This is a genomic window from Halanaerobaculum tunisiense (genome assembly GCF_054657635.1).
Genome location: NZ_BAAHYI010000017.1, coordinates 1 through 41,954, shown reverse-complemented (window position 1 = coordinate 41,954; position 41,954 = coordinate 1). Strand labels below are relative to the sequence as shown.

The 41,954-nt window shown below is 35.7% G+C and carries 50 protein-coding genes and 1 pseudogene; 48 read left to right on the top strand and 3 right to left on the bottom strand.

Translation table 11 applies throughout. The features are described from left to right. Positions 1–180 precede the first annotated feature (180 nt). From ACYQ3D_RS12190 to ACYQ3D_RS12135, 12 genes and pseudogenes are all read left to right on the top strand, one after another. The gene (locus tag ACYQ3D_RS12190) at positions 181–309 is read left to right on the top strand and encodes a hypothetical protein (RefSeq protein ID WP_459838660.1); all 129 of its coding nucleotides are present in this window, start codon (positions 181–183) and stop codon (positions 307–309) included. Between the two features lie 413 nt (positions 310–722). Further along, positions 723–926, top strand: a pseudogene (locus tag ACYQ3D_RS12185) (UPF0236 family transposase-like protein); the annotation flags it as partial. 174 nt (positions 927–1,100) lie between these two features. Then, positions 1,101–2,195 (top strand): glycerol dehydrogenase, encoded by a 1,095-nt coding sequence (locus tag ACYQ3D_RS12180; protein ID WP_459838658.1) that lies wholly within the window; start codon positions 1,101–1,103, stop codon positions 2,193–2,195. A 162-nt stretch (positions 2,196–2,357) separates the two neighbouring features. After that, complete coding sequence (locus tag ACYQ3D_RS12175) at positions 2,358–3,500, top strand: iron-containing alcohol dehydrogenase (protein ID WP_459838656.1); 1,143 nt, start codon at positions 2,358–2,360, stop codon at positions 3,498–3,500. A 433-nt stretch (positions 3,501–3,933) separates the two neighbouring features. Beyond that, positions 3,934–4,785, top strand: coding sequence for a sulfide/dihydroorotate dehydrogenase-like FAD/NAD-binding protein (locus ACYQ3D_RS12170; RefSeq protein WP_459838654.1), 852 nt, complete (start codon positions 3,934–3,936; stop codon positions 4,783–4,785). Beyond that, positions 4,767–6,152 (top strand): NADPH-dependent glutamate synthase, encoded by a 1,386-nt coding sequence (gene gltA / locus ACYQ3D_RS12165; protein ID WP_459838652.1) that lies wholly within the window; start codon positions 4,767–4,769, stop codon positions 6,150–6,152. The genes ACYQ3D_RS12170 and gltA overlap by 19 nt, the downstream gene beginning before the upstream one ends. A 475-nt stretch (positions 6,153–6,627) precedes the next feature. Then, complete coding sequence (gene folD, locus ACYQ3D_RS12160) at positions 6,628–7,485, top strand: bifunctional methylenetetrahydrofolate dehydrogenase/methenyltetrahydrofolate cyclohydrolase FolD (RefSeq protein ID WP_459838650.1); 858 nt, start codon at positions 6,628–6,630, stop codon at positions 7,483–7,485. A 5-nt stretch (positions 7,486–7,490) separates the two neighbouring features. Next, positions 7,491–8,717, top strand: coding sequence for an exodeoxyribonuclease VII large subunit (xseA, locus tag ACYQ3D_RS12155; protein WP_459838648.1), 1,227 nt, complete (start codon positions 7,491–7,493; stop codon positions 8,715–8,717). Between the two features lie 122 nt (positions 8,718–8,839). Beyond that, positions 8,840–9,028, top strand: a complete 189-nt coding sequence (locus ACYQ3D_RS12150; RefSeq protein ID WP_459838646.1) for a helix-turn-helix domain-containing protein — start codon at positions 8,840–8,842, stop codon at positions 9,026–9,028. 177 nt (positions 9,029–9,205) lie between these two features. Beyond that, positions 9,206–9,520: a hypothetical protein gene (locus ACYQ3D_RS12145; protein ID WP_459838645.1), complete on the top strand. Its 315-nt coding sequence runs from the start codon at positions 9,206–9,208 to the stop codon at positions 9,518–9,520. Further along, positions 9,501–10,736 (top strand): ParM/StbA family protein, encoded by a 1,236-nt coding sequence (locus ACYQ3D_RS12140; RefSeq protein WP_459838644.1) that lies wholly within the window; start codon positions 9,501–9,503, stop codon positions 10,734–10,736. The genes ACYQ3D_RS12145 and ACYQ3D_RS12140 overlap by 20 nt, the downstream gene beginning before the upstream one ends. Further along, positions 10,720–11,040 carry a hypothetical protein gene (locus tag ACYQ3D_RS12135; protein WP_459838643.1) on the top strand — a complete coding sequence of 107 codons (321 nt, stop codon included), beginning with the start codon at positions 10,720–10,722 and terminating at the stop codon, positions 11,038–11,040. The genes ACYQ3D_RS12140 and ACYQ3D_RS12135 overlap by 17 nt, the downstream gene beginning before the upstream one ends. Before the next feature lie 26 nt (positions 11,041–11,066). On the opposite strand, the gene ACYQ3D_RS12130 is transcribed toward ACYQ3D_RS12135, so the two are convergent. After that, positions 11,067–11,561: a hypothetical protein gene (locus ACYQ3D_RS12130; protein ID WP_459838642.1), complete on the bottom strand. Its 495-nt coding sequence runs from the start codon at positions 11,559–11,561 to the stop codon at positions 11,067–11,069. 119 nt (positions 11,562–11,680) lie between these two features. Here ACYQ3D_RS12130 and ACYQ3D_RS12125 point away from each other — a divergent pair, with 119 nt between their 5' ends. The 23 genes from ACYQ3D_RS12125 to ACYQ3D_RS12015 all read left to right on the top strand — a co-directional run bounded on the left by ACYQ3D_RS12125 (position 11,681) and on the right by ACYQ3D_RS12015 (position 33,028). Beyond that, a complete protein-coding gene (locus ACYQ3D_RS12125; RefSeq protein WP_459838641.1) occupies positions 11,681–11,962 on the top strand; it encodes a hypothetical protein in 282 nt (93 codons plus the stop codon). 217 nt (positions 11,963–12,179) lie between these two features. Beyond that, the gene (xseB, locus tag ACYQ3D_RS12120) at positions 12,180–12,428 is read left to right on the top strand and encodes an exodeoxyribonuclease VII small subunit (RefSeq protein WP_459838640.1); all 249 of its coding nucleotides are present in this window, start codon (positions 12,180–12,182) and stop codon (positions 12,426–12,428) included. Next, on the top strand, positions 12,418–13,299 hold the full coding sequence (locus tag ACYQ3D_RS12115; RefSeq protein ID WP_459838639.1) for a polyprenyl synthetase family protein: 882 nt from the start codon (positions 12,418–12,420) through the stop codon (positions 13,297–13,299). Before xseB ends, ACYQ3D_RS12115 begins: the two co-directional genes overlap by 11 nt. Positions 13,300–13,328: 29 nt before the next feature. Continuing rightward, positions 13,329–15,194, top strand: coding sequence for a 1-deoxy-D-xylulose-5-phosphate synthase (gene dxs / locus ACYQ3D_RS12110; protein ID WP_459838638.1), 1,866 nt, complete (start codon positions 13,329–13,331; stop codon positions 15,192–15,194). Position 15,195: 1 nt separating this feature from the next. Beyond that, on the top strand, positions 15,196–16,011 hold the full coding sequence (locus tag ACYQ3D_RS12105) for a TlyA family RNA methyltransferase (RefSeq protein WP_459838637.1): 816 nt from the start codon (positions 15,196–15,198) through the stop codon (positions 16,009–16,011). 11 nt (positions 16,012–16,022) lie between these two features. Next, complete coding sequence (locus ACYQ3D_RS12100; RefSeq protein WP_459838636.1) at positions 16,023–16,880, top strand: NAD(+)/NADH kinase; 858 nt, start codon at positions 16,023–16,025, stop codon at positions 16,878–16,880. A gap of 17 nt (positions 16,881–16,897) precedes the next feature. Next, a complete protein-coding gene (gene argR, locus ACYQ3D_RS12095) occupies positions 16,898–17,353 on the top strand; it encodes an arginine repressor (RefSeq protein WP_459838635.1) in 456 nt (151 codons plus the stop codon). 16 nt (positions 17,354–17,369) lie between these two features. Next, complete coding sequence (recN, locus tag ACYQ3D_RS12090) at positions 17,370–19,049, top strand: DNA repair protein RecN (protein WP_459838634.1); 1,680 nt, start codon at positions 17,370–17,372, stop codon at positions 19,047–19,049. Positions 19,050–19,171: 122 nt separating this feature from the next. Continuing rightward, positions 19,172–20,497, top strand: coding sequence for a SpoIVB peptidase (gene spoIVB, locus ACYQ3D_RS12085; RefSeq protein WP_459838633.1), 1,326 nt, complete (start codon positions 19,172–19,174; stop codon positions 20,495–20,497). A 134-nt stretch (positions 20,498–20,631) separates the two neighbouring features. Then, on the top strand, positions 20,632–21,432 hold the full coding sequence (spo0A, locus tag ACYQ3D_RS12080) for a sporulation transcription factor Spo0A (protein WP_459838632.1): 801 nt from the start codon (positions 20,632–20,634) through the stop codon (positions 21,430–21,432). Between the two features lie 158 nt (positions 21,433–21,590). Then, positions 21,591–22,709 carry a putative cytokinetic ring protein SteA gene (steA, locus tag ACYQ3D_RS12075; RefSeq protein WP_459838631.1) on the top strand — a complete coding sequence of 373 codons (1,119 nt, stop codon included), beginning with the start codon at positions 21,591–21,593 and terminating at the stop codon, positions 22,707–22,709. Between the two features lie 11 nt (positions 22,710–22,720). Further along, the gene (locus ACYQ3D_RS12070) at positions 22,721–23,305 is read left to right on the top strand and encodes a copper transporter (protein WP_459838630.1); all 585 of its coding nucleotides are present in this window, start codon (positions 22,721–22,723) and stop codon (positions 23,303–23,305) included. Beyond that, positions 23,298–23,963 carry a glycosyltransferase family 2 protein gene (locus tag ACYQ3D_RS12065; protein ID WP_459838629.1) on the top strand — a complete coding sequence of 222 codons (666 nt, stop codon included), beginning with the start codon at positions 23,298–23,300 and terminating at the stop codon, positions 23,961–23,963. Before ACYQ3D_RS12070 ends, ACYQ3D_RS12065 begins: the two co-directional genes overlap by 8 nt. Positions 23,964–23,969: 6 nt before the next feature. Next, the gene (locus ACYQ3D_RS12060) at positions 23,970–24,779 is read left to right on the top strand and encodes a glycosyl transferase family 4 (protein ID WP_459838628.1); all 810 of its coding nucleotides are present in this window, start codon (positions 23,970–23,972) and stop codon (positions 24,777–24,779) included. A gap of 105 nt (positions 24,780–24,884) precedes the next feature. After that, entirely contained in the window at positions 24,885–26,402 is a 1,518-nt protein-coding gene (locus ACYQ3D_RS12055) for a sodium-dependent transporter (RefSeq protein ID WP_459838627.1), read from the top strand. Between the two features lies 1 nt (position 26,403). After that, the gene (locus tag ACYQ3D_RS12050) at positions 26,404–26,499 is read left to right on the top strand and encodes a MetS family NSS transporter small subunit (protein WP_459838626.1); all 96 of its coding nucleotides are present in this window, start codon (positions 26,404–26,406) and stop codon (positions 26,497–26,499) included. 108 nt (positions 26,500–26,607) lie between these two features. Then, the gene (locus tag ACYQ3D_RS12045; RefSeq protein WP_459838625.1) at positions 26,608–27,720 is read left to right on the top strand and encodes a M20/M25/M40 family metallo-hydrolase; all 1,113 of its coding nucleotides are present in this window, start codon (positions 26,608–26,610) and stop codon (positions 27,718–27,720) included. 151 nt (positions 27,721–27,871) lie between these two features. Then, positions 27,872–28,939 (top strand): DUF3866 family protein, encoded by a 1,068-nt coding sequence (locus ACYQ3D_RS12040; RefSeq protein WP_459838624.1) that lies wholly within the window; start codon positions 27,872–27,874, stop codon positions 28,937–28,939. Positions 28,940–28,950: 11 nt separating this feature from the next. Next, the gene (locus ACYQ3D_RS12035) at positions 28,951–29,490 is read left to right on the top strand and encodes an NUDIX hydrolase (RefSeq protein WP_459838623.1); all 540 of its coding nucleotides are present in this window, start codon (positions 28,951–28,953) and stop codon (positions 29,488–29,490) included. A 29-nt stretch (positions 29,491–29,519) separates the two neighbouring features. After that, positions 29,520–30,221 (top strand): hypothetical protein, encoded by a 702-nt coding sequence (locus tag ACYQ3D_RS12030; RefSeq protein WP_459838622.1) that lies wholly within the window; start codon positions 29,520–29,522, stop codon positions 30,219–30,221. 18 nt (positions 30,222–30,239) lie between these two features. Continuing rightward, the gene (spoIIM, locus tag ACYQ3D_RS12025; protein WP_459838621.1) at positions 30,240–30,893 is read left to right on the top strand and encodes a stage II sporulation protein M; all 654 of its coding nucleotides are present in this window, start codon (positions 30,240–30,242) and stop codon (positions 30,891–30,893) included. A gap of 75 nt (positions 30,894–30,968) precedes the next feature. Further along, positions 30,969–32,153: a phosphopentomutase gene (locus ACYQ3D_RS12020; RefSeq protein WP_459838620.1), complete on the top strand. Its 1,185-nt coding sequence runs from the start codon at positions 30,969–30,971 to the stop codon at positions 32,151–32,153. A 50-nt stretch (positions 32,154–32,203) separates the two neighbouring features. Beyond that, entirely contained in the window at positions 32,204–33,028 is an 825-nt protein-coding gene (locus ACYQ3D_RS12015) for a purine-nucleoside phosphorylase (protein ID WP_459838618.1), read from the top strand. A 33-nt stretch (positions 33,029–33,061) separates the two neighbouring features. On the opposite strand, the gene ACYQ3D_RS12010 is transcribed toward ACYQ3D_RS12015, so the two are convergent. Next, positions 33,062–33,226, bottom strand: coding sequence for a hypothetical protein (locus ACYQ3D_RS12010; RefSeq protein WP_459838617.1), 165 nt, complete (start codon positions 33,224–33,226; stop codon positions 33,062–33,064). Between the two features lie 136 nt (positions 33,227–33,362). Here ACYQ3D_RS12010 and ACYQ3D_RS12005 point away from each other — a divergent pair, with 136 nt between their 5' ends. From ACYQ3D_RS12005 to ACYQ3D_RS11950, 12 genes are all read left to right on the top strand, one after another. Further along, on the top strand, positions 33,363–34,547 hold the full coding sequence (locus ACYQ3D_RS12005; protein ID WP_459838616.1) for a D-alanyl-D-alanine carboxypeptidase family protein: 1,185 nt from the start codon (positions 33,363–33,365) through the stop codon (positions 34,545–34,547). An 88-nt stretch (positions 34,548–34,635) separates the two neighbouring features. After that, a complete protein-coding gene (locus tag ACYQ3D_RS12000) occupies positions 34,636–34,968 on the top strand; it encodes an STAS domain-containing protein (protein WP_459838615.1) in 333 nt (110 codons plus the stop codon). A gap of 13 nt (positions 34,969–34,981) precedes the next feature. Next, on the top strand, positions 34,982–35,413 hold the full coding sequence (gene spoIIAB, locus ACYQ3D_RS11995) for an anti-sigma F factor (protein ID WP_459838614.1): 432 nt from the start codon (positions 34,982–34,984) through the stop codon (positions 35,411–35,413). Between the two features lie 9 nt (positions 35,414–35,422). Further along, positions 35,423–36,187, top strand: a complete 765-nt coding sequence (locus ACYQ3D_RS11990) for a SigB/SigF/SigG family RNA polymerase sigma factor (protein WP_459838613.1) — start codon at positions 35,423–35,425, stop codon at positions 36,185–36,187. 103 nt (positions 36,188–36,290) lie between these two features. Then, positions 36,291–36,449 (top strand): hypothetical protein, encoded by a 159-nt coding sequence (locus ACYQ3D_RS11985; protein ID WP_459838612.1) that lies wholly within the window; start codon positions 36,291–36,293, stop codon positions 36,447–36,449. Beyond that, the gene (locus ACYQ3D_RS11980) at positions 36,439–37,077 is read left to right on the top strand and encodes a stage V sporulation protein AA (RefSeq protein ID WP_459838611.1); all 639 of its coding nucleotides are present in this window, start codon (positions 36,439–36,441) and stop codon (positions 37,075–37,077) included. Before ACYQ3D_RS11985 ends, ACYQ3D_RS11980 begins: the two co-directional genes overlap by 11 nt. A 51-nt stretch (positions 37,078–37,128) precedes the next feature. Next, positions 37,129–37,545 (top strand): stage V sporulation protein AB, encoded by a 417-nt coding sequence (locus ACYQ3D_RS11975; RefSeq protein ID WP_459838610.1) that lies wholly within the window; start codon positions 37,129–37,131, stop codon positions 37,543–37,545. A 10-nt stretch (positions 37,546–37,555) separates the two neighbouring features. Beyond that, positions 37,556–38,002, top strand: coding sequence for a SpoVA/SpoVAEb family sporulation membrane protein (locus ACYQ3D_RS11970; RefSeq protein ID WP_459838609.1), 447 nt, complete (start codon positions 37,556–37,558; stop codon positions 38,000–38,002). Between the two features lie 35 nt (positions 38,003–38,037). Then, on the top strand, positions 38,038–39,141 hold the full coding sequence (gene spoVAD, locus ACYQ3D_RS11965) for a stage V sporulation protein AD (RefSeq protein WP_459838608.1): 1,104 nt from the start codon (positions 38,038–38,040) through the stop codon (positions 39,139–39,141). A gap of 3 nt (positions 39,142–39,144) precedes the next feature. Beyond that, complete coding sequence (gene spoVAE, locus ACYQ3D_RS11960; protein WP_459838607.1) at positions 39,145–39,498, top strand: stage V sporulation protein AE; 354 nt, start codon at positions 39,145–39,147, stop codon at positions 39,496–39,498. A gap of 11 nt (positions 39,499–39,509) precedes the next feature. Further along, positions 39,510–40,073 (top strand): stage V sporulation protein AE, encoded by a 564-nt coding sequence (locus ACYQ3D_RS11955; RefSeq protein WP_459838606.1) that lies wholly within the window; start codon positions 39,510–39,512, stop codon positions 40,071–40,073. 1 nt (position 40,074) lies between these two features. Beyond that, a complete protein-coding gene (locus tag ACYQ3D_RS11950; RefSeq protein ID WP_459838605.1) occupies positions 40,075–41,541 on the top strand; it encodes a spore germination protein in 1,467 nt (488 codons plus the stop codon). Between the two features lie 58 nt (positions 41,542–41,599). Here the strand turns inward: ACYQ3D_RS11950 and ACYQ3D_RS11945 are convergent, their stop codons facing one another. Next, the gene (locus ACYQ3D_RS11945; protein ID WP_459838604.1) at positions 41,600–41,752 is read right to left on the bottom strand and encodes a ribbon-helix-helix domain-containing protein; all 153 of its coding nucleotides are present in this window, start codon (positions 41,750–41,752) and stop codon (positions 41,600–41,602) included. A gap of 94 nt (positions 41,753–41,846) precedes the next feature. Here ACYQ3D_RS11945 and ACYQ3D_RS11940 point away from each other — a divergent pair. Further along, positions 41,847–41,954 (top strand): helix-turn-helix domain-containing protein (locus ACYQ3D_RS11940; protein WP_459838662.1); only part of this gene is annotated, 108 nt, incomplete at its 3' end.

The following is a 41,954-nucleotide window of genomic DNA, read 5'->3' as shown; positions in this document are numbered from 1 at the left end:
AGGTCTTGGTTTGAAATCAGGAATAACTATTGATAACTAGGGAAAAGACTATTAAAGGAGTGACTAATATGATTTGGAAAGAGAGTTTTAAGATAGGTGTAGAAGCAGTAGATAAGTAGCACAAAGAATTATTTAGACGCTTTAATGTTTTTTTACAGGTAGTAAGAGGAGAAGATGATATTGAAGTCAAGGCTGATAAAATTGAAGAAACACTGGAGTTTAGTGGTCGGTCGGGTATTAACCTGGTTAATCAATCATGTAGCTGATGAAAACCAACGAATTGCTGAGTATGTTGCTAATAATCAATAAGGAGTTGATAACATGAGTCACTACATAGATCCTATTTTGCAAGCAACTGATAAAGTATTAACGAATATGTTCCAAATAGAGTCTGAATAAGGAGAGTTAGAGCAGACAGTCTCAATGGCTACAGATAAGGTAGTAACTGTTCCGTTAGAGACTAAACTAGATCAATTTGTAATTAATTTAGCAATTATAGAAGGTTAATTCAAGGCACGGGTTACCGTGTCTTTTTTTGATAGCGTAAAAAAGTGTATGTGAATTAGTCCAAAAGAAAAAAAGAATGGAAGATAGTAAAAAAGAAATATCAAAGGATGAATAACTCTTTAGAAGCTGAATTAGTGGATTTAGCATCGAGAAATGCTTATAATAAGGTAGGTAAATAGGCAGTAGATGATTTAGAAATAAATGACCAAATAGTGATGAATAAGTTAAGAAAGCTAGGGCAAATAGAAAACAATGAATTAAATGAAGTAACAGAAAAACGGGAAGTAAACTGTTTGTATGTAGAAGCAGATGAAGATCATGTAGCTTTGCAAAATGGGAAGAAAGCAATACCTAGATTAGTTTATATTCATGAAGGAATAAATAAAGTTGGAGATAAGAAAGAATTGAAGAATAAATATAGGAAGGAGGACAGGTTTAACTAGAGCTTTAAAAGCAATTGTTTGATTGGGAAAAAAATTTTTAATTATTAACCTATAAAAAATTGATGCTATCATAATTGTCTTCCACTTTTTGATATTTTAAAAAAATAATGTTATAATAAAGATGGTCAAAATATAAGAGGAGTGATATCAATGTTAAAAATCATGAGAACACCATCCAGATATGTTCAAGGGGAAGATGCAATTTCAGAAATCAAAGAACATGTTGAAAACCTGGGAGATTCCTTTTTAATTATCGCCAGTAAAACAGCCATGAAAGTTACCAAAAATAAAATAAAAGAAAGCTTCCAGGATAGTAATGCTGATCTAAAATTTGAATTATTTAATGGCCAGTGCACTATGTCAGAAATTAATAGACTCAAAAAAATTGTAGAAGAAAATAATATCGAAGTTATTGTTGGTGTAAGTGGTGGTCAGACACTGGACACAGCTAAATCAGTGGCCTATTATGAAGATCTACCAGTAGTTATCTGTCCTACAGTGGCAGCTACGGATGCACCCTGTACAGCCCTATCAGTTATTTACACCGATGAAGGCGACTTTGATAATTACTTATTCTTTCCCACAAATCCTGACGTAGTTATAGTCGATACCACAATACTTGTTAATGCCCCTATTAGATTTTTAACTGCCGGTATGGGTGATGCTCTGGGCACCTATTTCGAAACCCGGGAATGTTATAAAAATAATGCGGACAACCTTGTTAGCGGTAAAGTAAGTGAAGCCGGATTTACTCTGGCAAAACTCTGCTATCAAAGATTATTAAGCGATGGCTATAAAGCAAAAATGAGTGCAGAAACGAGAGTAGTTACTGAAGCACTTGAAAACGCTATTGAAGCCACTACCTATTTGAGCGGTGTAGGAGCAGAAAATGGTGGCTTGGCTGCTGCTCATTCAATTTATAATGGTTTTACTAACTTACCTCAAAGTGAAAACTTTATGCATGGAGAAATGGTTGCTTTCGGAACTCTGGTCCAATTAATACTGGAAAATAGTGATTTAGAAGAAATCGAAGAGGTAATTAACTTCTGTTTAAGTGTAGGCTTACCTGTAACCCTTAAGCAAATGGGACTTGAAGATCTAACAGATGAAGAGATAATGAAAGCTGCCTCTGCCAGTTGTGTCGAAGGAGAAACAATCCATAATATGACTACTCCAATGACAGCTAAAAAAGTATATAATGCAATCCTGGCTGCAGACAAATTAGGTAGTCAATATCTAAAATAATAATCTTATTCAATTGGTAGCTAAGTTTGATATAATTAGTCATGGTGAAACAACTCCTTTGGAGAAACTCCTGTTTTTTATTAGGATTGACTAGAAAGCCAATTCATGTTATATTATTAACAAGGCGATTTGTTAAAAATATAACAAGGAGTGATACTAGATATGAATTCTTTTATGATCCCGCGAGATGTGGAATTTGGTGAGAAGACATTAAGTTACTTAAGTGAGTTAGAAGGTCAACGGGCTGTCTTAGTAACTGGTGGTAGTTCTATGCGCAGATTTGGATTTTTGGATCAGGCTCAAGATTATTTAGCAGAAGCAGGAATTGATTCTCGAGTAGTTGATGGAGTAGAGCCTAATCCATCAGTCAAGACAGTACTAAAAGGTAAAAAGGAAATGCTTGATTTTGAGCCAGATTGGGTGGTAGCTATTGGTGGGGGATCAGCGATTGACGCCGCTAAGATTATGTGGGCTTTTTATGAACACCCTGAACTTGATTTTGAAGAGATTGTTGAGGTTGGTTCTCTGCCCAAATTACGGAATAAAGCTAAATTTATTGCTATTCCGTCCACTAGTGGAACTGCTTCTGAGATTACTGCCTTTTCTATAATCACTGATACAGAAGAAAAGATTAAGTATCCAGTTGTTTCGCCGGAGATTATTCCTGATATTGCAATTGTTGATCCGGAGATTCCAGCTACTATGCCTGCTAACATTACAGCTAATACAGGGCTGGATGTTTTAGCTCATGCTGTAGAAGCCTTTGTTTCAACAGGTGCTAGTGACTATACTGATTCACTAGCGTTAAAGTCTATCAAACTAGTATTTGAGTACTTACCTCAAGCTTATCAAGATGGTGATGATATGGAAGCAAGAGAAAAGATGCATAATGCTTCTACAATCGCAGGTATGGCTTTTTCTAACTCTTCTTTAGGTATTGTGCATAGTTTAGCTCATAAAATAGGTGGTGAGCTTCATGTTACTCATGGCTTAGCTAATGCTATCTTATTGCCTTATGTAATTGAGTATAATTACGAAGCGGCTGGTGATAAATTTGCTAGAGCAGAAGATGCTTTAGGAGTAGATAATTTAGCAGATGCTATTAGAGAGTTAAACGAAGAGTTGGATATCCCTAATTCCTTTAGTGAGATTGATTGGATGGACTTTACTGAGGAGGACTTTAGGGAAGTCTTGGATAGAATGGCTGCTAATGCTTATGAGGATCCTTGTACCGCTACTAATCCGGAGGAGCCAACAGTAGAAGATATGAAAGAACTTTATAAGCAAGCCTTTTATGGGGCTTAATAGTAGATTAATCTTTAAAACAGGGCCAACTTTACCGGTCCTGTTATTTTTTCTTGCTTTTAGTTCCGTGAGTGATATAATTGTAGGTAACTGTATAGTATTAAGGAGGCACTTTCGTGCCACAGCTATCTGTCGTCTGCTATGTGTCGTGAGCCAAATCAAATTCAAAACCATAGATCTAATTTAACTCCTTGAAACATAGTAATTTTAAGGGGTTAGATTTTGAATTTAAAGGTTTTGAATTCCTACGAGTCCTTTGGACTCTCCGTGAAAATCTTCTGATCCTACAAGTTTCACAGAAACTTTTCGTGATAAAAAGCATCCGCACACAGCACACCTTTCGGGTCTTACGACCACTTCATGATAAATCTACTGACGACTGTGTCACCTGTGGTGACACAATATATAACTGAATATTGAGGAGGGTAATAAATTGTATAAGATTGTAGCTAAGGATAATTTAGCACCAGAGATTGTTAGATTTGAGGTTGCAGCATCTGAAGTAGCTGCTAAGGCTCAGCCAGGTCATTTTTTAATTGTCCGGGTTGATGAGAAGGCAGAACGGATTCCCTTAACTATTGCTGATTATGATCGGGAGCAAGGAACAATTACAATTATTGTGCAAGAGGTTGGCTTTAGCAGTCGCCAGATTTGTAATTTAGAAGTAGGTGATGGATTTTTGGATTTAGTTGGCCCGTTAGGTGAGCCAATTGAGACAGAAGGTTATGATAAGGTAGTCTGTGTCGGAGGGGGCTTAGGAGTTGCTCCGTTATACCCTAAGGCTAAGTCTCTAGCTCAGCAGGGAACAGAAGTAGTTAATATTTTAGGAGCTCAGACAGCGGAAAAATTGATTTTAGAAGATGAATTCAAGGAACTAAGTGATCGATTATATATAGCTACTGATGATGGTTCCCAAGGTCATGAGGGCTTTGTCACAGGAGTTTTAGAGGAATTATTAGAGCAAGAGAATGATTTTGAGTTAGCTATTGCTATTGGTCCAATGATTATGATGGAAGCAGTAGCTGATTTAACAGCTGAATATAGTTTAGATACGATAGTTAGTTTGAATACTTTAATGGTTGATGGGACAGGGATGTGTGGTGGTTGTCGAGTAACAGTAGGTGAAGAGACTAAGTTTGCTTGTGTAGATGGCCCTGCTTTTGATGGGCACTTAGTGGATTTTGACGAGCAGTTGAGAAGACAACAATTTTATACTGAGCAGGAAGAGGAAGCTAAGCAGTGTCAACATGCTGGAGGTGAGCATCAATGTCACAAGAGGAACTAAAACATAAGATGCCAGAACAGGATCCTACAGATAGAATTGATAATTTTGGTGAAGTTGCTTTAGGTTATGATGAAGAGACAGCTATCAAAGAAGCTAAGCGTTGTCTCCAATGTTCTAATCCCAAGTGTAAAGCAGGTTGTCCAGTCGGAATTGATATTCCTGAATTTATTTCGTTAATAGCAGCAGGTGAGTTTGAGCAGGCAGCTTATAAAGTCAAAGAAAAAAATAATCTTCCGGCTATTTGTGGGCGAGTCTGTCCCCAAGCAGAACAATGTGAAGCAGAGTGTATAGTAGGGATCAAGAATGAACCAGTAGCTATTGGTCGGTTAGAGCGATTTGTAGCTGATTATATCAGTGATACAGAACAGGTTGAGTCAGTTAACCAGGATCAAGGTCAGGTAGCAGTAGTAGGGGCGGGTCCATCAGGTTTAACGGCGGCAGCTGATTTAGCTAAGTCAGGTTATCAGGTTACTATTTTTGAGGCCTTTCATAAGCCAGGCGGGGTCTTAAGTTATGGTATTCCAGAGTTTAGATTACCTAATGAAGTAGTTCAGCGAGAAGTAGAGAAGATCAAAGAGTTAGGAGTAGAAATCAAATTAAATAAGGTAATCGGTAAGATCGAAGGAGTAGAGGAGTTATTTACTGAAGGTTATGATGCTGTATTTGTAGGAACTGGAGCTGGCTTACCTAAGTTTTTAGGTTTAGAAGGAGAGAATTTAAATGGCGTTTATTCAGCGAATGAATTTTTAACGCGAGTTAATTTAATGAAAGCCTATAAGTTCCCTGAGTATAAGACCCCAGTTCAGATAGGAGATAAAGTAGCAGTTGTAGGAGCAGGTAATGTAGCTATGGATGCTGCTCGGACTGCTTTACGTCTAGGGGCTAAAGAGTCAATGATTGTTTATCGACGGGGACGAGAAGAGATGCCGGCCCGAGAAGAAGAAATAGAACATGCCCAAGAAGAAGGGGTAGAATTTAAATTATTGAATAATCCTACTCGTATCTTAGGTGATGAAGCTGGTTTTGTAACTGGGATGGAGTGTATTGAGATGGAGTTAGGTCAGCCAGATGAGTCAGGTCGGCGACGTCCAATTGCTATAGAAGAATCTGAGTTTAAACTGGAAGTAGATACAGTAATTATGGCTATTGGGCAAGATCCTAATCCGATTTTAATTGATGATACTCCAGAATTAGAGACAACTGAGTGGGGTACAATTAAAACTGAAGCCACAACAGGAATGACTAGTAAAGAAGGAGTCTTCGCTGGGGGAGATGTAGTAACAGGTGCTGCAACAGTAATTGAAGCTATGGGTGCTGGTAAGCAGGCTGCTCAAGCTATTGTTGATTATATTGAGAGTGAAAAGTAAATTTAGGGGAAGAGAGGTGGCTGAGAGGTCACCTCTTTATTGTGTTACTAAAGCTACTTTCAATGCTTCCTACGGTTAAAGAGTTATTGGAGATATCAAAAAATACTAGAGCATATATTACTCTCTTATTTTAACCACAAGTCGCCCCCCAGGAGTATTTCCTTCGGGTCACTGATTGTTCTAAATAAATTAAAATTAAAGCAACTTTTTGCAATTACTAGGTAAGAGTTTCACAACGACATTTGAATTTTTTAGTAACGAATCTTAGCGAACTGGAGTAAAAATAAGGCTTGAATTATCTAATTTGCAGAACATTAATTAGATTAGCCTTATTTTTAAGCAGTGAGCTGTAGATGAGTTTGAAAAAATTCCAGAAGTGAGAAAACTCTTGCCTAGTAAACTATGAATCTGAGACAATAGAGTATATTTTAATTATAAACTTTATATGCTATAATAGGGAATAGGAGGAATTAAAATGAAATTAGGTCAGGATAAAATTATAGATGGTAGAAAAGTAGCTAACAAGTTAGAAGCAGAAGTTACAGCAGAAGTAGAAAAATTACAAGAACAAGATATCACCCCTGGATTGACAGTGGTTTTAGTTGGTGCTGATCCAGCTTCAGAAGTTTATGTTTCTTATAAGGAAAAAGCTTGTCGACGAGTAGGTATTAACTCGGAAATTATTAAATTACCGGCAGATACTAGTCAAGAGGAATTGCTGACTAGGATAGAAGAATTAAATCAAGCGGAGAGTGTAGACGGTATTTTAGTTCAATTACCGCTTCCTAAGCAGATTAAGGAAGAGAAAGTAATTGAAGCTATTGCTCCCGAAAAGGATGTAGATGGTTTTCATCCTGTTAATGTAGGTCAGTTAGTAGCTGGTAAGGCTCAATTTGTACCTTGTACGCCGCAAGGAATTATGGAGTTGTTAGCTAGATATCAGATTGACTTACAGGGTAAAGAAGCAGTTATTGTGGGCCGTAGTAATATTGTGGGTAAACCACTAGCCAATTTATTACTCCAAGCTGATGCTACAGTAACTGTCTGTCATAGTCAGACTGAAAATTTAAGCAAACATACTAGAAGGGCGGATATTTTAGTTAGTGCTGTCGGAAGTCCTAACTTTATTACTTCAGATTTGGTACAAGAAGGTGCAACTGTAATTGATGTAGGAATTAATCGCACAGATGATGGATTAGTAGGAGATGTAGCTTTTGCGGAGGTACAGAGAAAGGCATCTGCAATTACTCCTGTACCAGGGGGGATTGGCCCGATGACGATAGCTAGTCTAATGAAAAATACTCTACTTGCTTGTAAAAACCGTCGCGGGTAGATACTATGGAAGATATTTTGTCTGTTTCCCAGTTGACTGCTTATATTAGAGAAGTATTAATCTCTGATCCGCACCTCCAGCAGATGGTAGTTAGAGGAGAGGTCTCTAATTATTATCGGCATAGCTCTTCGGGGCATATTTATTTCACTCTCAAAGATCAGCAAGCTAAGCTAAAGGCAGTTTTGTTTAGTAATCAAGCCCAAAAGATAGATTTTGATCTACAAGAGGGAAGCCAAGTAGTAGCTAAAGGACGAATTAATGTCTATCAACCTCGTGGAGAGTATCAGATCCAAGTTACTGATCTTAAGCAGGCAGGTAAAGGAGAACTCCAGATTGCTTTTGAGCAACTAAAGAAGAAGTTAGATCAGAAAGGATTATTTGCTAAAAAACATAAACAAGCAATTCCCCAAGTACCTCAGTCAGTAGGAGTTATTACTTCTCCTACAGGAGCAGCTATTCAGGATATAATTAGTGTTATTCAACGGAGATTTTCTAATACTTCGTTATTAATTGCTCCAGCTACTGTTCAAGGCAATAAGGCAGAAGCAAGTTTACTGCAGGCTTTAGATCTACTACATAATTATGATTTGGATGTAATTATTATTGGTCGAGGTGGCGGTTCATTAGAGGATTTATGGGCTTTTAATCAGGAAGAGTTAGCTAGAGCTATTTTTGCGTCCGAAATTCCTATTATCTCTGCTGTAGGTCATGAGACAGACTATACTATAGCAGATCATGTAGCTGATTTAAGAGCAGCTACTCCTTCGGCTGCTGCAGAATTAGTAGTGGTGGATAGACAGGAGATTAAGCGTTATTTAGATAGATTAAAAACTAATTTATATCAAGCTATAACAGATAAAATAACAGCAAGTCAAGAAAGACTAAAGTATCTACTACAGAGAAGGGCCTTTACAAGACCTGAGGATAACTGGAGTCTAGCTAGTCAACGAGTGGATGAGTTAAGTGACCGACTGGATAAAGCACTGACTGATAATTTAGCTGATCAAGAGGAAAGGTTAAATTCAATCATGGATCAACTTCATTCTTTATCACCGCTCCAAATTTTAGAACGAGGTTATTCTTTAAGTCGTAAGCAGAATAAGCTCCAAACAGAAATTAAGTCAGTTAATCAAGTAACTGCTAATGATCTGATTGAAGTAGTTGTTCAAGATGGTAAATTACATTGTAAGGTAGAAGATGTTATAACCGGTAAAATAGAAGATTTTAAATAGAATTAAGAAAAATATTGAAAATCTAATTATTTTTTTAGTATAATATAATTGTAAAGTATTTTTTTCCATATTATTAATAAAATAACTAAAAGGGGCTGATTAGAGGTAAGGAGGAGTCATAAATGGATAAGGAGAACATGACAGTTAAAGATGTAGCTAAGTACTTGAACCGATCGGAGACTACCATTTATAATATGTTGAATAATGGTGATTTGCCGGGGATTAAATTAGGTGGTAAGTGGATTGTGCGGAAGAAAGATTTAGATGATTTTTTAGATCAAAAGATGCAAGAACAGATAGCTGAAAAATAAGTGAGCAGTTTTTAAAGTAGATGCCTTAAGGCATCTACTTTTTTGTATAGTAATTAAATTAGAAGTAGATCTGATTTTACTTATTAAATTAGGTATAATTATTTGATTGACAAAAACTTACAACGAAGTTATAATATAGATAGATGGATTGATGAATGAATCAGAAAGGAGGTTACTATGGACTTTTGCCAGGATTGTTTGGAAGTGGTAGCAGATAATTTATCTCCATCAGACTGGTTTATCTTACAGGTAATTTCAGAAAATGGGATTAGTAATAAAGAAGATATTATTGGATTAGTAAAAGTACTAGCTAAAAAGGAACAGAGCAACTTGATTACTAGTAAATCAGGTATTAATTCAATTTTAAATAAGTTAAGTGGGGCATTATTGATTAATGTAAATTCAGTAGGGCGCCAAAAACTTTATTCAGTTAATAACAACGGCAAACAAATCTTAAAAGGAGTGAGCAATAATGAGAATCGAAAATTCTAATGTGTTAGGAGTTGATTTAGGCTATGATTCAGTCAAACTAAAAACTAAAGATAAAGAATTATTATTTCCTTCTTTAGCAGAAGAAGAAGAACAAGGAGTGTTAGCTGATTCTTCTTTTGAAGTCCTAAAGAGTAGAGGAAAGTTAGTAGAAGAATTTGACCCGGAAAAGATGATTATTCAAATTGAGACTGCTGATTCTAATGTCTATAGAGTAGGAGACTATGTTTTAAATCAACGGTCCTCTTCAATTGCTTATTCTTTATCAGGGGATAAATATGAGGAACCAGAGGAGTTTGCTAAATTATTATCGGGAATTTGTTTATTACATCCTAAGGCTGATAAAGTAGTAATTAATAATTTGATTACTGGTTTACCAATTAAGTATTATGAAAAGCATAAAGAAACATTCAAAGATGAACTGGAGAATAATTTTAAAGTAAAGTTTAAGAATATCAATAATGAGTTTATTCCTAAAAAAATTGAAATTAGACAAGCTACTATTATTCCGCAAGGGTTAGCTTCTTACTATGACTTTATTATGGATGAGAGTGGCTTTGTAACAACAGATATGGAGGGGGGGCTAGGAGTTGTTGATTTAGGAGGATTAACTATAGATTGTGTAGCTTTTAATGAAGGAGAGTTGATTAAAGGATCACCATTTTCCTTTAATGATGGAGTCAGAAAAAGAGTCTTCAAACAGATTCAAGATTCATTAGAAATTGATGTTTCCCAAGATATAATTAAAAGACAAATTCTAGCCGGTGAAGATAAAATTAAAGTTAGAAATCAAGTTTATAACTTTTCAGATATAAAAGAACAGGCTATTGATAGATTAGCTAAGGATATAGCTCTTCAAATTAAAAATCGGTGGGAATCCTATTTAATGATTGATAAAATTTTGGTTACCGGTGGTGCTGCTTTATTGTTATTTGATAAGTTTAATGAGTACTTAACAGGCTTTCCCTGTGAACAGATTCATGAGAATCCCCAATTTAGTAATTGTCGAGGTTATATAAAGTTAGGATTTGCCTTACATAGACAAGAAGAAAATAGTGAAGATGATACTTCTCAACCGCTAAAAAAGGAGCCAACAGAAGATAGACCAAACCAGTCCCCAGAGAGTGAAGAAGAGGATGTAGATAATATTGTGCGTCAGGAAGTAGCAACTACTTCAGATTTAGAAGTAGGTGATGATGATAATGGTAGAAATTCGTGATGGCTCTTTTCTGGAACTGCGACTTAAAGAAGATGAATTTACTAATCAAGAAGTAGAAAAAATAAAAGAGGAAATAAAAAGTAGTGGTCAATATGAGTTTGTTATTAGCGCAATTAAGAGTTATTTAACAGAAGAAGATAATTCTTTAGAGGAGTTAAAAGAACTAGTAGATAGAAATTATTCTTTATTACAGGATATAAAGTATAATAAAGCGACTATAAGTTCTAATAATCAAGTAAACTATGATCAAGAAAAACAACAAGCTAAAACTGATAAAGCACTTGATCTATTAAATCAGTTTTAGCTTGTTAAGTGAGGATAAAAATCAGTTTATTCTTCGTTTTCTTCTTCTGGGTTATAAGGTTCAGATTTAACTGGTTCATTAGTCTCTTTAGTAGTTTCATTGGCTGAAGATTTGTTATTATTTTTTACTTGATTAAAGAGATTCATTAATTTAAGCAGGATTGATGGATCGAGTTTATTATCGCTATTATTACCAGAGTTTAATAGATTCATAATATTATCCAGCGGTAAGTCAGATTGATTATTATTATTCTGGTTATTATTACCTACAGAATTAATTAGTTGCTGGATCTGTTGAGAATTATTATTAGATGGATTATTAGAGTTATCGCCTACAAGATTGGATAGAGATGAGATATCTCCATCTTGAGCTATACTAACCACATTTAATAGATTCAGCAAGCCCAAAATACTAATCATTTTATTTGGTTCTAGTTGTTCTTGGGATTGGACATTAAGAACACTAAGTAATTTATCAACTGTTTGGGCTTCGGGAAAGAAAAGATAGTCATCTTGATACATCTAAATCCCTCCTTCTCTGTTATTAAATATATTAGTAACAATAAAAAAAATCACACTTTTTTTGATTTTTCATAGAATGTAATATAAAGAGCAGAGGAAATTTGAGGAGGGATAGTGATATGGCAAATGATGATTTTGAAGTGATAACAGAAGAAACAACTGATAACCAACAAGCTACTGATAGTCAACAAGCAATTACTGATTATCTTAATAGTGATTTTTTGTTATTATTAATTATCTTATTTATCTTCTTTCAAAAAACAGAGTCTTTTTCTAATCATCTTCAGACTTTAAATGATTATGTAAGTCAGATGAGAAATTATTTAGATACTGCTGATTCTACTTTACAGGCTTTAGACCAGGCAAGTCAAATTCCTAAGCAAAAATTAAATGATTTATAAAGGGCAACTGTAGTGGGTTGCTCTTTATTTATTTTAGGATTGCTAATATAGGGAAATGATTTATTTTTAGTCGTTGAAATGATATAATCATAGCGAAAGACTATTAGGGATAAACTAATAGGAAACAGCAGGAGATTTAATGCAGGGAATGAATTTCTAATCTAAAATAGATGTAGTGAATTATAGTAGTTAAGTGAGTGAGGAGTGGATTAAGGTTATGACTGATAATGAATTGTCTTTTGAAGAAGCAATGGAACAGTTAGAAGAAGTTGTTACTAAACTAGAAACTAAGGAATTATCTTTATCAGAATCACTAGACAAGTTTGCTACAGGAGTTAAATTGGCTAAGTTTTGTTCTACAAAGTTAGAGCAAGCAGAAGAAAAAATAAGAATTATTAAACAAGAGGCTAATGAAATTAAGATTGAACCATATCAGTTAGAAGGTGAGGCGAATAATGAAAATTAAGGAATTTCTAGAGACCAAAAGACAGTTGATTGATCAGGCTTTGGATAATTATTTACCAGTAGAAGATGACAAGCCTACTAAATTACACCAGGCCATGCGGTATAGTGTTTTGGCTGGAGGTAAAAGATTAAGACCTATTTTAACTTTAGTAGCAGCTAAATTAGTAGGAGGCAGTGATGATGATGTCTTACCAGCTGCTTGTGCTATAGAGTTGGTACATAATTATTCTTTAATTCATGATGATCTACCTTGTATGGATGATGATGATTATCGCCGGGGCCAACCTACCAACCATCAGGTATTTGGTACTGGTCTGGCTGTGTTAGCTGGAGATTCTTTATTGACTTTAGCTTTTGAGATGATGGCTCAGCTAGAACATCTCCCTAATGATAGAGTATTACAAGCTACAAATGAGTTAGCTGTTGCAGCAGGTAACCAAGGGATGGTAGGTGGACAAGTAGCAGATATAGAAGCTGAAACTAAACAGATTAGCAAACAAGAATTGGATTATATTCACCGGCATAAGACAGGGGCTTTATTAAAGTCAGCTGTTAGAATAGGCGGTGTTTTAGCTGGTGCTAATCAAGAAGAATTAGCTGCTTTTAGTACTTATGCTCAAAATTTAGGGTTAGCGTTTCAAATAGTTGATGATATCTTGGATATTGAAGGAGATGTTGCTACCTTAGGTAAAGATGTAGGAAGTGATTTAGACCGTCAGAAAGCTACATTTCCTGCTTTATATGGTTTGGAAGAGGCTAAAGAAAGAGCTCAAGAATTATGCCAGGAGGCCAAGGAAGCTGTCTGTATTTTTGGCCCAGAAGCAGAAATCTTATTGAGTTTGGCTGATTATATTATAGATCGAGATCATTAATAAGTATTTGTGGAAGGTGATTTGTAATTATGACTGATTTATTAGCCCAGATAGATAGACCTCAGGACTTAAATTCTTTAACAACTGAAAAATTATATTCTTTAGCAGAAGAAATCAGACAAGAGATTATTATTAATTTAGCTCAAACAGGTGGCCATTTAGCTTCTTCTTTAGGGGCAGTAGAGATTGTGTTGGCCCTTCATTCAGTTTTAGATAGTCCCCAGGATAAGATAGTCTGGGATGTAGGTCACCAAGCTTATGCCCATAAACTAATTACAGGCCGCCAAGAGGAGTTTGCTACTTTGCGTCAATTTAAAGGGATGAGTGGTTTTCCTAAGCAGGAAGAAAGTGAACATGATCATCTGGATGTGGGTCATAGTAGTACTTCCATTTCGGCTAGTTTAGGAATGGCTGCAGCTCGTGACTTACAAGGTAGTGAGGAAACTATAGTTTCCGTGATTGGCGATGGAGCTTTAACAGGAGGAATGGCTTTTGAAGCACTAAATCATGCTGGTGATTTAGATAAGGATTTAGTGGTAGTGCTAAATGATAATGAAATGTCTATCTCCCAAAATGTAGGAGCCGTCTCTAATTATCTGGATAAGTTACGGGCCAACCCTCAGCTACACCAGGCCGAGAGCGAAGTGCAAAAGTTAATTACTAAAATTCCTGCTTTAGGAAATCAGGTATTAAAGACGGCTGAGAAGGTAAAAGAAGTTATTAAATACTTAGTAGTTTCGGGGATTTTATTTGAGGAATTAGGTTTTACCTATCTAGGTCCTATAGATGGACATGATATTGATATCTTACAAGAACATATTACTCATGCTCAACAGATTGGTGGTCCAGTTTTAATCCATACTGTAACGCAGAAAGGAAAGGGTTATCCTCCAGCAGAAAAGAATCCTTCAGCTTATCATGGAGTTGGCCCGTTTAATATCAGAACCGGTAAAGCTAAGACGGAAAAGAAAGGGTTAACTTATACGCAAGCTTATAGTCAAACTTTACTTGATTTAGCTGAGGATGATGATGAGATTATAGCTATTACAGCTGCTATGGCTAAAGGGACTGGTGATTTCAAAGAGCACTTTCCGGATCGTTTCTTTGATGTAGGGATTGCCGAACAACATGCAGTAACTTTTGGGGCTGGTTTAGCTTTACAAGAGGCTAAGCCATTTGTGACTATTTATTCTACTTTTCTCCAACGAGCTTATGATCAAATCATCCATGATCTAGGTCTCCAACAGGCTCCTGTTAAATTAGCTTTAGATAGAGCTGGTTTGGTTGGTCGAGATGGAGAAACACATCATGGGGTATTTGATTTTGCTTATTTACGCCATGTGCCTAATATGACAGTTATGGCTCCTAAGGATGAAGCAGAATTACAGTCAATGGTCAAGACAGCAGCTAATTATCAAGCTGGTCCTATTGCTTTTAGATATCCTCGAGGAGCAGGAGTAGGAGTTGATTTAACAACCCCACAACTATTAGAAATTGGACAAGGAGAAGTTTTACGCCAGGGGGCTGACGGAGCAATCTTAGCTATTGGTTCTATGGTCTATCCTGCTCTATATGCGGCGCAAAAGTTAGCACCAACAGGAATTGATTTAACAGTAGTTAATAGTCGGTTTGTGAAACCGCTAGATCAGGAGTTGATTCTTGAGTTGGCCCAGAAACATGATTTTTTATTTACTATCGAAGAACATAATTTAGCTGGTGGATTTGGTAGTGCAGTAGCTGAGTTACTAGTGGATGCTAACCAACAAGTCGATCTAGAACGGATTGGATTGCCAGATGAATTTATAGAGCATGGTTCGCAGAGGGAATTAAAGGCAGAGTATGGATTAAATGTAGCCGGGATTCAAGATCAAATCAAGTCTAAAATGGAGGGATAAGATGGCCACTAAGGAACGACTAGATGTAGTAGTTAGAGATAGAGGACTTTTTCCCAGTCGGTCTAAAGCTAAACGAGCAATTATGGCCGGGTTAGTTTATGTCAATGATCAACAAGTTGATAAAGCAGGAACCCAGATAGATCTTACAGCTGATATTAGAGTTAAGGGCCAAGTCCATCCCTATGTTAGTCGGGGCGGTTTGAAATTAGAGAAGGCTTTAGAAGTTTTTGCGATTACTGTAGAGGGTAAGACTGTAGTTGATATTGGTGCTTCTACAGGAGGATTTACTGATTGTGCTTTACAAGAAGGCGCTGCTAAAGTATACGCTATTGATGTAGGTTATAATCAATTAGCCTGGAAATTACGTGATCACGAGCAGGTTGTTTGTATGGAACAGACTAATGCTCGGTATTTAGAAGCAGATGATATTGAAGAATTAGGTGATTTAGGAACAGTTGATGTAGCTTTTATTTCGTTAACTAAAATTTTGCCGGCTTTAACTAAGTTATTACAACCAACTGGAGAAATTGTAACTTTAATTAAACCTCAATTTGAAGCTGGCCCAGATAAGGTAGGAGCTAAAGGAGTAGTTAAAGATCCCCAAATCCACCAGGAGGTAATCCATAAGATCTTGGATTGTGCCTCTGAATTGGGATTGTCTCCTTTAGATCTCTCCTATTCTCCTATTACTGGTGGCAAAGGGCATAATATAGAATACTTGGCTTATTTTAGTTGTCAGCCAGAAGAGTCAGCAACTGACTGGGAGACTAAGGTAGCAAAAGTAGTTAGTAGAGCTCAACAAGATTTAAAGGAATAGGAGGTAGTCTTGTGGATAAGATAGCAATAATTGCTAATAAGAAAAAAGAAGCAACGCCTCGAGTTTTAGAACAGGTTTGTGATTTATTAGATGATTATAATCAGGATTATATTGTGGATGCAGCTAGTGCTGAATTATTGGCTAGACAAGTGGAGACTGTTAATTATGATCAATTAGTTTCCCAGGCAGAAGCGGTGATTATTCTCGGAGGAGACGGTACTTTTCTGAAGATAGCCCGTAATTTTGCTACTAGTGATGTAGCTTTACTAGGAATCAATTTAGGTAAATTAGGATTTTTAACTGATGTTGAAGTTGATAGATTAGCCGAAGGACTAGAAAAGCTAATGGCTGGAGACTATAATATTGAAGAGCGAATGATGTTACAAGGAGAAGTGATTAGAGAGGGTGAGGTTATCAATAAGACAGTAGCAGCTAATGATATTGTCGTAACTAAAGGTCCTTTTGCTCGGATTATAAATTTAAAGACTAAGATAGATGATCAAGTGCTAGCTACTTATCCGGCTGATGGGTTAATTATAGCTTGTCCTACAGGGTCTACAGCTTATTCTTTATCAGCTGGGGGGCCAATTGTTAGTCCTCGCTTGGATTCATTAATTATAACTCCTATTTGTCCTCATACTCTACATGCTCGATCAATTGTGGTTCGCGAGGATGAGGAAATAGAGGTGCAAGTAGAAGCTGATCACCAACAGGTGGTGTTGACTGTTGATGGGCAGAATACTTTTAATTTAGCCTCCCAAGATATAGTGCGGGTTAGTAAATCAGAGCTAGTGATTAAACTAATTAAATTAAATGATTATAATTTTTATCAGGTATTACGCAATAGATTACAGGATAATGAATTTTAACAGTTAGGAGGGGTACAATGAAGAGTAAACGACAACTAAAGATTATTGAATTAGTCCAAGAAGAAGATATCCAAACGCAAGCAGAATTGGCTACTAGATTACAAGCAGCCGGGATTGAAGTTACTCAGGCAACTGTATCTCGAGATATCAAACAGATAGGTTTAATTAAAGTTCCTATGGATCAGGGCGGTTATAAGTATTCATTGCCACCTCAACATCAGGAGAAGGTTAATGTAGAAGGACGAATGAGAAGAATGTTCCAAGATTCAGTTGTAGGTATTGACTATAGTGAAAATTTGATTGTAGTTAATACTTTACCAGGTACTGCTCAAGGAATAGCTTCTTTATTTGATAATAGTGATTTAGAACATGTAATCGGAACTATTGCTGGGGATGACACTGTACTATTGGTGGTTAAGCCTATAGAAGCTGTTAGTCAAGTGATGAATAGTCTAGAAGAACTTAGGGGTTAAAAGGAGGCTTAAGGGTGTGTTATCTAACTTAATAATTAAGAATTTTGCAGTAATTGATCAGGTGGAATTGGAGTTAACAACAGGATTTAATATTTTGACAGGTGAGACAGGGGCAGGTAAGTCAGTTATTATTAAAGCTTTACGGATGTTACTAGGAGAACGAGCTTCTACAGATTTTATTAGGCAAGGAAAGAATAAAGCTTTGATTGAAGGTTGTTTTGATATTAGTAATCAGCAAGTAGTACAGGATAAATTAGTGGACTTAGGAATTGAAGTCCCAACAGATCAAAATTTGATTTTGACGCGAGAAATTAGTCATACTGCTAATAATAAATCCCGAGTTAATGGTCGGATTGTAACTCTAGATGTTACAAGAGAAATTAGTGATTATTTAATTGATATACATACCCAACATGAATACCAGCGCCTATTATCAACTACCGACCAGCTTGATATTTTAGATCAGTTAGGTACTAGTCGTTTACTAGAGCTAAAAGAAAAGATCAGTGCTATTTATCACCAATTAAAAGTAAAAGAAGAACAGCTAGCTGAACTAAACCAGAACCAAAAAGAAAGAGAGCGCCGAATCGATTTATTAAAATTTCAGTTGAGTGAGATTGAAGAGGCAGATTTAAAGCCAGGTGAAGAAGCAGATTTGCTGGCAGAAAGAAAGAAATTAAGCAATGCTGAAGAACTAAATCAAACGTTAGTTAATATTTATAATCAATTATCTGCTAGTGATTACCAAACTTCGGCTATTGTTGATCAATTACAGCAGCTGAGTAAAGAGCTAGAGAGTTTAGTTGATATTGATAGTGAGTTAGAAGAGTTAGCTACTTCTTTTAGAGATGTAATTTATAAGTTGGAGGATTTATCCTTCCAGATTAATGATTATCAGGCTAGTCTAGAATTTAACCAACAAAGATTAACAGTTGTGCAAGATAGATTAAAGTTGATTAATGACCTTAAACGCAAGTATGGTGATAGTATTAGTGATATTTTAGATTATTATGCAGAAATTAAAGAAGAATTGGATAAACTACAAAATAGTAAACAACGAAAGAAAAAAATAAAGTTAGAAAAAGAAGAATTAGAGGAAGAATATTTCAGCTTAGCTACTGATTTATCGCAGTTAAGAAAAGAGGTAGCAACTAAATTAGAAGATGAAATTTTAACTGAGTTAAGTGATCTGGCAATTAAAGAAGCTAACTTTAAAGTTGCTTTTAGTAAGCGAGAGGAATTTAGTGCTTTTGGTTTAGATAAAATTAAGTTTCTGTTGGCTCCTAATCCAGGTTCTGAATTAAAATCTTTAGCGGATATTGCTTCTGGTGGTGAGCTATCTCGAGTGATGTTAGTTTTAAAATCAATTTTAGCTCAACAAGAAGGAATTTTTACCCTAGTATTTGATGAGATTGATGCTGGAATTGGTGGTCGAGTAGCTAAGTTAGTAGCAGCTAAATTAACTTCTTTAGCTGAGGATTATCAATTATTATGTATTACGCATCTACCGCAGATTGCTTGTCAAGCTGATAAACATTATTTGATTACTAAACAAGTAACTGAGGGAGTAACTTCCACTGAAATTGCTCCTTTAGGTCAAAAAGAACAGATTAAAGAATTAGCTCGGATGTTAGATGGTAGTTTGGATCAGACTGCTTTAGAGCATGCTAAAGAACTTTTGGTCGCTGAGAGTTAGATATTGTTAACTAATAATTGAATAGCAAGTCTGTAATCAGGGTAATTTTAAAAATGAACTAGTTAAATTTAGCGGATTGTTTAAGAAGCTACACAGGTGGGGTTGTGTAGGAGTGGAACTAAATGAAAAAACATTGCAGACTTGCTATAATTGGCTTGGCCCTAGTGTTAACGTTATCTTTATCATTTCCTACACTAGTATCTTTTCTTGGCTTGCCTAATTATTGTCAGATAATCCAAGGAACAGAACAACAATTAAATATTAATCTGCCAGGGGAAGTTTTAGTCAGTTCCAGTGATGATGCTCAACTACAGGTTAATGGCAATTCCTTAACTAAACAAGGGGTAGATGTTAGTTTAGATGAGCCAGTAGCCATTAAAGCCTTAGATATAGGACAGTATGATCTTGAGTTTAATTTATTTGGCTTTATTCCATTGCAGAAAATGATAGTTAATGTGCTACCTAAGGTGGAAGTGATCCCGGGTGGTCATTCTATTGGTGTTATTTTAGAATCAGAAGGGATTATGGTAGTTAAAAATTCCTATGTGCAGACTAATAGGGAACAAAAGAGGTTTCCAGCTCAAGAAGCAAATATAGAAGTGGGAGATCGTATCTTAGAGGTGAATAGTAGACAAATCAAGAATAAACGTCATCTAGCCCAGTTGATTCATAAATTAGGTCAGCAAAAAGAACAGTTACGATTGAAGATCAAAAAACAGAGTGGTAAGCTTGTTTTTAGAACAGTTACACCTGTTCAGAATAAAGATGGATATTATATGATTGGTATTTATGTTGATGATGGTGCTTCTGGAGTAGGAACTATGTCTTTTTATGATCCTGATTCAGGCTATTATGGTGCTTTGGGGCATATGATTACTGAGGCTAATACTCGGTTTAAGATTGATGTAGGAGGTGGAGAAATTGTTAGAGCTAATATCTCTGGCATCAATCGCGGTCAAGAAGGAAATCCTGGGCAAAAGTTAGGTACTTTTTTTAATGATGAAGGAGTATTAGGGACTATTACAAAGAATAATCGGTTTGGAATTTACGGTAAGTTATCCCAAAAACCTGAGAACCCTTATTTTAAGAAACCTATTCCTGTAGCGAGTTCGACAGAAGTTAAAGAAGGACCAGCTAAGATGTATACAGTTATTGAAGAAAAAAAGATTAGTGAATTTCAGGTGCAAATTGAAGAAGTTAGAAGACAAAATAAGCCGACAGAAAAAGGGTTAATAGTCAAAATAACTGATTCTGAGTTACTAGACCAGACTGGAGGTATTATTCAAGGTATGAGTGGCAGTCCTATCGTTCAGGATGGGAAATTAGCAGGGATTGTAACTCATGTTTTTGTTAATGATTCAACTCGCGGTTATGGAATATTGGCCCAGTGGATGGTAATGGAATCAGGCTTTTTAGAAGCAGATAAAACCAGAGAACCAGTTTCTTAGTTCTCTGGTTTTATGCATTATTACAAACTTATATAACTAATTTTATAATTTTGTGCATTAATTAACAGGAATTTTATCTAAAATATGGAATTAATAATAATAGATATCTATATTATTTGTTAGGAGGGATATATATGAGTGAAGATAATTCTACGACGAAAGTATTATTGGCTGATGATAATAAGGAATTCTGTAATTTATTAGAAGAATACTTAGGGCAAAGAGAAGAATTTGAGGTTGTAGGCACTGCTAATGATGGAACAGAGGTGCTAGAAATAGTTGATAAGATAGAACTTGATGTTTTAGTATTAGATATTATTATGCCTCACTTAGATGGAGTTGGGGTCTTAGAAGAATTACATAATCAAGATAGAATAGCAGAATTTAAAGTTATTATGTTAACTGCTTTTGGCCAAGAAGATTTAACTCAACGAGTAGTTAACTTAGGAGCTGATTATTATATTCTTAAGCCTTTTGATTTAGATAAACTAGCTACTAGAATCAAACAGGTAACTAATCCTGTTGCTAATAATTCTCAGGCTTCTGTTGTTCAAGGCCAACAAAAGCAGACTAGGAATGAACCTAATATTGAAGAAAGAATTACCGAAATTATGCACCAGATTGGAGTTCCAGCTCACATTAAAGGTTACTTATATTTACGAAAAGCTATTGAATTAGTAATTGCTGATATAGAATTACTAGGAGCAGTAACTAAGAAATTATATCCTGCTGTAGCAGAGGAATTTGATACAACTGCTAGTCGAGTAGAAAGGTCTATCCGCCATGCTATTGAAGTTTCCTGGAAGAACGGAAATATCAAAGCAATTAATAAGTTATTTGGCAATTCTGTTACTAGTTCTAGCGGGAAACCTACTAATTCCCAATTTGTTGCTAAGATAGCTGATAAAATTAGAATTGAATTAAGAGCTAGTTAGAGAAAAAGCACCTCTTTGAGGTGCTTTTTTATTTTTTATAGTTACCTTTCAGTTAGTAACTAACTACTAAGCTACCTATTATTAGCAGTATGATGAGACACTATTCAATATATACTAAAGATAGAAGTAAAGGATAGTTCAGCTAGGAGGTTGCTAGTATGCAACTATGTGGTAGAGTTAGATTGGGGACTAAAACTAAGGATTTAGTTAAGGAATTAACTGCTGGGGAGATCGCAGTTATCAAACATCAAGATCTGGATTATTTAGCTGCGCAATCTTTATTAGAGGTGGGAGTGAAAGCAATAATCAATGCTAGTTCTTCTATTAGTGGTAAGTACCCTAATTTAGGTCCCCAAAAGATATTAGCAGCTGGAATTCCGATTATTGATCAGGTAGGCAAAGAAATCTTTAGTCTGTTAGATACAGGAGATAAGGTAGAGATCAAAGATGGTGAGATTATAAGTGCAGGCCAGTTAGTAGCTTGTGGTCAAGTACTGACTTTAGATGGAGTAAAAGATAGATTACAGGATATTAGGGCCAACTTAGAAGAAGAATTGAGCAAATTTATAGATAATACGTTAGATTACGCTAAAGAAGAAAAAAACCTGATTTTGGATTTAGATACTCCCGAGATAAATACTAACTTAGAAGATGAGGATGTTTTGATTGTAGTCAGAGGCAAGGATTATCGCCAGGATTTAGAGACAGTAACCTCTTATATTAAACAAGTCCAGCCTGTTTTAATTGGTGTTGATGGTGGAGCAGATGCTTTAGTGGAGTATGGTTTTCAGCCCGATATTATAATTGGGGATATGGATAGTGTTAGTGATCGAGTATTAGCTTCCGGGGCTGAGTTGGTTGTTCATGCCTATCCAGATGGTACTGCTCCTGGACTGGAGAGGATCGAAAAGTTGGATTTAGGGGCGCAAAAGTTTCCTGCTCCAGGTACTAGTGAAGATATTGCTATGTTGCTTGCTTTTGAACAAGGTGCTGAACTGATTGTAGCTGTTGGGACTCATACACATATGATTGATTTCTTAGAAAAGGGGAGACCAGGAATGGCTAGTACTTTTTTAGTTCGACTCAAAGTAGGTAATAAATTAGTTGATGCTAAAGGAGTTAATAAGTTATATAATACTACCCTCCAACCTAAGCATCTAGGCCAATTAATAGTTGCTTCTCTAATCCCGATTATAGTTATTATGGCTGTTTCTCCTCCAGCTCAACAATTATTCCGGCTGTTAGTTATTAGACTACGACTTAGTTTAGGGTTGTAGGGGGGGATAAGATGTTAATTGATCTGAGATATCATATTATTACAGTAGTGATTATATTTATTACTCTGGGAATTGGAATTTTAATTGGTAGTACTATGGTAGGCAATGATTTAATTATTGAACAACAACAGAGTCTAATCAATAATCTAGAACAAAATTTGACTGATTTACGGAATAAAAATACAACTTTTAAGACTAGGATCCAAGAATTAGAAGCTAAATTAGCTACTAACTTAGAATTTCAGGAGACAATTCTACCTTTAGTAGTCCAAGAGCAACTTGCTGAGCAACGGTTATTATTGTTGTTAGGTGATAATATAAATCCTAATTTACGCCAGAAGGTAGAAAAAATTCTCGAGTTGGCTGATATTGACCAGCTAAAAATAATTAGTGATAGAAGAGAATTAAACCAGGAGTTTCAAAAGATTTTGTTATTAGGACAAGTTGAAGAATCGTTGGTTGAAAAGTTAGAGCAAAACCAACAGATTATTCAGGTGGATAAAGAAGAATTACAAAGCAGCTCCGATTTAATAAAGTTAGTCTTCCAATTGACCCCCCAAGATTTGAATCAGGTAAGGAGTGTAGACTTTGAATAACCAGATTATAGCTTTACTTCCTGCTTATAACGAAGAGGAAAGAATTAGTAGTACTATTCAGGCAGTAGCTCAGATAGAGTTAGTCGATGAGGTCATAGTGGTTGATGATGGTTCAACTGATAATACTTGTAACCAGGCTAAAGAAGCTGGAGCTAGGACTTTTCACTTAGCTACTAACCAAGGGAAAGGTGCTGCTTTAAATTATGGTTTAGAGAGGATTAGAGGCGATATTATCCTGTTGCTTGATGCTGATTTAGAGGAGTCAGCTAGAGAAGCTAAAAAGTTAGTGGCTCCTGTGATGGCTGGAGAAGCTGATATGGCAATAGGGAAGTTTCCTCCAGCTAAGAAACAAGGAGGTTGTGGTTTAGTTAAAGGATTAGCTAATTGGGGACTAGAGCAGATGACTAAGCAAGAATTTCAGACCCCTTTATCTGGTCAGCGAGCTGTGACTTGGGAAGTAATCGAGGAGATTAATGGATTTGCTACTGGCTTTGGAGTGGAAGTAGCCCTAACTATTGATGCTCATCAAGCTGGCTTTGAGATTATTGAGGTTCCTGTTCAGATGAGTCATCGGGAAACAGGCCGGGATTTAGCTGGCTTTTGGCATAGAGGAAAGCAGTTTAAAGATATACTCCAGGTATTGCAAGTAAGGATGTGACAAAAGATGGTACCTTGGCTAGTAATACTAGGTTTAAGCATTTTATTAAGTAAGGTAGGGTTCCAGCTGATTCCACAATTATTACGTGAAGGAGGGATGTTGGCCCGGAATTATCAAGATCAAGAAGTGCCTGTAGGATATGGTTTGCTATTTAGCTTGAATTTTTTAATTATTTTGATAATTAGTTCGCTGCTAGGTTATTATAGAGCGGAAGTAATTAATAGATTATTAATTTTAGTGTTGACTATGACTGTAGTAGGGGTTTTAGATGATACATTAGGAAATCAGGATAGTCAAGGTTTTGTAGGGCATTTTAGGACTTTTTTGTATGATGCTAAGTTAACAACAGGGGTGATTAAGGCTAGTGTTAGTTTATTAGTAGTTGTATTTATTAATTTTTATTGGCAGTCAAGTTGGTTAGAAGTAATAGTAGCTAGCGGAGTAATCTTACTGACTACTAATTTTTTTAATTTGTTGGACTTAAGACCGGGAAGAGCTCTTAAGGTTGCTTTATTGTTTTCTAGTTGGATTCTCTTATTTAGTTCTAAATTAAGATTATTATTAGGAGCGTTAGTAATCATTATTTTATTTGGGTTATCTTTTGATTTGCAGCTAAAAGGAATGATGGGTGATGTAGGAGCTAATGTATTGGGGACGATAATTGGCTTTGCTATGGTAAGTAATTATTCTCTAGTTATCCAAGCTATCCTTCTGTTGGGATTGATAATAGTTCATATTTATACAGAATTTTATTCTTTATCGGATTTAATTGCCCAGAATAAAGTTTTAAATTATTTTGATCAGTTAGGGCGTTGAAATCCTTCATTTAAGGTTGACGAAAATAGTCATAAATTATATAATGAATAGGTAGTTATTTAGCGAGTAGTAGATAATATAGTGAAAAACAAGGAGGAAAAGAGTATGGAGCAGCAAGAAGAAGATCGTGACCAGTGGGGAAGTAGAATTGGCTTTATTTTGGCAGCTATAGGATCAGCAGTTGGTTTGGGAAATATCTGGCGTTTTCCGTATATGGCATATGAAAACGGTGGAGGAGCTTTTTTAATCCCTTATTTCTTTGCTTTGTTAACAGCAGGAGTTCCGTTATTAATTTTAGAAATGGGATTAGGACATAAGATGCGTGGTTCAGCTCCTTTATCTTTTAGAAAAATTAAGGAGAAGTACGAAACAATTGGTTGGTGGGCAGTGCTTATTACCTTTATAGTAACTGTTTATTATTCAGTAGTTATATCGTGGGCTGTTAATTTTATGTTTTTAGCTATCAACCAAGGTTGGGGATCTCAACCTGATAGTTTCTTCTTTAAAGATTTTTTACAGATGACTCAGTTTTGGCAGATTGGAAGCATTAGAGTTAATGTCTTAGCTGGTTTAGCAGCTGTTTGGGGCTTAAATTATATTATTTTATATAATGGTATTAAATCAGGAATTGAGAAAGCCGCCAAAGTATTTATGCCTATTTTAGCTGTTTTAGTTATTTTAATTACAGTTAGAGGTATTACTTTGCCCGGTGCTTTAAATGGGATGAATCAGTTTTTACAACCTGATTTTTCTGTCTTGATGAATCCTAGTGTCTGGGTTAGTGCTTATGGTCAGGTATTCTTTACTTTAAGTTTAGGTTTCGGAATTATGATAGCTTATGCTAGTTATTTACCTAAAAAATCAGATGTTGTCAATAATGCCTTTATTACTACTTTTGCTAATAGTGGCTTTAGTTTTTTAGCTGGTATAGGAGTTTTTGGAATTTTAGGTTATATGGCCCAAGTACAAGATGTTCCTTTTAATGAAGTTGTTAGTGATGGAATGGGACTAGCCTTTGTTGCTTTCCCGCAAGCAATTAATTTATTACCTGGATTTAAAGGAGTTTTTGGGGTTCTATTCTTTTTATGCTTAGTTATTTCTGGATTATCATCAACGATGTCACTAATAGAAGCTTTCTCATCTTCAATTATGGATAAATTCCAGCTAACTAGAAAACAAGCCATTTCCTCAGTTTGTGGAGTAGGCTTTTTAGCTAGTACAATTTATGCTACTGGGATGGGATTAGTTGTGTTAGATGTAGTAGATCAGTGGATGAACAATTATAATTTAGTAGTTATTGGCTTTGTTGAATGTTTATTACTTGGTTACTTTTGGGACTTAGATGAAATTAAAACACATGTTAATCAGGTTTCAGACTTTAAAATTGGTAGCTGGTGGAAAGTAGCTATTAAATATGTAACTGCTTTAGTATTAGCTATTAGTTTAGTTAGTAAGTTGCAAGGTGAATTAACTTCTTTATATAATGGTTACCCACTTAGTGCTATCCTAACTTTAGGTTGGGGAATGACATTTGGCTTAATCATTATTGCTTACTTTATGAGCCGTGTAAAATGGAATCAAGAAATTGAAGCTGATACAGATAAATTAAAGGAGGATATCTAGGATGAGTATAGGAGCTTGGATTATGCTAATATTTGGTTCTACTACATTATTAGGTGGATTGAGTATCTGTTTAAGTATTGCCTTAAAGAAACAATAAACAATTAATCACTCTAGCTTGGGGAGACCTAAGCTAGAGTTTTTTTATTAAATAGAGGAATGACAAAATTAATATAAAGAGAATAATTAAATAATAGGAGGCGGTATTATGGACCATGAACAAGTAATTAATAGGTTTAAAGAACTAGTCCAGATAGATAGTATTTCCCATCAAGAAGGTAAGTTAGCAGATCAGTTAGTTGATGTGTTAACTGATTTAGGATTGGAAGTTAGACAGGATAATGCTGGAGAAGAGACTGGTGGGGAAACTGGAAATATTATAGCTAAATTACCAGGTGTTGCAGAGAAACCAAGTCTATTACTCAGTGCTCATTTGGATACAGTTACGCCAGGTCAGGATATTAAACCAGTTATTACAGATGGTGTGATTTATAGCCAAGGAGATACTATATTAGGAGCAGATGATAAAGCAGGAATTGTAGCTATTATAGAAGCATTGCGGATAATTAAAGAACGGAATCTTGCCCATGGTGATTTAGAGATTGTATTTACTATTGGAGAAGAGGTGGGATTATTAGGTTCTAAAAGTTTGGATTATAGTCTATTAGAGGCTGATTTTGGTATTACTTATGATTCTAGTGGTTCAGTAGGGACAATTATTACGCAAGCTCCTGCTCAAAATAAACTTAAGGTTAAGGTAGAGGGGAAGTCATCTCATGCAGGTATTAACCCTAGTTCAGGGGTTAATTCTATTAAAGTAGCTAGTCTAGCTATCTCTAATATGAATTTAGGTCAGATTGATAGTGAAACAACAGCTAATATTGGCGTGATTAAAGGGGGCCAAGCGACAAATATTGTTCCTGACTTAGTCGAGTTAGAAGGAGAAGTTAGAAGTAGAGAGGAAAAAAAGTTAGAACAGCAGACAGATCATATGGTGGATTTATTTAAACAGGCAGCTCGTAAGTATCAAGCCCAGATTGAGGTTGATAGACAACGGATGTATTCTGCTTTTAAATTAGCAAGGAATAGTCCTATTGTTGATACAGCTATTAAAGCTGCTCATAATTTAGGTATTAAGCCTGAATTACAAGCCACTGGTGGAGGTAGTGATGCTAATGTATTTAATGATTATGGGATTCCTACTATTAATATTGGAGTGGGGATGGAAGAGGTTCATTCCACTGCAGAAAAAATTAAAGTTTCAGAACTATTAACTGCTGTTAAATATTCTGTAACTTTAATCCAACAGGTGGCTAATTAATATAAAGAAGTTTCCTCTAATAATTTAGCTAGCGACTGTAAATAATAACAGTTAGACTATTGTACAGAAACATAAATACTGGTCAGGAAGCATATTATCTTATATAAATACTGTTTATTATTATCTTGGGTAGCTAAAATGGAGGTTAGTAATGATAGAAACACGAGAAGGCCAAGTGCTAGAGATTTTAGAGGAAGATTCTGCTGTGACTAAAGTGGAGCTACTAGTTGAAGGACAAAACAGAAAGGCTATTAACTATAATCAGTTGACAGGGCCAATAAGTAGAGGGGATCAGGTAGTAGTTAATACAACAGCAGTTAGTTTGGATTTAGGAACAGGAGGATGGGATTTTGTCCTCTGGATTAAAGGATGTAAGTCCGAATTACAAGAGCAAGGCCATATTATGAAATTGCGGTATACGCCTTATCAATTACAGACTTGTAGTTTAGCAGAAGAGGAGAGCCCTCACTACCAGGCTATGCAAGCCTTTACTTCTTTAGAACAAACTCCAGTAGTAGTAGGCACTTTACATAGTATGTTACCTGCTATTGTGACTATGGCTCGCGCAAGAAAGTCCAAACTAAAAATTGCTTATATTATGACTGATGGAGCAGCTTTACCTATCAAATTTAGTAATTTAGTTGATTATCTGACAGAGGTTAATTTAATTGATGCTACTATTACCAGTGGTCATGCCTTTGGTGGGGATTTAGAGGCAGTTAATATTTATTCGGCCTTAATAGGAGCTTATCAAGTGGTTAATGCTGATCTAATTGTAGTAACTATGGGGCCTGGTATTGTAGGTACTGGGACTAAGTATGGTTTTAGTGGGACTGAACAAGCTGATATTTTACATGCAGTTACAGCATTAGCTGGGAGGGCAATTGCTGTACCACGAGTTAGCTTTGCTGCTACTAGAGAACGTCACTATGGCTTAAGTCATCACAGTCAGACTAATTTAGGAGAGTTAACTTTAGTGGAGTGTATTCTGGGATTGCCTAAGTTAGCTGCTGCTAAGAGAGAGTTGCTCCGCCAACAGGTAGCTGCTTCAGGGTTAGCAGAGCAACACCAAATCATTTATCAATCCGGAGCGGAAATCATTCCCGAACTACAGAAGTTAGATTGTAATTTAACAACTATGGGCCGCGATTTAGAAGAGGCTAAGGAATATTTTATAACAGCAGGAATAGCAGGTAAAATTGCTGCTGAAAATAAATAGGGGGGAGATTAGTGGCTGATTTAACTGAAGAGTTTCTAGGCAGTACTAAACTATATGAAGGAAGAATAATAACCCTCAAACTAACAGAGGTAGAGTTACCTAATGGTCAGACTGCTAATCGAGAGGTGGTAGAACATGATGGTAGTGTAGCTATTATTCCTTACCAAGATGGTAAAGTAACTTTGGTAGAGCAATTTAGAACGGCAACTGCAGAAACTTTATTAGAACTGCCAGCAGGCAAGATAGAGACTCAGGAGAAGATAATAGAGTCAGCTCGGAGAGAATTAGAAGAGGAAACAGGTTATCGAGCTGGATCATATAAGAAGTTGTATCAATTTTATACTACTCCAGGCTTTACTAATGAGCAGATTACACTCTATTTGGCTACAGATTTATCCCAGTATAAGCAACAGACTGAGGCAGATGAGTTTTTAGCTCTGCGAGAGCTAACTATAGACCAGATTAGAGAAAGGTTGAACCAGGGCAGCTTTAAGGATGCTAAAACAATTATTGGTTTACAGTATCTATTACAGTTGTTAGATAATAAATAATAGATTAATTCTATTAGAAGGGAGAGACTATGGATCAAAAAATTACTAGTAATGTAAGTACTCTAAATATTACTTCTAATGCTTCCGGGGCAGCTAGGGCAGCTAGAGAAGGTGATGTAGTAGTTATAGTTGATATTATTGATATGTCAACTAGTGCTGAAGCAGCTTTGGATGCTGGAGCACAAGATATTTTTGCAGCTAGTCCTGATCATACTCAAGTACCAGTTAAAGTTAATCCAGAGAAGATTGGTTATTTTGCAGGCAAGACAGCGCTAAAGAATAATAGTCAATTAGTAGTTATTACCGAACCTCGATTAGGAGATAGAGACCAAAGATATAATAATATCCAACAATCCCTAGCTGGGGTGAAGAGAGCTGGAGTAGAGGTAGCGGATATAATACCTAATATAGGTACTGAAGTAACAGAATTAGTTGATTTGACTGATAAAGTAGTATTATTAATCACTGCTGCTGGTGGAGTCGCCTTTGATGCTGCTTATAATTATGGAGCTCCAGCTGTAACAACAGGAACAATCGTTCGTACGTTATTTAAAAAAGGAATTACTCCGGCTCAGGATGCTGCTGCTAGAGCAATTAAATTAGCTAATAAGTACCGAACTGGAATCACTCTAGTAGCGGCTAGTTCTAATAGTTGTGAAGATTTATTAGCTGCCGAAAAGATAGGTCAGTTGATTATAGATAGTGGGTTTCTAGAGGAAGAGATTAATTAGTTTTTTAGGAGGAGGAAGATGATTAATTATAGATATTCTAAACGGCAGTTCAATTATTATTTGCGGAATCATCCTATTTTATTATTTATAGTCCTAGGTTGTTTTTTATTAGGTGTGCTTGCTGGTTCTATAGCTGTTAATACTCTTAGTTACCAACAAAAGAAAGAGCTAGTTAATTATTTAGAGCAGTTTGTAGTCCAGATTAATCATTTATTAAATAATCAACAAGAGTTTATAGTCCAAAAAATAATCATGTCTAATTTAAAGTTTATTATTCTGTTATGGTTATTAGGATTAACTATTGTAGGTGCTGTAATAGCTCCTTTATTAATTGTTATTAAAGGATTTATTATAGGATTTACAATCTCTTTTTTATTGAGAGAATTGTTTTTGCGAGGTTTTTTGTTGGCTGTAGTAGCTATTATTCCTCAGAATTTAATTGTTATTGGTTGTTTAATGTTAGGTTGTGTATTTTCTTTAATCTATGCGTCAATGGTGGGTAAAGGCTGGTTTTTTAATTATTCTAAATTAAAATATAATTTTGGTCATTTAGTGCTGAGATATACAATTTTAATGTTGGGGTTAGGGATTTTATTACTAGGGGCTTCAGTTATTGAAATTTATTTGACACCTAATTTAGTTAACTTAGTAGCTGATTATTTAGTTAACTAGCAGGAATTTTTGTTTGAGCCCAGAATAATTAATAGTGTAATCGTCTGATGTCTAACAAGTATAAGGAGGGAGAATATGGGTCTAATTAACAGAGCAACTGTAATTGTACTGGATAGTGTAGGAATTGGAGCATTGCCTGATGCTGATCAATTTGGTGACGAAGGAGTAGCTACTTTACCTCATATAGCAGCTGAAGTTGATAGCTTAGAACTACCTAATTTAGAAGAGTTAGGATTAGGTAAGATTATTCAACTAGACGGAATTGGAAATGTGAGTAATCCCCAAGCAGCCTTAGGACGGATGGCAGAAAAATCTAATGGAAAAGATACCACAACTGGCCATTGGGAGTTAGCAGGGTTGATTTCGCAAGAGCCATTTCCAACTTATCCTGAAGGCTTTCCAGCTGAAGTAATGGATCAGTTCCACGAAGCAATTGGTCGCCAGAGTTTAGGTAATAGACCAGCTTCAGGAACAGTAATCATTGAAGAGTTAGGGGCAGAACATTTAGAAACTGGTAAGCCAATAGTGTATACTTCTGCTGATAGTGTATTTCAAATAGCAGCTCATGAGGAAGTTATTCCTGTAGAAGAATTATATGAAATCTGTCAGAAAGCAAGAGAGATATTAACTGGGAAACATGCTGTAGCCCGGGTAATTGCTCGTCCTTTTGTCGGTGAGCTTGGTGACTTCACTCGGACTGCTAATCGGAAAGATTTTTCTTTGACTCCACCTGAAGATACAGTTCTAGATCATCTAAAAGAAGCAGGACAAGAAGTGATGGCAGTAGGAAAGATTGAAAATATCTTTGCTGGGCAAGGGATCACTTCAGCTGTGCATACAGCTGATAATATGGATGGTGTAGATAAGACAATAGATTATTTACGACAGGATAACTCAGGTTTGATCTTTGCTAATTTAGTTGATTTTGATCAAAAGTATGGTCATCGTAGAGATCCAGCTGGATATGCTCAGGCTTTAGAGAAATTTGATCGCCGGTTACCAGAGATTATAGAAGAATTAAATGATGATGATCTCTTGATTATTACTGCTGATCATGGTTGTGACCCTACTTATCAAGGGACAGACCATACTAGAGAGTATGTTCCATTGCTTGTCTACGGGACTAATATTTCACCAGGAGTGGAATTAGGAACTAGAGATACTTTTAGTGATCTAGCAGCAACCATTGCTGATATCTTTGATATAAAAGGAACAGGTAATGGAATTAGCTTTAAAGATCAGATAATAAAGAGTAAATAATATAAATGAATTAAAAATTGAATACTTTTAATATTGTTGGGAGGGTAATTATGTCAAAAAGTTTAACTGAAAAATTACAGGAAAGTACAGATTATATTCAAGGTAAAGTAGATTTTAAACCAGAAGTAGCTTTGATTTTAGGTTCTGGGTTAGGAGTCTTAGCTGAAGAAATTACTAATAAGGTAGAGATTTCTTATGATGAGATTCCTAATTTTCCAGTTTCTACAGTAGAAGGACATGCTGGACAGTTAGTATTAGGTAATCTAAAAGATACTAAAGTAGTAGCAATGCAAGGTAGGTTTCACTATTATGAAGGTTATGATATGTCAGTAGTTGGATTTCCAGTTCAGGTAATGAGTTTGCTTGGGCCAGATAAACTATTGGTTACTAATTCAGCTGGTGGAGCAAATAGAAACTTCAATGTAGGAGATTTAATGTTAATTAATGATCATATTAACTTTATGGGGAGTAACCCGTTAATTGGTCCAAATGAATCTGAATTAGGACCTAGATTTCCAGATATGTCCCAAGCTTATGACGAAGAATTAATTGAACTAGCAGAAGATGTAGCAGCTGAACAAGGATTAGGACTAAGAAAAGGAGTTTATGTTGGCATGTCAGGGCCAAGTTATGAAACTCCAGCTGAAATAAGAATGATCAATACTTTAGGTGGTGATGCAGTAGGAATGTCTACAGTTCCAGAGGTTATTACTGCTAACCACTTAGGAATGCGAGTATTAGGGATTTCTTGTATCACTAATATGGCTGCTGGAATCTTACCAGAGCCGTTATCCCATGATGAAGTAATTGAGACTACTCAACAGGTAAAACCTAAATTTATAAATTTAGTTAAGGGGATAATAGCTAATATATAGACAAGAGAGGGGGGGCCCTCTCTTTTGTTATTTCTAGTTATTTTGGAGCGAAGCATTAACTTTTAATTTATCTCTATCTGTAGAAATATCTGTATCATCGCCAATAGCAATTAAAGGAGGGATAATATCAGACTGATATCCAATATTAGAGATATTAGTAGTAGCTTCTAAAATAGGATTAATATACTTATTTTTCATAAATTATTCCTTCTTTTTTCACTACTTCAGTAAATAAGCTAATTTTCCTTGTCCAAGAAGTGATTAAGATTTAGTTTTTAATCATACTCTATTAGTAGATCTAATAGATATTAGTTAGAAGCTGAGGTGAATTAAAATGAAGAAATATTCTATTTTTATATTTCTAGGCTTATTTGTGGTAGCTTTAGTTTCTGTGTCAGCTCCAGTTGCAGCAGTTGAAAAGCCTGATTTTGATCTGGAATCTAAATCAGCTGTTTTAATGGATGCTCAAACAGGAGAGGTGTTATATAGTAAAGATTCTCACCAAAAGTTGCGTCCAGCTAGTATTACCAAGATAATGACTATGTTATTAACTATGGAGTCCTTAGAGGAAGGGAGAGTTAAATTAACAGATAAGGTAACTACTAGTGAACATGCTGCTCAGATGGGGGGCTCACAGATTTGGTTAGAACCAGGAGAAGAAATGACAGTCCAGGAAATGATCAAAGCAGTAGCTATAGTTTCAGCTAATGATGCTTGTGTAGCTTTAGCTGAGTATTTATATGGTACAGAAGAGGATTTTGTAGCAGCAATGAATGATAAGGCCCAAGAATTAGGGATGGAAAAGAGTTATTTTTATAATACTAATGGATTACCCACTAATGATTCAGAAACTGAAGGGAATTATACTACTGCTCATGATGTAGCTTTAATGTCTCAGGCATTAATTGAACATTCGCAAGTTTTGGAGTATACTTCAATCTGGACTGATCATTTAAGAGAGGGAGACTCTTTCTTACGCAATACAAATGACTTAGTTAGATTTTATGATGGTGCTGATGGTTTAAAAACAGGTTACACAACAGAGGCGGGATTTTGTCTATCAGCTACAGCCCAAAGGAAAGGAATGCGGTTTATTGCTGTAGTTATGAAGGCTCCTAATTCTAAAGTTAGATTTGCTGAAGCTAAGAAGTTATTATCTTATGCTTTTAATATTCATCGTTCAATATCAGTCGTTCAATCTGGAGAAGATATTGGAGAAGTCCGAGTGTTTAAAGGGCAACAAAAACAGGTAACAGCTACAGCAAAAGAAGATTTAAATGTTGTAGTTACTAAAGGGGAAGAAGATAATATTACCCAACAAACTAAGTTGGATAAGGAGGTAGTAGCTCCAATTAAGTCAGGAGCTAAAGTAGGAGAAATAGTAGTTACTAAAGAAGAACAAGTATTAGGTAGAGTTGATTTAGTAGCTAAGAAGGAAGTAAAAAAGGCAAATCTGATTAAGATAATTATACAATTATTCCAGAAGTTTATCAGTAAACTAGTAAATAGTTTTGCTTAGGTACCCTCTATTGGGTATCTTTTTTATTGAATATGCAGGAAAATAGTTACTAGCATTGAAAATATAGTTTATAGAAAGGAGTGAGAAAATGGAGATAACAGTTAAAGAACTAGAGGATAGCTTGGTAGTAGAGTTAGCAGGAGAATTTGATCTACATACAGCAGATGATTTTAGTGAAGAAATAGAGACTAGAATCAAGCAAGGATATAATAAAATCATCCTTGATTTAGCAAAAGTTGAGTTCATTGATAGTTCTGGTATAGGAGCTATTATAAGTAAGTATAAAGATCTTACTAACCAAGGAGGCGTTTTAACTGCAGTTAATCTAACTCCTCAGGTAGAAAGAATCTTTGAAGTATCAGGTATTTTTCGGATAGTGGATGTGTATTCTACTAGACAAGAAGCTGTGCAAAATATTTAGAGGAGGAATTAATATGGAAAATAATGCAGAATTAACTATTGATAGTTCAACAGAAAATATTGGACTAGCTCGGGTAACAGTAGCTTCTTTTGCTTCCCAACTGGATTTTACATTATCGGAATTAGAAGAGTTAAAGGTAGCTATTTCTGAATCTGTTTCTAATTCTATCATCCATGGTTATGACCAGCAAACTGGCCAAGTTAAGATCAAGATGAGAACTTACGGGGGCCAACTAGAACTTTTTATTATAGATCAGGGCCGAGGTATAGAAGATGTTGCTACAGCTCGGCAACCTTCCTATACTACTGAAGATAGAATGGGATTAGGATTAACTTTTATTGATTCTTTTATGGATCAGTTTGAGATTGAATCGACAGTTGGTGAGGGAACTAAACTAAAGATGGTTAAAATCCCTAATCAAGCAGAACAACAACAGGTTAATTAGGACCGAAAAATGGATAAAATACCGCAAGCAATTATTGACCAGGCTGAAGTTCTTTCCTCTGCTGAAACTAAAAAATTATTAAGTAAGGCTAATCACGGTGATCGGCAAGCTAAAGATAAATTAGTTAAGTCCAATCTGCGACTAGTACTTAAAATAGCCCATCGCTATAAAAATAGTCAATATTCGTTAGAGGATATTTTTCAGATTGGAACAATTGGTTTGTTGAAAGCAATTGATAACTTTGATTTAACAAAAGAAGTGGAGTTTTCTACCTATGCTGTGCCTAAGATTATCGGGGAAATTAAAATGTTTTTGCGTGATGATCATCCTGTCAAGGTTAGTCGTAGCCGCAAAGAGCAGGCCCAAAAAATTATTAAACTTAAAGAGAAATTGACTAAAGATTTAAATAGAGAACCAACTATTCAAGAGTTAAGTGCAGAGGTTGATTTAAGCTGTGAAGAGATTGTAACTGCTTTAGAAGCAGTCCAGAATCCTACTTCCCTCTATAGTTCTACCCAGCAAACAACAGAGAAAGACTTAGAGTTAATCGATCAATTAGGAGCTACAGAAAGTAAGTATGTTAGTTCTTTAAATAGAATCTGTTTACAACAAGTGTTAACAGAATTAGATTCTAGAGAGGAAAAAATCTTTAAGTTACGTTTTGGGGCTGATAAATCTCAAGCTGAAGTAGCTGATATAATCGGGGTTTCTCAGGCTCATATTTCTCGATTAGAAAAGAAAATACTTAAATTTATCAAACAGAAATTAGAGTAAAGCGCAGGTGTTTTTCACCTGTGCTTTTTTGTATTAAATCTATTCTTCTTACACATAATAACTGTAGAATCAAGTTAGATACAGATAGAAAAGAGGTGAAGGGATGTCCTCGAAAAATTTTCTGCTTTTAGTGGTCATAATTTTATTATGCGGTTTAGGATTCTGGTTAGGTGGTGATCTATTTGAGGATCCGGTTTCGTCGCGGGCTAAAAAGGTTAATTCTTATCAGTTAGAAATAAGATGTGATAGTAGTGGCTACTAACAAGACTGACTTACATCTCAAGATCAAACGACAGATTCAAGCTCAGCCAGGACAGATGTTATTACTAGAGGATCTAGGTGAAGTTGTAGCTGCTGATAGTTTACAGCAGCAAGTAGAGAAGATAGAGATTAAAAAGATAGATAAACAAGCTGGCCAATCAGTGATCATTACAGCTTTAGAAGTTATTAAGGCTATTAAAAGAGAATTTCCTGCTGCTAAAGTAAATCACTTAGGAGAAGCAGACATAATTGTAGCTGTGACAGAAGATGTAGAGAGTGAAAGTCGGACTACTCAATCTCAATTATATGTTGGATTAGTTGGTATTTTGCTCTTTTTAGGTTCTGCAATGGCGATTATGAACTTTCATGCTGATGTTAATATGAGTCAAGTCCACAGCAAAATTTATCAGTTGGTAATGAATCAAGAGTCAGATAATCTTTTGTTACTCCAAATCCCTTATTCGCTGGGTATTGCCTGTGGGATGTTGCTTTTCTTTAATGGGGTATTTGGATATAAAATTGATGATGATCCTAGCCCTTTAGAAGTGGAATTATACTTATATAAAGATAAAATCGATCGTTTTTCCCTACACGAGCAGGCTCAGCAAGCTAAGCAGAATAGAGAGTAGACTATGTTTTAAAAGCTGGTTGTAGGTTAGGTGATTTAGTTGAGGAGTTTAGTGTTAATTTTAATTGGTTTAGGAGAGGGGGTAGTAGTAGGAACAGCTCTGATAGCTTTCTTACTAGTATTAGATGTAGTTCCGCGGTTAATTCGGTTTAGTAAAGCAAATTATCGCCAGGTTAAAATATATCAATTTTTGCTCTTAGTTGGGCCTTTGCTAGCTACTTATTTACAGTTTTATGAGTGGAAAGTACCGCAGATATATCCTTTAAATCAGTTGTTAGTAATTTGTTTGGGGTTTATATTTGGTAGTTTTATTGGTCTGCTAGCAGGGGCATTAACCGAAGTTTTAAAAGTATTACCTATTTTAAGTAGAAGATTAGGATTAGAAAATAAGACTGATTCTTTATTATTGATTATTATTGTAGGAAAAGCAATTGGTTCTTTAGTCTACTGGGGTTTACTAGAATTATAGGAGGGATTTGATGAGCCAAATAGATAAGACACCAGATGAATACCAAAGATTGATTAATAAACATCATCCTGCTAATTCTAAACTTAAAAATTTTATTATGGCTTATATAGTAGGAGGCAGTATCTGTTTAGGAGGCCAAGGAATTATTAATTTGCTAGAAAACAGTGGGTTTGTTACAGAAGAAGCCAGTACCTTAACCGCTATTATTTTGATTACAATTGGTGGTGTATTGACAGGGCTTGGAGTTTATGATGAACTAGCCCAGTTTGCTGGAGCAGGAACTATTGTACCAATCACTGGATTTTCTAATGCTATTGTTGCACCAGCTATGGAGAATAGACAGGAAGGATATGTTTTAGGATTAGGATCTAATATCTACTCAATTGCTGGTCCAGTATTAACTTATGGGATGTTAACTGCTATGTTAATGGGGATCTTTAAGATATTACTAGAGTAATTAGGGGTCGTTAGAATCTAAGGAGGGATTTTTGATTGCAACAACAAGGCAAACAGAGTATAAAATATGATAATGCACCACAGGTTATTGCAGCTGATTCAATAGTAGGTAGTAAGGAAAATCAAGGACCTTTAGGAGAGTACTTTGAACAGGTAATTCCTGATGGTTATGATGGACAAGATACTTGGGAACAAGCTCAGATTAAAATGACTAATGATGTCTTAAATAATGTACTCCAGAAAGCAAAGTTAGCTAAACCTGATATTGATTATCTGCTAGCAGGTGATTTATTGGATCAAACAGTAGCCTCTAACTTTGGGGCTCGTAATTTTCCGGCTCCTTTTTTGGGACTGTTTGGTGCTTGTTCTACAATGATTGAAGCTCTAGCAGTAGGTGGGATGATGATTGATGGTGGAGCAGCCAATAAAGTATTAAGTTATACTTCTAGTCATTATCAAGCTACTGAAAGACAGTTTAGAACTCCTAATGAGTATGGTGATAAGTATCCTCCTTATAAGCAACGAACAGTTACTGGTGCAGGAGCAGTCATCCTTAGTGATAAAGCAGGAGGAGCTCAAGTAGGAGGCGCTACTCTAGGTAAGGTAGTTGATTTAGGAGTGGGAGATCCTAAAGATATGGGAGCAGCTATGGCACCTGCTGCTGCTGATACTATACTACAGCACTTAGAGGATTTTAATCGCAGTCCTAGTGATTATGACCTGATTGTGAGTGGTGATTTAGGCAGAGTTGGTAAATCACTAACTGTAGAGTTATTGCAGGAGAAAGGATGTCAAGTGGCAGATAATTATGATGATTGTGGGGCAATGATTTATAATTCGCAACAAAAAGTAGGTGCCGGAGGTAGTGGTTGTGGCTGTTCGGCAGTGGTAGTTAGTTCCTATTTCTTGCCGCAGTTAATGTATGATAATTTAGATCGAATTTTAGTAGTAGGAACAGGTGCTTTGTTGAATTCACTGACTCCTTTACAGGGAGAAACTATTCCTTGTATAGCTCATGCGGTAACTTTAGAAGGAACAGGCAATATTGTGCAAGGGATTGGCCGGAAACAAGTTAAAGAAAAATTATCCACTAAGATAGAACCTGTGAATATAGAGGACTTATCAGGAAATGAGGGGTAGATAATGTCATCTTATCTAACAGCTTTTTTAGTAGGAGGTTTGATTTGTGGTTTAGGACAGTTGTTTTTAGATTATACTAATTATACTCCAGCCCATTTATTAGTTGTATTAGTTGTTACTGGATCTATTTTAATGGGAGTAGGATTGGCAGAACCATTAATTGATTTTGCTGGAGCAGGGGTTACTGTCCCAGTAATGAACTTTGGATTTATTCTAACTAAAGGAGTCTTAATGGAGGTAGGAAGAAATGGGTTTTTAGGTTTATTTACTGGTGTTCTAGAAGTAGGAAGTGCTGGAGTCAGTGCTGCTATAGTAATTGGATTTTTAATGGCTGCTATTTTTAGACCAAAAGAGTAAGGAGGGACTTAATGGGCAAGACAAGGATTATCATAGTTACTGATGGGGATCAAACCGCCCAGGAAGTTATTGAATTAGCTAGTCAGAAACTTGACTTACGAGTAATTTCTAGATCAGCAGGCAACCCTACTCCTTTATCAGGAACCGAATTGCTAGCAGAAATCGATAAATGTCCTACTGATCCTGTAGTAGTGATGTTTGATGATAATGGTTCTGTAGAAGATGGAGTGGGGGAACAAGCTATCAGAGTGGTTGCAGCTAGCCAAGATACTATAGTATTAGGTGTATTAGCAGTAGCCTCTCATACTAAAGAAGTGCTAGGGGTTAAACCAGATTTCTCAATTACTAAGGAAGGAGAGATTACTAATCTTCCTGTTACTAAGGAAGGGATTGCTGAACCGGCAGAACATAACTTTTTAGAAGGGGATACTGTAGATGTGATTAATGAATTAGCAGATCCAGTAGTAGTAGGAATTGGTGATTTAGGCAAGATGCAAGGTCAAGATGATTTTCAATTAGGAGCTCCTATTACGTTTAAAGCCTTGCAGGAGATACTAAAAAGGAGTGGGAACTAGGATGAAGAATAAGACAGAGGTTAGTAAAGAACTGAGTGAAAACTTACAGATTATTAAGGATCAGGTAGATGGGCCAAAGACTTTTGATTTTGTTAATCGTGATTTTAAAATTGCTGGTAGAGATGCCACAATAGTCTTTATTGATGGTTTCCAAAAGAGTTCTTTAATGAATCGATTAGTAGAGTACTTAATGGATGCTAGCAGAGAAGATTTAAGTGTTGATGTAGTCCAAAAGATAATAGAAACTAGATTACCTGTTTTAGAGGTAGCTACTGCTGATACAATAGAAGGTGTGATGGATGAAGTATTAGCTGGCCCGCAAGCTTTATTTATTGATGGTATAGATCAAGCAATTATTATTGATGCTCGAACTTGGATGTCGCGGGGGTTAGAAGAACCAGAATTAGAAAAATCGACGCGAGGCCCAGAAGATGGTTTTGTAGAGACTATGCTGTTTAACGTCCAGCGGATTAGAAGAAGACTCCGTGATCCTAAATTCCGAATAGAAGCTTTTAAGGTAGGCCAGAGAAGTAAGACAGATATTGGGGTAGCCTATATTGAAGATATTGTTGATAATGATCTAGTAGAACAGGTAAGAGATGAACTAAAGAGTATAGATGTTGATGCATTACCTATGGCAGATAGAAGTATTCAGGACTTTTTGACTAATAATCGGTGGAATCCATTACCTAAAGTACGACATACTAATCGACCTGATATAGCTACTGCTCATCTATTAGAGGGTAGAGTCTGTGTCATAGTAGATGGTTCGCCAACTGTATTATTATTACCTGCTACTTTCTTTGATCAGACGCAAGCTATAGAGGATTATCGCCATTCTTCTCTATCAGGGAGTTATTTAAAGTTGATTAGATTTGTAAGTGTTTTTCTATCGCTAATCTTACCTCCTTTATGGTTAGTCTTTGCTTATCAACCAGAATGGTTGCCCCAGAGTTTAGATTTTATCGGGATTCAAGATCCAGGCCAAGTGCCAATTGGGATGCAGTTTCTCTTAGCTAGTTTAGGTATAGACTTAATCCAAATTGCTTCTATTCAGGTACCTAGTTCTTTAGCAACTTCTTTAGGTTTGATTGGTGCTCTAATGTTAGGTGAATTCTCGGTTAAAGTAGGTTTGTTTAGTTCCGAGACCATCCTCTATATGGCGATTGGAGCAATTGGTAACTTTGCTTTGCCGGGATTTGAATTGGCTATGAGTTTTAAAGTTTTTCGCTTCTTTTTACTTCTATTGGCTATTTATTTCCGGTTGCCAGGTTTACTAGCAGGATTAACTTTGGTGCTTCTGTTATTATCCTTTACTAAATCATTTGGAGTACCTTATTTATGGCCCTTAATTCCTTTTAACTGGAGAGCTCTAAAGACTTATATCCTTCGACAACCTATATTGAGTTTGGATAATAGAAGACCGGAGTATAGTGATACAAGTGATCAGACTAGATCAGAAGAATAAGAGGTGATAGAAGTTAAGTCCACTCGTTGCCCTATGGTAAGAGTGGACGGTTTTGACCTTATTTTTTATGTTTTTCAAGTAAATCTTCAATAGCCTCATCAAACAATTTTGATTTAGGGATTCTAGTTTCTTTAGATAATTTGTCCAACTTTTTTAATAATTCTTTATCTAATGTGGTAGTAACTCTTTTTCTAGTAGTCAAATCAGACATAAATAACACCTCCTAAATTAATTATAGCACTTAAATATTAATATTGCAACTTATTTAAGTTCATACTATAGTATTAAGTAGAGGAGGTGAAAAAATGACAGTTAGAGAAAAAGCCTATAAATTTAGATTATGCCCCAATAAGGAACAAAGGATATTAATAAATAAATCAGTAGGTTGTGCTAGATATATTTATAATCATTTT

Bases quoted from the DNA above. Each gene is read 5' to 3' on its own strand.
- ACYQ3D_RS12180 (WP_459838658.1), top strand. From the start codon at position 1,101: ATGTTAAAAATCATGAGAACACCATCCAGATATGTTCAAGGGGAAGAT.
- ACYQ3D_RS12175 (WP_459838656.1), top strand. From the start codon at position 2,358: ATGAATTCTTTTATGATCCCGCGAGATGTGGAATTTGGTGAGAAGACA.
- gltA (WP_459838652.1), top strand. From the start codon at position 4,767: ATGTCACAAGAGGAACTAAAACATAAGATGCCAGAACAGGATCCTACA.
- folD (WP_459838650.1), top strand. From the start codon at position 6,628: ATGAAATTAGGTCAGGATAAAATTATAGATGGTAGAAAAGTAGCTAAC.
- xseA (WP_459838648.1), top strand. From the start codon at position 7,491: ATGGAAGATATTTTGTCTGTTTCCCAGTTGACTGCTTATATTAGAGAA.
- ACYQ3D_RS12150 (WP_459838646.1), top strand. From the start codon at position 8,840: ATGGATAAGGAGAACATGACAGTTAAAGATGTAGCTAAGTACTTGAAC.
- ACYQ3D_RS12145 (WP_459838645.1), top strand. From the start codon at position 9,206: ATGGACTTTTGCCAGGATTGTTTGGAAGTGGTAGCAGATAATTTATCT.
- ACYQ3D_RS12140 (WP_459838644.1), top strand. From the start codon at position 9,501: ATGAGAATCGAAAATTCTAATGTGTTAGGAGTTGATTTAGGCTATGAT.
- ACYQ3D_RS12135 (WP_459838643.1), top strand. From the start codon at position 10,720: ATGGTAGAAATTCGTGATGGCTCTTTTCTGGAACTGCGACTTAAAGAA.
- ACYQ3D_RS12130 (WP_459838642.1), bottom strand. From the start codon at position 11,561: ATGTATCAAGATGACTATCTTTTCTTTCCCGAAGCCCAAACAGTTGAT.
- ACYQ3D_RS12125 (WP_459838641.1), top strand. From the start codon at position 11,681: ATGGCAAATGATGATTTTGAAGTGATAACAGAAGAAACAACTGATAAC.
- xseB (WP_459838640.1), top strand. From the start codon at position 12,180: ATGACTGATAATGAATTGTCTTTTGAAGAAGCAATGGAACAGTTAGAA.
- ACYQ3D_RS12115 (WP_459838639.1), top strand. From the start codon at position 12,418: ATGAAAATTAAGGAATTTCTAGAGACCAAAAGACAGTTGATTGATCAG.
- dxs (WP_459838638.1), top strand. From the start codon at position 13,329: ATGACTGATTTATTAGCCCAGATAGATAGACCTCAGGACTTAAATTCT.
- ACYQ3D_RS12105 (WP_459838637.1), top strand. From the start codon at position 15,196: ATGGCCACTAAGGAACGACTAGATGTAGTAGTTAGAGATAGAGGACTT.
- argR (WP_459838635.1), top strand. From the start codon at position 16,898: ATGAAGAGTAAACGACAACTAAAGATTATTGAATTAGTCCAAGAAGAA.
- spoIVB (WP_459838633.1), top strand. From the start codon at position 19,172: ATGAAAAAACATTGCAGACTTGCTATAATTGGCTTGGCCCTAGTGTTA.
- spo0A (WP_459838632.1), top strand. From the start codon at position 20,632: ATGAGTGAAGATAATTCTACGACGAAAGTATTATTGGCTGATGATAAT.
- steA (WP_459838631.1), top strand. From the start codon at position 21,591: ATGCAACTATGTGGTAGAGTTAGATTGGGGACTAAAACTAAGGATTTA.
- ACYQ3D_RS12070 (WP_459838630.1), top strand. From the start codon at position 22,721: ATGTTAATTGATCTGAGATATCATATTATTACAGTAGTGATTATATTT.
- ACYQ3D_RS12060 (WP_459838628.1), top strand. From the start codon at position 23,970: ATGGTACCTTGGCTAGTAATACTAGGTTTAAGCATTTTATTAAGTAAG.
- ACYQ3D_RS12055 (WP_459838627.1), top strand. From the start codon at position 24,885: ATGGAGCAGCAAGAAGAAGATCGTGACCAGTGGGGAAGTAGAATTGGC.
- ACYQ3D_RS12050 (WP_459838626.1), top strand. From the start codon at position 26,404: ATGAGTATAGGAGCTTGGATTATGCTAATATTTGGTTCTACTACATTA.
- ACYQ3D_RS12045 (WP_459838625.1), top strand. From the start codon at position 26,608: ATGGACCATGAACAAGTAATTAATAGGTTTAAAGAACTAGTCCAGATA.
- ACYQ3D_RS12040 (WP_459838624.1), top strand. From the start codon at position 27,872: ATGATAGAAACACGAGAAGGCCAAGTGCTAGAGATTTTAGAGGAAGAT.
- ACYQ3D_RS12030 (WP_459838622.1), top strand. From the start codon at position 29,520: ATGGATCAAAAAATTACTAGTAATGTAAGTACTCTAAATATTACTTCT.
- spoIIM (WP_459838621.1), top strand. From the start codon at position 30,240: ATGATTAATTATAGATATTCTAAACGGCAGTTCAATTATTATTTGCGG.
- ACYQ3D_RS12020 (WP_459838620.1), top strand. From the start codon at position 30,969: ATGGGTCTAATTAACAGAGCAACTGTAATTGTACTGGATAGTGTAGGA.
- ACYQ3D_RS12015 (WP_459838618.1), top strand. From the start codon at position 32,204: ATGTCAAAAAGTTTAACTGAAAAATTACAGGAAAGTACAGATTATATT.
- ACYQ3D_RS12010 (WP_459838617.1), bottom strand. From the start codon at position 33,226: ATGAAAAATAAGTATATTAATCCTATTTTAGAAGCTACTACTAATATC.
- ACYQ3D_RS12005 (WP_459838616.1), top strand. From the start codon at position 33,363: ATGAAGAAATATTCTATTTTTATATTTCTAGGCTTATTTGTGGTAGCT.
- ACYQ3D_RS12000 (WP_459838615.1), top strand. From the start codon at position 34,636: ATGGAGATAACAGTTAAAGAACTAGAGGATAGCTTGGTAGTAGAGTTA.
- spoIIAB (WP_459838614.1), top strand. From the start codon at position 34,982: ATGGAAAATAATGCAGAATTAACTATTGATAGTTCAACAGAAAATATT.
- ACYQ3D_RS11990 (WP_459838613.1), top strand. From the start codon at position 35,423: ATGGATAAAATACCGCAAGCAATTATTGACCAGGCTGAAGTTCTTTCC.
- ACYQ3D_RS11985 (WP_459838612.1), top strand. From the start codon at position 36,291: ATGTCCTCGAAAAATTTTCTGCTTTTAGTGGTCATAATTTTATTATGC.
- ACYQ3D_RS11970 (WP_459838609.1), top strand. From the start codon at position 37,556: ATGAGCCAAATAGATAAGACACCAGATGAATACCAAAGATTGATTAAT.
- spoVAE (WP_459838607.1), top strand. From the start codon at position 39,145: ATGTCATCTTATCTAACAGCTTTTTTAGTAGGAGGTTTGATTTGTGGT.
- ACYQ3D_RS11955 (WP_459838606.1), top strand. From the start codon at position 39,510: ATGGGCAAGACAAGGATTATCATAGTTACTGATGGGGATCAAACCGCC.
- ACYQ3D_RS11950 (WP_459838605.1), top strand. From the start codon at position 40,075: ATGAAGAATAAGACAGAGGTTAGTAAAGAACTGAGTGAAAACTTACAG.
- ACYQ3D_RS11945 (WP_459838604.1), bottom strand. From the start codon at position 41,752: ATGTCTGATTTGACTACTAGAAAAAGAGTTACTACCACATTAGATAAA.